A 57671-nucleotide genomic window follows, 5' to 3' on the forward strand; every position below is an offset into this window, starting at 1 on the left:
CGGTGTTGAGCGCCTCGACGTTGGCCTGATAAGAACGGGAAGCGGAGATCATGTTGACCATCTCCTCCACCGGATTCACGTTGGGCATGGTCACGTAGCCCTGGGCATTGGCTGCCGGATTCTTCGGGTCGTACACCGTCTTGAGCGGCGAGGGATCGTCGACGACGCCCGCCACCTTCACGCCACCCACGTCGGCCCCCGCCACCGGGTTGACCTGAAACACAACCTGCTTGGCGCGGTACGGCTGGCCGTCCGGGCCGGTCACCGACTCGGCGTTGGCCAGATTGCTGGCCGTAACGTTCATGCGCTGCGACTGGGCCGTCATGGCCGAGCCGGCAACGTCGAAGATGCTCATGAGTGGCATGGCGCTTACCCTTGACTCGTGATGGCTGCCAGCATCGTCTTGATCTGGCTCGACAGGACCGTGAGGCCCGTTTGGTAATGCACGGCGTTATCGGCGAAGTTCACACGCTCGGCGTCGAGTTCGACGGTGTTGCCGTCGACGCTTTGCTGATACGGCACGCGATAGAGCAGCTCCGGCCCCCCTAGTGGCGGGGCGGTGCTCACCCCGCGGCCGGCAATATGGCGCGACGACGTGCGCGAGAGCGATACGCTCGACTCGGTGGCGAGCTGCTGCTGGGCGCCGCGCTCGACCGCCTGACTCAATGCATTGTTGAAGTCGACATCGCGCGACTTGTATCCCGGCGTATCCGCGTTGGCAATATTCGACGAGATCACCTCCTGACGGTAGGCGCGCATGGCCAGCGCCTGCTGGGAAAATCGCAATGCCGCGTCCAGTTTGTCCATGATCTCGTCTCGCCCGATGCTTGCCTTGATGCTGGGTACTGCTCAAGAAACCTGTCCGTGGTGCGCCGGTGGCGACGGGTCTGCGCAGACGAATCTGGCTAACCCCGTGCGATGCGCAGACGGGATGTCCTGCCGGGCCCGGAAAAAGTACGGACCTTTTGGCATGCTTCGCATCGTATGCGTACCCCTCGGGATTCAATCGGAGGAATAGGAAGGAGATTGACCGCCATTTCGAGCCATGCCTCGCGCGGGGACCTCTCTAGAATGCTTCCTGACGGCACCGGGCGGGGTTCGCCCCCCAGGCACAGGAGCGCTGCCTGGTGCCGTCGGCTTCACGAATGGACGTGTACCAGGGGCAGGTTGAGCGTCGCGCACCCCATGAGAGCATCGGGTGGCGGCTGCAAGGAGAGTCAGGATGTCAGGCAAATTCGGCAGCGGTCTTGCCAGTGCCCGCCGCATGCGCGATGCGCAGCGGCAGGGTCTGCGCGCGTCCGTGCGCTTGAGCCTGTGCGGGCTGGCTATCTCACTGGGTCTGGCCAGCCTTGCGATGCCGGGTTTCGCGCTGGCCGCCTCCCCCGCCGCCGGCATTGCGACCGACACCGCCGCACAGAACCTCGGCAACACGCTCGGCCCTGGCGCCATCGTTATCCCCGGCAACAACGCTGCGGGTGGCGTGGCCCCGAACATGCCCAACGTCGTTCACCCGGTCACGACCGCCAGCGTCAATCCGAACGTCGCAAACACCGGGGTTGCCACGGCTAACGCGCAAACGCCGCAGACCGCTGCCCCTCAGAATTCCCAGTTCCAGAACACCGACGCCATTCGTCAGACCGCCGAACGTTTCCTGCGCGAGCAGACGACCGGGTTGCCCGGGCGAGTGGCGATCACCGTCGGCGATGCGGTCTCGGACCGCATGCCCGCGTGCCCGGTGCTCGAGCCGTTCCTGCCGCCCGGCGCGCGCCTGTGGGGCTCGACGACGGTCGGCGTGCGCTGCTCGGGCGAGCGGCCGTGGACGCTGTATCTGCAAGCCCGCGTGAGCATCAACGCCACGTATTTCGTTGCCGCGCGCCAGATCAATCCGGGCGAGACCCTCGGCCCCAACGATCTGTCGCCGCGCCAGGGCGATCTCACGCTGCTGCCGCGCACGGTCGCCACGGATGCCGGTCAGATCGTTGGCACCGTGGCGGTGAACCGCATCACGTCGGGACTGCCGATCCGCTCCGATTTGCTGCGCAGCGCAATTGCCGTTCAGCAAGGTCAAACCGTCCGCGTGGTTTCGCGTGGCTCAGGATTTGAAGTCAGCACCGAGGGCCAGGTGCTCTCGCGGGCCAGCGCAGGCGACCCGGTTCAGGTGCGCACCCGCGCCGGACAGGTCGTCAGCGGCACGGTCAAGACAGGAAAAGGCGGCAACGTCGAGGTCGAAGTTGCGCTTTGAGTAAGCACTTACTACGATTACGTATTCGCTGAAATCACCCGGGCACTTGAACTGGTAACAGGATGTTACTTGCCTAAAGTTATGGCGGATAATGCCGTTACACAGGCAGGTTTCTGGGGAAAGCACATGAAAATCGAACCACCCGCCAATCCGTTGACTGGCGTCGGCGCGAACAAGGCGACGACTGATCGGGCGACCACCGGCACTGTGAATGCCGATGGCTCGGCCGCGCCTGTGGCGAGCGCTGGCAGCGATGCGAGCGTGAGCACGAGCGCACTGTCGTCGGAAATGCGCGCCTTGCAGGCAGCGTTGGCTCAGACGGGCTCGGCAGATATCGATGTTTCCAAGGTCGCCGCGATCAAAGACGCGATTGCCAAGGGCCAGCTCACTATTGATCCCTCCAAGATTGCAGACGGTCTCATTGCGACCGCGCGCGATCTGCTTTCCACGCAATCGAAGTCATGACCACCGATGCCCTGCTGAACGCCCTGTCTGCCGAGACGACCGCCATTGGCGCGTTTTCGGCGTTGCTTGGCGAAGAACAGCAGGCATTGGTCAGCGGCACGCTCGACGTGCTGCCGGAGCTGACCGAGCGCAAGACGCGCGCGGTGGCAGACCTCGCGACACTCGGTCGCGAGCGCGATGCGCAACTGGAAGCCCTAGGCTATACGCCTGACGAGGCCGGCGCCACCGCCGCTGCCGCAACCGACGCCCGCATCGACACCGCCTGGAAAGCGCTGCTTGCCGCCGCGCTCGACGCCAAGCGCGCCAACGACACGAACGGTGTACTGATCAACACGCGTCTGACTTACACGCAGCAAGCCCTGAACGTACTGTACGGCCCGGAGAAGAACGCGCCGCTGTATGGTCCGGATGGCCGCACCACGCCGCGTTCGAGCGGTGGCAGCGTTACCGCCTGACGGCGGTTAAGGGCGTCTCGGCTGAATCAGGTACGGTCTCGCCGTTTGCCCGCATGCCCGCACGACCTAGTTCACAACGCTCCGAACACCCTCCAATGGCCTCGCAGGCTTCGCGTCGAGATAGCGAGGGTCCAACGTATTCCCCATCCTCTGTGACGTATTCAGTTCGATACGTGCAGTGCTTGGTGCCCGCCACCATGGGACCTAGCGTGGGTGTCATCCGAAAATCTCCTCCCTCGTCTCGCCGCGTCCCGGCCGGAGACACGCGGTTATCGCAGCTCTAGCGCGATTTCTTATTGAACGACGGGAAGTCGCCGCCCCGGCGCGCCGATTTCCGGCTCAAACTCGCTGCTCTCCTGATCCCAATTTAGTCGGAGGTCTTCATGAACGTCGATCATGAGTTCGTCGTCATTCCAAACACCATCAAGCAACAGGCTCGCATGCGAGCTTACGAGATCATGTTTGATATACCCGCGTTTCGCACCAACGAGCACCTTCATCCAGCAGAAGTCAACGTCGCTCGAATGAAGTTTCATTACCACCCTAGAAAGCGACTGGTCGAGTTCTTTTCCTTCCAGGAGTATCTCTGCAAATACGCCAGTCTCGCCATGACACTTGAGCAGGCCTGCGGGTCTATCATCGACGACTTTTTTGAGTCGATTGAGCCAATTCAATGTGAATTGATCGTGCAGAACGAGTTGCCAGATTGTGCAAATGTCACGATCCGTGCCTCACGAGGATGGATCGACGCAATCCACTCGCCGGCCGCCTCTTCGCCAATACCCGGGAAGAGAATTGCGCTCCTCACCTGAATTGATGCGAATGAATATTCCGGACACCATCGGTATTGTGGGCGCGCTCACCGTGGTCATGGCCTACTTCCTGAACCTTCACGGAACGCTCTCGACAGCTGGGTACAAGTATTCGGCCTTGAACTTGGGCGGGTCGCTGATGATCGTCTATTCGCTGGCCTACAACCCGAATCCCGCCTCGCTGTTGATTGAAATATTCTGGGCCTCAATCAGCGCGTATGGCCTGTACAAGTCGTACAGAAACCGAGGATCAAGATGATGCGAAGGCACGTTCTTTTGGGCACGACAGGCAGTATTGGCGCGAAAGACACGGTCAAATTGATCGAGTTGCTTAGCAAGAAGCATGAAGTACAGGTTATTGCATCCGCGCCTTCACTCGCGTTCTTCGATCTGGCCACGGCTCGTCGACGCGCGACGATTCACACGGATGAAGACGATTGGTACGTGTGGCGGCAACGCGGCGATCAGATCCTGCACATTTCGCTGAGGAATTGGGCCGATATCTTCGTCATTGCACCAACGACGGCCAACACACTCGGAAAACTGGCGTCCGGCATTTGCGACAACTTGCTCACGACAACCTGTCGGGCATGGCAAATCAGGAGTAAGCCCCTCCTGGTAGCCCCATCCATGAACAAGTTTATGTGGGAGCACCCATTAACAGACATGCATCTCGAGCGACTTCGGGCTTGGAAGATTGGCGTAATACCACCTAGAGAGAAGTGGTTGGCCGGCGGAGACTTTGGCCCCGCCGCAATGGCCACGCCAGAACATGTTGTTGCCCATGTCGAGCACGCGCTCTCTGTTCGCAAAGAGGATTAGTTCGCCGACGTCCACGCCTTCTCGCGCAGCGTCGCGCGCAGGCGGGAAATCGCCTGGCTGTGCAACTGGCAGACGCGTGACTCGCTCACTTCGAGCACCGCACCGATCTCGCGAAGGTTCAGTCCCTGCTCGTAGTACAGACTCATCAGCAACTTCTCGCGCTCGGGCAAGCGGTCGATGGCGTCGACCACCCCACCACGCAATCCCTCGTCGAGCAGCATCGTCAGCGGATCGGCGCCCGGGTCCGAACAGATCCGGTCGATGAACGGCTCTTCGTCCGCCGCTTCGAAATCTTCGTAATAGATCAGCTGACAGCCGTGCACGTCCTGCAGCATCTGCTGATACTCGGACAGCCCGATGGACATCTCGCCGGCAATCTCGCTCTCCGACGGCCCCCGGCCCAGTCGCTGCTCCAGCCGCTGCACCGCCTGTTCGATCTGACGCGCCGTCTTGCGAATCCCACGCGACGCCCAGTCCAGCTCGCGCAACTCGTCGAGCATCGCCCCGCGAATGCGCTGGCTCGCATAGGTTTCGAATTGCGCGCCCTGCGTCTCCTGATATCGGTTCGACGCATCGAGCAACCCCAGCATGCCGGCCTGAATCAGGTCTTCCAATTCCACGCTCGCCGGCAGCTTCGCCATCAATTGCAGCGCCAGACGGCGCACCAATGGCGCGTATTGGGTCAGCGTGTCGTTCGTGTCGACCTTCCCGCGCGCGGTATACATGTTTCCCTCCGCTTCCTCTCGACGCGTGCCTTGACGCTCAGACCGTGTGGGCGCTGAGCGCGCCCACATCATGCGTCAGTTCGCTGCCACGATCGGCGCCGAGCGCCGCCGGCCCTGTCTCGCGCATCGCCAACGGCCAATGCATCACCTGTGCCGCCAACTGACGATACGCCACCGCCGACGGCGCCATCGGGAACGCATCGACCACCGTGCGCGTCAGTTGCCGCGCACGCATGACCTGCCGATCCGTCGGCACATGGCCGGCCAGTTCCAGCGACACCGCCAGATAGCGGCTCGCCGTCGTTGCCAGATTACGGCACACCACACGTGCCTCCATATCTTCCGCCCGGTTCACCAACACCCGGAATTGCGCCAGCGCATAGTCGTAATGCGCCTGCTTGATCCACGAATAGGCCCCCGTGATCGATGCCGGTTCGCAACCGAGCACCACCATGACATCGTGCGCATGGGCAGCCAGCGGGCTGAGCACCGCGCCAGCGTGCGTGCAATCGATAACCACGATGTCGGGGTCGCCCGTCGTCAGCAACGGCAACGCGCGCGACGGATCGATACGTTCGGGATGACGGTGCGCCACCGGCACCAGGACCACGTTGTCGCGCGTATGAACGCGAATCGCCTCGGGCGAGACACGCCCGGCGAGCACATCATGGATATCGCCGCGCAGCGGCAAGCCGAGGGCCGGCGCCGCATGGCCGCTCTCGTCGGCCAGCACGACATCCTGACCGTGATGGGCCAGCGCACTGGCCAGATTCAGCGCCGCACTCGTCTGACCCGCTTCAGGCGCACTCCCCACCACCGCAACGATACGCGTGGTGTGGCGCGCCACCAGTCGGCGCAGCCCCTCAGCCTGATCGACTACGAGTTTAACCAAAGCAGGCCTCGCCTGAAGGTTGAGCAGGCGCGAACAGCCCGCTGTAGTTGGGATCGACTCCGCGCACCACCGCCGGCAAATCTTCCTCGGCCGGCACGAACGGCGAACCCGTCACCGGCGCAGAAAGCGCCGTATCGATCAGGAACTGCCGGTCTGCCACGTGCAGATTCTCCGGCACTCGCTGCCCCGTGGAAACGTAATGCACCGGCAAACGGTGACGAATCACCGTATCGAGCACCGAACCGAGATTGGTCGTCTCGTCGAGTTTCGTCAGGATACACCCGGCGAGATCACCGCCGCCGTCCGCACTGGCGCTGCGATAGGCATGCACCACTTCGTTGAGCGTGTCGCCATGACTCGTCGCATTGAGCAACAGCAGACGTTGCACCGGTGTCTCCGCGCCGCACAACATCGCGACCTGTTCTGGCACCGTGCGATCGCGCTGACTCATGCCCACCGTGTCAATCAGCACCATATGTTTGTTGCGCAACTCGGTCAGCGCAAGACGCAGATCCGTGGCGTCCTTCACCGCATGCACCGTCACGCCGAGAATCTTGCCGTAGATGCGCAATTGTTCATGGCCGCCGATACGATAGCTGTCGGTCGTGAGCAGTGCGAGCTTCTCGGCGCCGTGACGCATCACGCAACGCGCCGCGAGCTTGGCCGTCGTCGTGGTCTTGCCCACGCCGGTCGGCCCCATTAGCGCATACACGCCGCCCCGGTCCATCAGTTCGTCTTCGTTCGGCATGATGGGCAGGTTGCGCGTGAGCGCGCTCTTCACCCAGTCGAGCCCATTCTCGCGGTCGCTCCCTTCCGGCAGATGCTCCAGCAATGCGCGACCCAGTTGCGCCGAGAACCCGGCCGCGAGCAGCGTGCGCAGAATCTCGCCCTGTGCCGGCGAGCGGCGTTGCTTGTCGTTCCAGACCAGCCCCGCGACCTGCTCTTCGAGCAACCCGCGCATGCTCTGGAGTTCGCCCATCATGGTCTGGGCAAACGCGCTCGCCGCAGCCGCGTCATGGGGACTTACCGCCGACGTTGCAGCGACCGGCGCAGGCGCTGCCGGGCGTGGACGCGGCCGGTGCGTCGGCATGTCGCCGCCCGCGAGCGCGTCGAGATCCTCTTCCGCCAGCGCGACGATTTCCACGCCGTTGGCGACCGAGCGGTTGGACAACACGACCGCATCGGGTCCGATTTCCTCGCGAATCTGGCGCAGTGCGTCGCGGCACGTGCCCGCAAAGAATTTCCGAATCTTCACGCTTGACCTCCGATGAGTGCCGTCATTTTCACGTTCCGTGTGTCAGGCACTTCCGCATACGACAAAACCTTGAGCTGCGGCAGGCTGCGGCGCAGGAAGCGCGAGAGCAGCGAACGCAGCGGATGTTGGACCAGCAATACCGGCGGCAATCCCTGGCGCTCCTGACGCGCCACGGCTGCCTGTGTTTCGCGCAGCAACGTGTCCGCGAGGCCCGGCTCGAGACCGGTGCCTCCGCCTGCGGACAATGCCTGCGTGAGAATGCGTTCGAGATTGGCGTCGAGCCCGACCACTTCGAGGTCGCCGCTGCCCGGGAACACGCTCTGCGTGATCGCGCGGCCAAGCGCCAGGCGCACCAGCGCCGTGAGGTCGTAAGGGTCCTGCACGCGCGCGCCGTGCTCGGCAATCGTGTCGATGATCGTGCGCATGTCGCGAATCGGCACCCGCTCCTCGAGCAGGTTCTGCAACACCTTCTGCAACGTGGTGAGCGCAACGGTCTTCGGCACCAGATCTTCGATGAGCTTCGGCGCATCCTTGCCGATGCGCTCGATGAGCTGCTGCACTTCCTGACGTCCGAGCAACTCGTGCGAATGAGCGTTGATCAGGTGATTCAAATGCGTGGCGACTACGGTGCCGGCGTCGACCACCGTATAACCGTAGGCCTGCGCCTGATCGCGCTGGCCGACGTCGATCCACGTGGCCGGCAGACCGAAGGCGGGGTCGCGCGTCGGCGTGCCTTGCAGCGGCGCACTGACCTGCCCCGGATCGATGGCGAGCAGTTGGCCGGGGTACGCTTCGCCCTCGCCGATGATCACGCCCTTGAGCGTGATGCGGTACTGGTTCGGGCGCAGCTCCAGGTTGTCTCGGATGTGCACCACCGGCGCGAGGAAGCCGATTTCCTGTGCGAATTTCTTGCGAATGCCCTTGATCCGCTTGAGCAACTCGCCGTCCTGATTGCGGTCGACGAGCGGAATCAGGCGATAGCCGACTTCCAACCCCAGCGGGTCGACGAGCGCCACGTCGTCCCACGAGGCTTCGGCCACTTCGGCCGGCGCGGTCGATGCCACCGGCGTGGGACGCGTCGCCTGTTGCTTGGCCGCCTCGGCCTTGCGGAACTGCCAACGGGCGAGTGCGCCCAGACCGATCGCCAACAGCAGGAAGGCGAAGTGCGGCATGCCCGGGATCAGGCCCATCAGTCCGAGAATTGCCGCCGTGATGCCGAGCACACGCGGATTGCTGAACAGTTGCGAGACGACCTGCTGGCCAACGTCTTCGTCGGTGGCCACCCGGGAGACCACCACACCGGCGGCCGTCGAGATCACCAGGGCCGGGATCTGCGCGACGAGACCGTCACCGATGGTCAGCAGCGTGTAGTTCTTGGCGGCCAGGCCGATGTCCAGCCCGTGCTGGACCACGCCGACGATCAGCCCACCGACGATGTTGATGACCATGATGAGCAGACCGGCAACTGCGTCCCCGCGCACGAACTTCGATGCACCGTCCATCGAGCCGTAGAAGTCGGCTTCCTGCGCGATCACCGAGCGGCGCTTGCGCGCTTCCTCTTCGCCGATCAGGCCGGCGTTCAGGTCGGCGTCGATGGCCATCTGCTTGCCGGGCATGGCGTCGAGGGTAAAGCGCGCGCCCACTTCGGCGATACGCCCCGCCCCCTTCGTAATCACCATGAAGTTGATGACCACGAGGATGATGAACACCACGATACCGACGGCGTAGTTGCCCCCCACGAGGAAGTGGCCGAACGCCTCGATCACCTTGCCGGCGGCGTCCGGGCCGGTGTGGCCTTCGAGCAGCACCACGCGCGTCGACGCCACGTTCAGTGACAGTCGCAGCAGCGTGGAGAACAGCAGCACGCTCGGGAACGCCGCAAAGTCGAGCGGCTTTTGCGTGTACATGCTCACGAGCAGCACCATCACCGCCAGGGCGATGTTGAAGGTGAACAGCAGATCCAGGATGAACGGCGGCAACGGGAGGATCATCATGCCCAGAATCATGATGATCAGCACCGGCGCGGCAAGCGACTTCAGACTGCCGCCGAGGAGCATTTGCGACGAGCGCAGCAACTGGTTCGCGCGAGGGTTGAGGTTCATTCGTTACACTCGTTTCGACCCGGCGCGCCGCGGCGCGTCGAGTTCGGCCGGCACCGGCAGGTCCGACGGAACGTTCGGTTCCACGCCCCCTTCGGTACGCCAGCGGCGAAGCTGGAAGACCCACGCCAGCACTTCGGCCACGGCCGTGTACAGCGTGGCCGGGATTTCGTGGCCGATCTCGACGTGCGCATGCAGCGCGCGAGCGAGCGGCGGAGCTTCGAGAATCGGGATGTTGTGCTGCGCACCCATTTCGCGGATGCGCTGCGCCACCAGGTCGGTGCCCTTGGCCAGCACACGCGGCGCGCGCATGTTGTCCTTGTATTCGAGGGCGACGGCAAAGTGCGTCGGGTTGGTCACGATCACGTCGGCCTTGGGCACGTCCTGCATCATGCGGCGGCGTGCGGCCTGACGCTGCAACTGACGAATGTGCGCCTTGAGGTGCGGGTCGCCTTCCGACTCCTTGTTCTCCTGACGCACTTCCTCTTTGGTCATGCGCAACTTCTTGTAGTGCTGCCAGAGCTGGAACGGAATATCGATGGCCGCCACCAGCAGCAGTGACGACACGATGAACGCGCAGCACACCACGATCATCTCGCCCACATGTGGCAGGGCGGCGCGCGGCGACTGGGTCATCAGGCCCATCACGGCGTCTTTGTCGCGGGCGATCGCCCAGTAAGCCACCGCGCCGACGAGCACGGTCTTCGCCACCGCCTTGATCAGCTCGACCAGACCTTGCGTCGAGAACATGCGGCCCAGCCCCTTGAGCGGGTTCAGACGGCCGAAGTTGGGAGCGAGCGATTTGGTCGTGAAGAGCCAGCCGCCGAGCGCCATCGGGGCCGCAATGGCCGCGATCACCAGCACGCCGAGCAACGGGGCGATGGTGATGAGAGCGTCGGCGCCCGAGTGAGCGGCATAGGACAGCATGCGATGGGTGTCGAGGGCGGTGCCCGGCTCGAACGCCATGCCGTGACGCATGAGTTGCGCGAAGCCTTGCGAGATCCGGTCGGCCGTCATCCACAGGCCGGCGACCCCGGCCGCCAGCAAGGCGAACGTGGAAAGCTCGCGCGAACGCGCAACCTGCCCCTCCTCGCGCGCCTTTTCAAGACGCCGGGGAGACGCAGGTTCCGACTTTTCGAGATCGCTTTCCTCAGCCATGCCCTATCCACAGCGGGCGGACGAACCCACCCTATCGCGACCGATTATGGCCGTAACCGTCAAGTCACAAAGGGGGGAATAGAGGCGGGATTGGGCGGTATTTCGTGACGGCGGCCAAATCGGGTTGGCGCCGGGACCGGCACAGGGGCCGGAAAGCCACGCCCGCCAGGCCGGTCACCGGCTGGCGGGGCGCTCACTCAGAAGCCGAGGCTGGCGAGCAGGTCGTCGACTTGCCCCTGATCGGCCACGATGTCGGTGCGGCCTTCCTTCTTGATCTGCGGCCCGTTGAGCAGCGAGTCTTCGGCCTCTTTGCGTTTCTCGGGCGGCATGTTCTCGAGCAGCGTCTGGAGCAGGTGCTTCTCGATTTCCTGCACGACATCCATGACCTTCTTGATGACCTGACCGGTCAGATCCTGGAAGTCCTGCGCCATCATGATTTCCATCAGATGGTTGTTGGTCGCGCGGGTGTCTTCGGGTACGCGACGCAGATAGGTGCGTGTCTCGAGCACGAGCTTGCGCGCATCCTCAAGTTCGAGCGGCTCGTCGAACCACTTGGCCCAGCGTTCGTCGAGGGCGTTGGCATCCGCTTCGAGACGATCCTGAAGCGGCTTGGCCAATTCGATGGCGGTGAGCGCCCGCACCGCCGCCTGCTCGGTCATGGTCGCGACGTAGTTCAGACGGTCGCGCGCATCGGGAATCGCTTCGGCAGCTTGCTCGAGTTGCTTGTCCAGACCCAGCTCACGCAGGTTGTCGCGCAACATGCGTGTCAACTGGCCGATGCGCATCAGCATGCGCTCGGCGGGGTCCGCCTCGCCGGTCACGTAAGCGCCATCGGGCTCACCCGGCCATTCAGTGCTCGCCTCGTGGGTCACGCTCAGGCCCCCGTCTTTTCCATTTTCTCGAAGATCTTGCCCAGCTTTTCATCCAGGGTCGCGGCCGTGAACGGCTTGACCACGTAACCGCTCGCCCCTGCCTGGGCAGCGGCGATGATGTTTTCCTTCTTCGCTTCGGCCGTCACCATCAGCACCGGCAGCTTCGAGAGGTTCGGATCGGCACGAATCTGCTGGAGCATGGTCAGGCCGTCCATGTTCGGCATGTTCCAGTCCGACACCACGAATTCGAAGCTACCGCCGCGCAGCTTGGCCAGCGCCGCCAGACCGTCTTCCGCTTCGTCGACATTGGAGAAGCCCAACTCCTTGAGCAGGTTTCGCACAATGCGGCGCATCGTCGGAAAATCGTCGACGACCAGGAATTTCATGTTCTTGTCTACCATCATTACTCCAATTCGGCCGGCACCCCTCGGGGGCCGGCGATATTCATGGGCAAATTCCGCCGTCACTCAGTGCCCAGAGTGTGTCCGCAAATCGTGACGAACGATACGGCGAAAAAACGCCAAAAAGCGCTTTACTATACCCGTTGGGTGCGTTCGCCAAATTTCGCGACCTGATGCAGCACTTTGCGGGCCATCTCGTGCAGCGGCACCACTTCTTCCGCGCCACCCATCGCAATGGCCTCGCGCGGCATGCCGAATACGATACAGCTCGCTTCGTCCTGCGCGAAGGTGTACGCGCCGGCCCGGCGCATCTCCACGAGACCGGCGGCACCGTCGCGCCCCATGCCCGTGAGAATCACCCCGATTGCGTTACGTCCCGCATGGACCGCTGCGGAGCGAAACAATACATCGACCGACGGCCGATGTCGATTCACCGGCGGCGCCGGGTCGAGCAAGGCGACATAGTTCGCACCGCTTCGCGAGAGCTGCAAGTGCGTGTCGCCGCCCGGCGCGATGTACGCGTGCCCCGGCAACACCCGCTCCCCATGCTCGGCTTCCTTCACCGTGATGCGGCACAGCCCGTTCAGGCGCTGCGCGAACGACTTGGTGAAGCCCGCCGGCATATGCTGGGTGATCAGAATCGCCGGCGCATCCGGCGGCATCGGCACCAGTACCTCGCGAATCGCTTCGGTTCCGCCAGTCGACGCGCCAATGATGATCAGCTTTTCCGTCGACACGAGCGGGTTGCGCAGCATCGGCGCCGCTTCGACCGGCACCGGCACCGCGCTCTTGGGCGGAGCGCTCCGTACCCGGGCGCGGGCGGCGGCCCGAATCTTGTCGGCGATCATCTCGCCGTATTCGAGCATGCCGTCGCGAATGCCCAGCCGCGGCTTGGTCACGAAGTCCACCGCGCCGAGTTCGAGCGCACGCAGCGTGACTTCCGAGCCGCGCTCGGTCAGCGACGACACCATCAACACCGGCATCGGACGCAGGCGCATGAGCTTCTCGAGGAAGTCCAGCCCGTCCATGCGCGGCATTTCGACGTCGAGCGTGAGCACGTCCGGATTGAACTGCTTGATCAGGTCGCGCGCCACGAGCGGATCGGGGGCGGTCGCCACAACGGTCATGTCCGGTTGCGCATTGATGATCTCCGTCATCAAGCTGCGCACGAGTGCGGAATCGTCCACGCACAGGACTTTGATTGGTTCGCTCAAGCCTCCTCCATTTGTCGGTTGTCAGGCCCCGGCCGAGGCTTGGCATTTCTGGCCGGTGGCGCAAAAAGTTCTACGGAGCCCCGTACTTCGCGTGCGCGCAAACGTTGCGCGTACGCCTGTTCGCGCTGAACGATGGCCGGATCGCCCCGGTCGCCCAGCTTCTTGACCATCACCCGGCCGGTACGCGGCAAAAAACACACCTTGCGCGGATGCGGTCCGAGCAGATCCTGCGCGGTCACGCGAATCTGCTCCATCTCGAGATAGCGCAACACGAAATTCGCATTGCGATCGCCGATATTCAATGTGGTCATGCCGGCCAGCACTGCGCCGCCGCCGAAGACTTTCGCCTCGAGCCGTTCGCGCCTGGCGCCAAGCTTGATCAACTCGTTGATGAGCATTTCCATGGCATACGCGCCGTAGCGCATGGACGCCGAGAGTATCCGATCGCGCTCGCTCTCGCCATCGTCCGGCAGCATGAAATGATTCATGCCGCCAATGCCGGTGACGCTGTCGCGCACACACGCCGCCACACACGAGCCCAGTACCGTCACGAGCATGATGTCCTCGGTCGTGACGTAATACTCCGACGGCAGCAACTTCACCGCCTGCGTGTTGAACGCATTGTCGAAGTAATGGTTGGTCGCGAGGGCTTCGGCCAATGGCTGGGACATATCAGGCTCCCCGTGCACTCGTGCCGGCCAGTTCGTAGACCGTCTGCCCACGCAGTCGGAACGCCCGGCTCACATAGGTGAAGTTCTCGGAATGCCCGGCGAAGAGCAACCCGTCCGGCTTGAGCAAGGGCACGAAGCGCTCGAGAATGCGCGCCTGCGTGGCCTTGTCGAAATAGATCATCACGTTGCGGCAGAAGATGACGTCGAACGGGCCGCCGATCTGCCACGACGGCGCCAGCAGATTGAGCGGCGCGAACGTCACCAGTTGCTGCAACTCCGGGCGCACCTTGATCTTGCCCGCGTTTGCGCCCGTGCCTCGCAGGAAGTGGCGGCGCAACTGCTCTTGCGTGAGCTTGCCGGTCTGCTCGCCGTTGTAGACGGCAGCCGAGGCGCGCGCGAGTACCTGCGTGTCGACATCGGTGGCCAGCACGCTCGCGTTGGGGCGCGAGCCGAGCGTGTCGACGAGCGTCATCGCGATCGAATACGGCTCTTCTCCGGTCGACGCGGCGCAGCACCACACCGAGATCGGCTTGGCGCGCTGACGCACGAAGTCGGCAAGCAGCGGGAAGTGATGCGACTCGCGGAAGAACGACGTGAGGTTCGTCGTCAGCGCGTTGGTGAACGCCTCCCACTCGCTGTCGCCCGTGTCGGCCTCGAGCATGTCGAGGTATTCGGTGAAGCTGGTCATGCCGAGCGCGCGCAAACGCCGCGCGATACGGCTGTACACCATCTCGCGCTTGTGTTCGGCCAACGCGATCCCGGCACGCTGATAGATCAGGTTCCGGATGCGGCCGAAATCGGCCAGCGAGAAGGCGAAGTCGCGCTCGCCCGACAGGGCGGCACCGCTGGCGCGCGCGAAATCCGCGCTGCGCGAGCTGCCGTCACCGTCCGCGCCGCCGTTGCCGGCGGCACCACGGCGCGAGAGCTGCGAGGTATTGCGCGAATCAGTCATGGTTTCTCACTTTGCTACGGCGTCGGTTGCGCTACGTTGTGCTCACTGCGGCGTTCAGACTCATGCCGCGCGCGCCAACGGCTTCGGCGTCGCTTCCCGGCGCGTAGCACTCATCGCGTGCACGCTCGCCCCGCCTGCGCCGTTCGTCTGGAACACCGACACGGCTTCACGCAGGTCATGCGCCTGCGACTCCAGTGCGCCGGCCGCCGCCGCAGCCTCTTCCACGAGCGCCGCGTTCTGTTGCGTCACCTCGTCCATTTGCGCTACGGCGCGGTTGACTTGCTCGATGCCGCCCGACTGTTCGGCCGATGCCGCCGAGATCTCGCCCATGATGTCGGTCACGCGTTTGACCGCCTGCACGATCTCGCCCATGGTCTGGCGCTGCTGCGCCACGAGCGTCGTGCCGTCCTGAACACGACGCGCCGAGTCTTCGATCAGCGCCTTGATTTCCTTGGCGGCCGCCGCGCTGCGTTGCGCCAGCGTGCGCACTTCACCGGCCACGACGGCAAAGCCGCGGCCTTGCTCGCCCGCACGCGCGGCTTCCACCGCTGCGTTCAACGCGAGGATGTTGGTCTGGAACGCAATGCCGTCGATCACGCCGATGATGTCGACGATCTTGCTCGAGCTGGCCGAAATGCCGTCCATCGTTTCGCCAACCTGTCCGGAGACTTCACCACCACGCGTGGCGATCTCCGAGGCGTTCACGGCAAGCTGGCTGGCCTGACGCGCGTTATCTGCGTTCTGCTTGACCGTCGCCGTGAGCTGCTCCATGGAAGAAGCCGTCTCTTCAAGCGATGCCGCCTGCTGTTCGGTACGCGCCGACAGGTCGGTGTTGCCTGCGGCGATTTCATGCGCGGCGGTCGTGATCGACTCGGTGCCCTGACGAATCTGTCCGATGGTCTCGGCGAGCGTTTGCTGCATGCGCTGCATGGCGTAGACCAGACTGCTGGTGTCGCCCGGCGCCACGTTGACGTGACCGTGCAGATCGCCGCTGGCGATGCGTTGTGCGATCTCGGCCGCGTACTCCGGCTCGCCGCCGAGACTGCGTTGCACGTTGCGAATGATCGCAACCATCGCGGTCGTGACAATCGCACCGATGACGAGCAGTGCAATGCCGAAGCGCACCAACGTGCTGTAGAACGCTTCGTCGATGTCCTGCACGTACACGCCGCTCATCATGCCCCAATCCCAGGGCGCGAAATACTTCACGAACGAGAGCTTGGCCAGACGTTGATCGCTGCCGGCCACCCGGCCGTAATAGTCGACGAAGCCGGCCCCTTTGTCCTTGGCCACGCGAGCCATCTCGACATAGAGCAGCTTGCCGTTCGAGTCCTTGTAGGTGGAGACGTCCTTGTTCACCAGATCGGCGAGCGTCGGATGCATGAGGACGGTCGGCTTCGTGTCGAAGATGACCACATAGCCACTGTCGCCGTAGCGCATGCTTTTCAGGCGAGCCATCGCCTGCTGCTTTGCCTCATCGACGGTGATCTTGCCCGCCGTTGCCTGCGCCGCGTAATCGCGCACGATCCCGTCTGCGGTGGTGACGACGTTCTCGACCGCCGAGCGCCGCTCCGACATCATCGTGCCGCGTTCATGCCAGGCAGCCCAGCCGCCGAGAATCAAAAGCCCTAGCCACATCAGCGCGAGCGCGGACCAGAGTTTTGCTTTGAGACTCAACTGCATCATGATGTGACCCTCCACCTGCTGCACGTCGCGGCGTCATGCACGCGACGGCTTTTTGTCTTACCGATTGTTGCCACTTGCCGACACGCGTCTTCCGGGGTGCGGTTCGTCAATCCCCGGGGGACGCGTGCATCGTTCCAGTAGGTTTACCGTGCTGTCCTGACGCTCGCGTTACGTGCGATCAGAAGGTTTCCCAATCGCCGCTTGCGTCGTCCGTGCCGGTGCGGGCGCTGGCCGCCGGGGCGGCAGCCGCCGGTGCCGGCTTGCGCAGCGGTGCCGATGCGGTCTTTACCGCCGGTGCCGCAGCGGCAGCGGGTGCCGCCACCTTCTTCTTCACTGCCGGACGAGCCGCCGGCGGCAGCGCCGCCAGTGCCGGGCCGGCGTGACTGGCCACCGCCTGGCTGGCATCCAGACGGAATACCGAGACGACCGACTTCAGGCGGTTGGCCTGCTCTTCCAGCGAGCCGGCAGCGGCCGCCGCTTCTTCCACGAGCGCCGCGTTCTGTTGCGTCACTTCGTCCATCTGCGTGATCGCACGGTTGACCTGTTCGATGCCGCTCGACTGTTCGGCCGATGCCGCCGAGATCTCGCCCATGATGTCGGTCACGCGTTTGACCGCCTGCACGATCTCGCCCATGGTCTGACCTTGTTGGGCCACGAGCGCCGTGCCATCCTGCACGCGACGCGCCGACTCTTCGATCAGCGCCTTGATTTCCTTCGCCGCCGCAGCGGAGCGTTGCGCCAGCGTGCGCACTTCACCGGCCACGACGGCAAAGCCACGGCCTTGCTCACCCGCACGCGCCGCTTCCACCGCTGCGTTCAACGCGAGGATGTTGGTCTGGAACGCGATGCCATCGATCACGCTGATGATGTCGACGATCTTGTTCGAGCTGGCCGAGATGCCGTCCATCGTTTCGCCAACCTGTCCGGAGACTTCACCGCCGCGCGTGGCGATTTCCGAGGCGTTCACGGCAAGCTGGCTGGCCTGGCGCGCGTTGTCGGCATTCTGGCGCACGGTCGCCGTGAGTTCCTCCATCGACGACGCCGTCTCTTCCAGCGACGCAGCCTGCTGCTCGGTACGCGCCGACAGGTCGGTGTTGCCTGCGGCGATCTGCTGCGCCGCCGACGTGATCGACTCGGTGCCCGAGCGCACTTCCGCCACCGTGCGCACCAGGCTTTCCTGCATGTGCTTCACGCCCTTGAACAGGCGTCCGGTCTCGGTGTCGTTCCACACGTCGATGCGCTGCGTGAGGTCGCCGCCGGCAATCTTCTCGAAATGTTTGATGGCGTCGTCGATCGGGCCGACGATGGCGCGCGTGAGCGTGATCTGCGTCACGATGCCGACCAGCAGGCCCACGACCAGACCGATGCCGACCATCCACATCACCATCGTGTAACGGCTCTGGGCAGCGAGGTAGCGCTCTTCGGCGTTCTTGACCTGCAAATCGGCCAGCGCCGTCATCGCTTTCGTGTAATCGCCGAACAGGCGCGGCACGTCCATCACCGTCTTGGCGTGGAAGTCGGGAATGTCGCCGGATTCGATGGCCTTGAGGGCGGGCAGAATACCGTCGTTGACCACTTTGCCGCGCGCGGCGATCACCGCATCGGCGACGCTCTTTTCGCCGTCGCTCATCGGCAACGCCGCGTAGGCCGCCCAGGCGTCGTCGGCCTTTTTGAGGTTATTGCGAACGCTCTCGATGGCCGTCTTGATTTCGGTCGGATCGGCAATGAATTCGATGCGCGAAAGGGTCACGCGCGCACTCAGTGTCGAGATCGTTGTCTGCGCGAGCGAGCGCGCCGACGCCATGTCGTTCGAGTAAATCTCCTGCAACGATGCGTTGCTTTGTCGCAGCGAAATGAGACCCACAGCGGCGCCGACAACCAGCAGCACCATGAAGAGTCCTAGCGCCAGCGTCAGCCGAGCCCGGATGGTGACATTCTTAAACATAACGACCTCTACCCCGTGAAGACCGGCCCATGGCCGGCGTACCCATCTGAATCATCGAAACGTCAAAACTCTTCCCAGTCACCCGGATCGCTCGACTTCGCCGTCGACGTTGTCTGCGTCGATCCGCCTGCCGATCCTGCCGCCGGCGCCTTGCCCCGTCGTGCTGCCAGTTGCAGCACCTGGGCGTCTTCCTGTGTGCTCGCGATGGCGGGTGCCGCCGGTGCGGGCGATTGCGGACGGCGCGTGAGAGCACGCATTGCGCCCCCGCCAGCACTGGCGCGTGCCGGTGCCGCGCCGGCTGCCGACGCGGTAGCTGACACTGCCGGTGCCGCCCCGCCCGAGCGCCGCACGGTAGACGCCGTGCGTTGCATTGCGGCACTGGGCGCCCCGGCAACCCCTGCAACCTTGACGCTATCGCCGACGCGGAACACGGAAACGGCATCGCGCAGGCGATGCGCCTGGTCTTCGAGCGAGCCGGCGGCGGCCGCCGCTTCTTCCACGAGCGCCGCGTTCTGCTGCGTGACCTCGTCCATCTGCGTCACGGCACGGTTGACCTGTTCGATGCCGCTCGACTGTTCTGCCGACGCCGCCGAGATCTCGCCCATGATGTCGGTCACGCGTTTGACCGCCTGCACGATCTCGTCCATGGTCTGACCGGCCTGCGCCACGAGCGCCGAGCCGTTTTCCACACGCCCGACCGAGTCCTCGATCAGCACCTTGATTTCCTTCGCCGCTGCGGCACTGCGTTGCGCCAGCGTGCGCACTTCGCCCGCCACGACGGCAAAGCCACGGCCTTGCTCGCCCGCGCGGGCCGCTTCCACGGCGGCGTTCAGCGCGAGAATGTTGGTCTGGAACGCAATGCCTTCGATCACGCTGATGATGTCGACGATCTTGTGCGAGCTTGTCGAGATGCCGTCCATCGTGTCGACCACGTTGCCGACCACCTGACCGCCGCGCGCCGCAATTTCCGACGCGTTCACCGCCATCGCGCTCGCCTGCCGGGCGTTGTCCGCGTTCTGCTTGACCGTAGCCGTCAGTTGTTCCATCGACGAAGCGGTCTGCTCCAGCGACGCGGCCTGTTGCTCCGTGCGGGCCGACAGATCGGTGTTGCCTGCGGCGATTTCACGCGAGGCCACGTTGATCGATTCGATCCCTTCGCGCACGTCGGAGACGATCGACAGCAGGCTGTTCTTCATCACCGTGAGGCCGAACAGCAACTGTCCGATCTCGTCGCGCCCCGTGCTTTGCGCCGTGCCGGTCAGATCGCCCGCCGCGATCTGCTTGGACATCGACAGCGCAACGCGCAGCGGATGGTTGATCGCCCGGCGCAGAATGCTGCCAAGGACGAACAGCACAACAATGCCGCCGAGCACCGCCACGATCGTGGCGCCGCGCACGAGCGTGTGTTCCTTTTGTGCCTGCTGGTACAAATCGGTCGCCTGCGTGAGTTCGAGCCGCGTGAGCACATTCAGCTCGTCGCGCATCGGACCGTAGGCAGGCTTCACCTTCTCGAGATACGTCTGTTGTGCGCCTTCCGCCGAGCCGACCTTGAGCATCTCGACCGTCTGTTGCAAACCGTCGGTCGTGAAGCGCTGGCGAATCACGTTGAAGCGTTCCGCCTGCGCCTGCGTCGCCGGATCGACCGACTTCATGTACGCCGCCCACTGGCGATTGATCTCATCGAGGCTGCCCGCGATTTCATCGCCCGCGCGCTTCATTGCGTCGAGGTTCGGGCTGCCCACCGCTTCGGCCACGAGCAGCACATCGCGGTCGAGCTTCTGCCCGATCACGCCCAGCGTGCTGACCGGCACCATGCCGTTCTGATACACCCGCAACAGCTTCTGATTGCTGCTCGACACGCCCCACAAGCCCAGCCCGCCGACCACGGCCAGCAGGATCGCGCCGAGCACGATGATGCCGCTCAGCCGCGCGCGCAGCGTGTCGAGCCGGACCTTGCGCGCCAGCGCCGCGATGCCGCCACGCTCGACCTGACCGCCGCGAATGCGCAGATTGCCCGCCTGTCCGTTGCGAAAGCGTGCGTAGATGTCTTCCGCTTGCGTCACAGCCCCCGAAGCCGGACGCACGCGCACCGACGTGTAGCCCACCACCGCGCCGTTTTCCAGCGTCGGCGTCACCGTTGCCAGCACCCAGTAGTAGTCGCCGTTCTTGCGACGATTCTTGACCAGCCCGGTCCACGTATCGCCGCGCTGGATCGTCTCCCACAGATCGCCGAACGCCTCCGACGGCATGTCCGGATGGCGCACGATGTTGTGCGGCGCGCCCAGCAGTTCCTCACGCGAATAGCCACTCACCTCGACGAAGGCGGGATTGGCATACGTGATCCGCCCCTTGAGATCCGTCCGTGAGATCAGGTACTGATGCTCGCCGATGACGAATTCGTTCTGGGTGACGGGCTGGTTATCGCGCACGTGCTCGGTCTCCGTGGACTGTGGTGGATGGGTTATGGTCTGTGGGGTGAGGCTGCGGGTGTCTCGGCCCGCCGTTCACATCAGCGCTATCGGTCCTGTGTTTGGCGTCCCGTCTGCGCTCACTCAGCTCGCCAGACGCTCGATGAGCGCCATGTCGTCGCTGGTCATGAGCTTCTCGATATCCATCAGGATCAGCATGCGGCCCTCGACCGTGCCCAGACCCGTGATGTACTCGGTCGCCAGTTGTGCGCCGAACTCCGGTGCCGGCTTGATTTCGCCACGTGCGAGCGTGAGCACGTCGGACACGCCGTCGACCACCATGCCGACCACGCGACCTGCCACGTTCAGAATGATCACGACCGTCTGCGTGTCGTACTCGACGCGGCCCAGACGGAACTTGATGCGCATGTCCACGATCGGCACGATGATGCCGCGCAGGTTGATCACGCCCTTGATGAAGTCCGGCGCGTTGGCGATGCGGGTGACGGCGTCGTAACCGCGAATCTCCTGCACCTTCAGGATGTCGATACCGTATTCCTCTTCACCGAGCGTGAAGACCAGAAATTCCTGACCGTCGCCATCGGTCTGCATGGCGCCGCCCTGGCGCGACACGGCATGCTCTTGCGAAAGGTTGTCCATCTAACGCGTCTCCGACTTCAGTTGAAGATGGTGGCCGACGCCGAGCGCTGACCGCGCTGAAGCGCCGCCACATCGACGATCAAGGCCACACTGCCGTCACCCATGATGGTGGCGGCGGAAATACCGTGAATACGGCGGTAATTGGTTTCGAGGTTCTTCACCACGACTTGCTGCTGGCCCACCAACTCGTCCACCAGCAACGCAAAGCGGCGGCCTTCGGCCTGAAGGATCACGATGATGCCCTGCGTGGGGTCGAGACGCGCGTCCGGCACGTCGAACGCGCGGTACAGCTCCACGAGCGGCAGGTATTCGCCGCGCACCAGCACGACCTGACCTTCGCCGGTCACCGCGCGAATGTCGTCGCGACGCGGTTGCAGCGACTCCATCACGAAGTTCAGCGGCAGGATGAAGATCTCGGGGCCGACCTTGACGGACATGCCGTCGAGAATCGCGAGCGTGAGCGGCAGCACGATACGGATCGTGGTGCCCTTGCCGCGCGTGGACAGAATCTCCACGTGACCACCCATCTGCTGGATGTTTCGCTTGACGACGTCCATGCCCACGCCACGGCCCGACACGTCGGTCACCGCTTCTGCCGTGGAGAAACCCGGCGCGAAGATCAGTTGCCAGACTTCTTCGTCGGCCATCGAGTCGGACACATTCATGCCCTGCTGCTGCGCCTTGGCGAGAATCTTTTCGCGACGCAGGCCCGCGCCGTCGTCGCTTACCTCGATCACGATGTTGCCGCCCTGATGCGCGGCAGACAGCACCAGTTGGCCGACCGGGTCCTTGCCCGAGGCCAGACGCGCCTCCGAGGTTTCGATGCCGTGGTCCAGACTGTTGCGCACGAGGTGTGTGAGCGGATCGATGATGCGCTCGATCAGGCTCTTGTCGAGTTCGGTCGCCTGACCGAACGTAACGAGTTCGATTTGCTTGCCCAGCTTGCCGGCGAGATCGCGCACCAGACGCGGGAAGCGCGAGAACACGTAGTCCATCGGCATCATGCGGATGGACATCACGGCCTCTTGCAGGTCGCGCGCGTTGCGCTCGAGCTGGCCCATGCCGTTGAACAGGCGGTCGTGCAACATCGGATCGAGGCTGCTTGCCGTTTGCGCCAGCATGGCCTGCGTGATCACCAGTTCACCGACGAGATTGATGAGCTGATCGACCTTTTCCACGCCCACGCGAATCGAGCTGTTTTCGTGGCCTGCCGCGCCGCCGGCGGGCGCCGCCGCGGCACGCTTTTCCGGCGGATGATGGGCGCCATTGCCGCCCGCGCCGGCTTGCACCACCGGGGCAGCGGGCACAACGATCTGCTCGGCTACGCTCGGCGCCGCCACCGGTGCCGGTGCGGCCGGTACTTCGATCGGGGCCGATGCGGCCGGGGCCGGCGTAAAGATTTCGGCGGTCGGTGCCGGTGCCGGCGCGGCCGCGGGAGCTTCGACCGGGGCGGCGGCAGGTGCCGCTGCTGCTGCGGCCGACGCATCCTGCACATCGATTTGCGACGGCTCGATCACGAAGCAGCACACCGCGAGGATGTCGTCGGGGCCGCAGGTGGTGTCGAGCCACAGGTGCAGCGCATCGGGTGTCGATTGACGGCCGGCGACCTGACCGAGGTTGCCCAGTTCTTCGGCGAGCAGCGACTGGTCTTTTTCGCCGACGCCGGTGAGCGTGACTTTCAGGCGCGTCTGGCCCGGCGGCACAGGGCTCGCGGGCGCACCACTCGCATCAGTGGCGCCGGCATCGGCGCTCGCCACGGGGGCAGCCGGTGCTGCGGGCGCGGGGGCTGCCGCTGCGGGCGAAACCGGTGCGGCAGAGGCCGGCGCACCGCCTTCTTCCGCGGCCAGTTGCTGAAGGATCGCGCAGATACGCGTCATCGCCTCGACATCAGGTTCACTGGAGGCGCGGTAGGCATTCAACTGTTGATGCAACACGTCTTTGGTTTCCAGGAAGGTGTCGACCATCTCGGTGCGCAACTGCAATTCGCCGCGACGCGCGCGGTCCAGCAGGTTTTCCAGCAGGTGAGTGGTCTCGGTGAGCGCGGTGAAGCCGAACGTTGCGGCGCCGCCCTTGATCGAATGGGCCGCACGGAAGATCGCGTTGAGCTGCTCGTTGTCCGGCGCATTGATGTCGAGCGCGAGCAGGAGGTGCTCCATCTCAGCGAGCAACTCTTCCGCTTCATCGAAAAAGGTCTGGTAGAACTGGGTGATATCCACCGATTTCCTCGTCCTAACTTGGTTGTGCCATCGACGCCATCGTCATGCGCCTTCGCCGACGAGCGAGCCCACCACGTCGACCAATGCTTCGGGGTCGACCGGCTTGATCAGCCAGCCGCTGGCGCCCGCTTCGCGGGCTGCCGTCTTGTACGCGCCATCGACTTCCGTCGTGAGCACCAGAATGGGCGTCTGGGCAAACGCGTCGAGGTCGCGCAGTGCGCGAATGAGCGACAAACCATCCATGCCAGGCATGTGCTGGTCGGTCAGCACCAGATCGAAGCTCGCGTTCGACGCCAACGCCAGAGCTTCCTGCCCGTCGCGGGCGGTCGTCACGGCGTAGCCGGCTTCGTCGAGCGTTGCCGCCAGAATCTGACGCATCGACGCGGAATCGTCGACGGCGAGAATCGTGTTGCGAAGGGCTTGCATGCGTCTCCTCTTGTCGGTTAGCGCGCGGGGGCGCCCGGCGCCGCCGGCGGTGCCGGGGGCGTGGGCACTCCCGGCATGGCAGGCAAGGTGCCGTTGATGGCGGCATTCACCGCGTCGCTTCCTGCGCCGCGTGCGTTCGCGGCGTCGATTGTCGGTTGGTCGCCTTCGTGCTTGACCGACTGCTCTGCGCGGCGGTTGAGCACGATGATGCTGATGCGGCGATTGATCGGGTTGTACGCGTCGTCACGATCGAGCGGCACGGTCGACGCGAGGCCCACAACGCGCAACACCTTGTCGCCGTCGAGGCCTCCCGCAATCAGTTCGCGACGCGAAGCGTTCGCGCGATCGGCGGACAGTTCCCAGTTGCTATAGCTCTTGTCGCCCTGCGCATAGGCCGTGGCATCGGTGTGACCGGACAGGCTGATACGGTTGGGCACATCGTTGAGCGACTTGCCGATCTCGCGCAGGATGTCGCGCATATACGGCTGCACCTGCGCGCTCGCGTTGGCGAACATCGGCCGGTTCTGGTCGTCGACGATCTGGATGCGCAAGCCTTCGGTCGTCACGTCGATGAGCAACTGTTTGCGGAACTGCCTGAGCGTCGGGTTATTTTCGATGGCCTTCTCGATGCGCGCCTTGAGTTCGCGCAAACGCTGCGCATCGGCGCGCTCGGCCAGTTCGGTCGTGGTCGCCTGGCGCGACTTGACCTGGTCGCCGCGCGACTTCTGGCCATCGGTGCGTGTCGTGTCGGCGCCACCGCCGGGAATCACACCGCTGTTGTCTGCCGCGTTGCGTCCGCCCGTGAGCGCGACCTTCAGCGGCGTGCGGAAGTACTCGGCGATGCCCGTCAATTCCTTGCTGCTCACTGAGCTAAGCAGCCACATCAGCAGGAAGAACGCCATCATGGCCGTCATGAAGTCGGCGTAGGCAATCTTCCACGCGCCGCCGTGATGGCCGTGCGCACCGCGTGCGCGGCGCTTGACGATGATGGGCCGCTCTTCTTTCTCGCTCATTGCGCTCGCCCGTCAACGTGCCTTGACCTGTCGCACGTGCTCTTCAAGCTCGGCGAACGACGGACGTACTGTGGAATAAAGCACCTTGCGGCCGAACTCGACCGAGAGTGCCGGCGCATAGCCGTTCAGGCTGGCCAGCAGCGTGACCTTGATGCACTCGTAGAGCTTGACCGACTCGTTGATGCGGTGCTCGATGAGTTGGGCCAGCGGCGAAATGAAACCGTAAGCCAGCAAGATACCGAGGAACGTGCCCACCAGTGCCTGGGCAATCAGCGCACCCAGCACGGCAGGCGGCTGGTCGGCCGACGCCATGGTGTGCACCACCCCCATCACGGCGGCCACGATACCGAAGGCCGGCATGGCGTCGCCCGTCTTTTGCAGACAGTGCGCCGGGACTTCGCCTTCGTGACGGTAGGTTTCGATTTCGTGATCCATCAGGTTCTCGATCTCGAACGCGTTCATGTTGCCGCTGACCATCAGGCGCAGGTAGTCGGTGAGGAACTCCATGATGCGCGGCTCGCCGAGAATGCGCGGGTATTGCGAGAACACCGGGCTCGATGCCGGATCTTCCACGTCCCCTTCGATGGCGAGCATGCCGTCCTTGCGCGCCTTCGCGAGCAGCACGTACAGGAGCGCCATCAGCTCCATGTACAGCTCTTTGGTGTATTTCGAGCCCTTGAACAGCATCGGCAGCGCTTTCATCGTCGCCTTGATCGCCTTGCTGTTGTTGCCCACCACGAACGAGCCCACGCCCGCGCCACCGATGATCAGCAGCTCGGTCGGCTGAAACAGCGCGCCCAAGTGGCCTCCGCCGATGACGAAGCCGCCAAAGACCGATGCCAGAACGATGATGTAACCAATGACGACAAGCACTGCCGGATACCTCTCGCAAAAATACGTCTACGGAAAATTGTCCTTCCTGTTCAGAGGGCTTAACGGCAGACACGCAGGGAAACTGTAGGGGGCGCGACCTCGTGAAATAGGCTCGTTTAGGCGGCTAATGGGGAAATATCCGTGCCAGGCACAGGCGACGCCACGGCCGGCGCCAGATCGGCGGCGTGCGCGTGTTTCGCTTTCCGGGTCTTGCCGGCGCGCGACGGCGGTTGGCACAGCCCGCAAACGTACTGACCATGCGGCTCGTGCGCGTGCGTGACGAAATGGCCGCCGCATCGCGTGCACGGCGTCATTTGCAACATCTTGCTGTCGAAGAAGCGAACGAGCGTCCACGCACGCGTAAACCCGAGCACCGCTTCCCAGCCGTGCAACTCCACATGCTCCAGATACAACCGATACGCCTTGATGATGGCCTCGATGCCCTGGCATCCGCCGTACTGCACCAGATGACGGTAGATGTTGTGGAAAAGCGACGAGTGAATGTTCGGCAGCCACGTCACGAACCAATCGGTCGAGAACGGCAGCATGCCCTTGGGCGGGGACGCCCCTTTGAGCTCTTTGTAGAGTTTGATGAGCCGGTCGCGGCTCAGGCTCGTTTCCGCTTCCAACAATTGGAGGCGGGCGCCGAGTTCGATCAGTTCGATGGCCAGTTGAATCTCACGGGCCTCGAGGACGACGCTTTTGGTACGCATATACAGGCTTCCTGGCAAGTCACGCAAAGCGCCGCCCCTCGGGACGGCGCCGCGCGCGTCGCGTGTGTCGTGCGCTCAGCCGATCTGCTCGACGGGTTGCCCCGCCAGCAGAATCGATGCGTGCGACTGCTGCATACCCACGTCTTTGGCCCCATGCGTAAGGGTCGACAGAATCACGTGGTCGTCGAATCGAAATCGGCACAGCAACTGGTTCGACCCCGCAAACTTGACGAGTTGAGCCAGTGTGAGACTGCCGAGCACGTCGGCAAGCTGGTCGCTGATGCCCAGGCGAAACATCGCCGCCGCGCGATCCTCTCGGATCAGGCGTTGTGCCAGGACAAGGTAGGAGAGATTCAACTCACGAATCTCATTCAGTGTTTCGCTGTTTCGCATGCGGCCCCCCGGCGCAATGGATGAATCTGGCGGTACTACTGTCTATTCCCCCGCATTGTGGACAAGGGCGAAAGATAAAGAAATCGGAGAAAAACTACGTGGGATGGCGAGAAAAGCGGAAGTTTTTTGTAGGAGTTTTTCCTACATGAGGGGCGCGAGCGGCCCCAACGATGCGCTCGGGGAGAACGATCGGTGTCGAACGGGTGACAGCTTCATGAAAGTGTCACGAAGCTGCGCTTTACTACTTGACTGTATTTCGGCGGGGTTTTGCCGAACTTTAGCGATCCTTGCAAAAAATTTCAGGGGGACTTTGCAAAGGGGCGCTGGATCGTACTTTGCCAATCGAGCGGGCACAGGAACAGAGCAATTACAAACTGTTACAGATGTAGTGCCGCGCGCCGAATTTCAGGTTTGGAAGGAAAGTTCGGACATCGGTTCCCGCGAGATGACCGATGACGGCATCGTTTCGCCTTACCTCGTCTTACGTCCCTTTCCCGTGTTGCGGATTTGAGACGCCTGGTGACGCCGGGTGTTCCCGTTTGCGCACATTGACGCGGCGTTGAACAGAATCACACCGTCCCGGCCGCGGGAGGTGCCGCCGGCTTCGCCCGGCGAATCAGCACCGTGTGGAAACACCACGACAGCGCACCGCACACCGCCATGACGGCCGCCATTGGCACCGCCGAGTTGGCGTGCATCAACCCCACCGCCGCGCCAGCGCTCGCCGCGGCGAGAAATTGCAACGCACCGAGTAGCGCCGAGGCGGCGCCCGCACGCTGATGCTGGCGGTTCAGGGCTTCGGCCACGGCGTTCGGCTGGGAGAAGCCTAGACTCGTGACATAGGCGAAAAGCGGCACCATCAGCCCGATCAGGCCGCCCAGTTGCAGCGCCGCCACCGCCAGCATCAACAACCCGAGAATGGCGACCAGATTGTTGGTACGGCGCAATACGTCGGCCGGACGACGTTTGCGCAGCAAATGCGCATTGATCTGTGAGCCACCGATGATGCCGCAGGCATTCAGCCCGAAGAGCCAGCCGTAGTGCGCCGGATCGACGCCGTACAGATTGATGAATACGAAGGGCGAACCCGTGATGTAGGCGAACATGCCGGCTTGCGAGACGCCCCCCGCGAGCGCGTTCCCCATGAACTCGCGGTCGCGCAACAGCGCGCCGTAGTTATGCCAGGCGGTGGAGAGCCAGTTGCGGACCTGTCTGGCGGCCGCACGCGTCTCTGGCAACCAGTAGACGGACATCGCAAAGCAGGCCGCGCCGAAGACCGTCAGGCCCCAGAAGATCCAGCGCCAGCCCACGAACAACAACACTTGACCGCCGATGAGCGGGGCAAGGATCGGCGCGGCGCCCATGATGAGCGTCATGCGGGAGAGCACGCGGGCCACCGTGTTCGTGTCGAACAGGTCGCGCGCCATGGCACGCGCAATGACGAAGCACGCGCAGCCGCCCACGGCCTGAATGAAACGACAGACGATCAGCGTCTCGATGTTGGTCGCGAGCGCGCAACCTGCCGATGCGAGCGTGTAGAGGGCGAGACCGGCATACAACGGGCGCTTGCGTCCATAACGATCGGCCAGCGGGCCATGCAGCAACTGACCCAGCCCCAGTCCGATGAAGAACGCTGCCAGTGAGAACTGCGCTGCCGCGTCCGTGGTGTTCAGCTCGCGCGCAATGGCAGGTAGCGCGGGCAAATACATGTCGATCGACAGCGAGCCGATGGCCGACAGAATGCCGAGAACGAAAACGGTACGGAAGGTGTGGGCAGGCATGGTGAGGATCTAGGGTAATCCCGAATGATACGGCATTGCCCCCGGACCCGCTCAAAAAATAAGCAGCGGCTCGCCGCTTGCGCGAGCCCTGCCCCTATCGTTTATCGCTGCCCACGCGTTCGCTGCCCGGACGCTCAGGCCGTCTTCGCCTCGGACAACCCGAGCGTTTCGACCATCTTTTCGCGCATGATGAACTTTTGCACCTTGCCCGTGACCGTCATCGGCATCTCGTCGACGAAGCGGATGTAGCGCGGGATCTTGTAATGGGCGATCTGATCTTTGCAGAAGTCGCGGATGTCGTCTTCCGTCGCGCTCTGGCCTGGCTTCAGGACGATCCAGGCACAGACTTCCTCGCCGTACTTGGCGTCCGGCACGCCGAACACCTGCACGGCCTGTACCTTCGGGTGACGGAACAGAAATTCCTCGATCTCGCGCGGGTAGATATTCTCGCCGCCGCGAATGAGCATGTCCTTCACCCGGCCAACGATATTGCAGTAGCCGTCTTCGTCGATCGTGGCGAGGTCACCCGTGTGCATCCAGCCATCGCGGATCGCCTCACGGGTGCGGGGTTCGTCGTCCCAATAGCCCAGCATCACTGAATAGCCCTTCGTGCAAAGTTCGCCCTTCTCGCCCACCGGCACGATCTCGCCCGCCGCGTCGACGAGCTTCACTTCGAGGTGCGGCTGCACGCGCCCCACGGTCGTCACACGCTTCTCCAGCGGATCGGTCGTGGTGGTCTGGAACGACACCGGGCTCGTCTCCGTCATGCCGTAGGCGATCGTCACCTCGCTCATGTGCATTTCGCTGATCACGCGCTTCATCGTCTCGATAGGGCACGGCGAGCCCGCCATGATCCCCGTGCGCAAGGTGTCGAAGTGGTAGTTGCCGAAATCCGGATGGTCGAGTTGCGCGATGAACATCGTTGGCACGCCATGTAGCGCCGTGCAGCTTTCTTCCGAGACGGCGGCCATCGTGGCCTTCGGATCGAAGGCCTCGCCCGGGAACACCATCGTCGCGCCCGTCGAGACGCAGGCCAGCACCGCCAGCACCATGCCGAAGCAGTGATAGAACGGCACGGGAATGCACAGGCTGTCGTGCTCGGAGAAGCGCATCGCCATGGCGATGAAGCGGCCGTTGTTGACGATGTTGTGATGGGTCAGCGTGGCGCCCTTCGGGCTGCCCGTCGTGCCGCTCGTGAACTGGACGTTGATGGCATCGAAGCAATCGAGCGCACCGGAAATCTCGCGCAGTTTGACGAGATCGGCGTCGGCACCGAGCGTCACCACGTCGCTGTAGTTCATCATGCCCGGCGTGATGCCGGTGCCCATGCGGATGATCGTGCGCAGCGAAGGCAGCTTCTCCGCCTTCAGTTGACCAGGCGTACACGTGGCCAGCTCGGGCGCGAGCACATTGAGCATCTCGAGGTAGCGCGACGTCTTGAACGACTCCGCCGCGACCAGCGCCTTGCAGCCGACCTTGTTGATGGCGTATTCGAGTTCGGCGAGCCGGTACGCCGGATTGATGTTCACGAGAATCAGGCCAACTCGCGCGGTCGCGAACTGCGTGACCAGCCATTCGACACGGTTCGGCGACCAGATGCCCACGCGGTCGCCCTGCTTCAGCCCCAGCGAAATCAGTCCGGCGGCAAAGGTGTCTACATGCGCGATGAATTCGCGCCACGTCCAGTCCACGCCCTGCTCGCGAAACACCACCGCCTGTCGCTCGGGAAACTTCGCCGCCGTCTCGGCAAGCAGACCGAACACCGTCAACGTCGAAAGCGGTACGGTGGTATCACCCTTCACATACGACAGTCCATTACGAGGTACAACGCCCGCACCTTCCCGGCTTTCCATGCTTTTGTCTCCTGAAGCAATGCTGAAGTGGCGAAATGCTGTCGCGCGGCACTAACGAGTGAATGGCTCGCCTGTCGTTGTCGCGAACGATGGCGAGCGTCTCTTCATAACAATAGCGCGTCACGCTGGGTTGACGTTTACGTTAACGTAATTTGTATGGCGCAACGAGTGGGGATGGCCCTGAGTCGGCATGCTTCGGGCGTCTGCAATGAAGGGGGCTCGATTCAACAGACAAAACAAAAGCCCCACGCACTTGCATGCATGGGGCTTTCTGTCGTTACACGGCGACGGACGTCCTGAGGACGACGATCACTGCGCGACGACTGGCAGGGTCGGTTAGGCCGGCGAAAATGCCGTCGCAACCGACTTGCCGATTTACTTCGCCTTGCGGAACTTCTGGATCGCAGCGAGTTGAGCGATCGCTTCGGCCAGTTCGGCCTGGGCAGTCGCGTACTCGATGTTCGAATCCTTGTTCGTCAACGCTTCTTCGGCGCGGCGCTTGGCATCGGCAGCCTTCGCCTCGTCAAGATCCTTGCCGCGAATGGCGGTGTCGGCGAGCACGGTGACCGTGCCCGGTTGCACTTCGAGAATGCCGCCGGCCACGAAGACGAAGTCCTCGTTACCTGCTTCGTCCTCGATTCGCACCGCGCCCGGCTTGATACGCGTGATCAGCGGCGTGTGGCCGGGCAGAATGCCCAGCTCGCCGGCTTCGCCGGGCAGCGCCACAAAGCGTGCCTTACCCGAGAAGATCTGCTCTTCCGCGCTGACGACGTCTACGTGAATGGTTGCCATAATCGCTCCCGTTGAGTGTGATGAAGCGGCAGGCGCGCCAGTCCGGACGTTGCCGTCCTCGCTCCGCTACCCCGCCCCGCAACAGTCACCTGCCGGCGTGCGGTGGCGTCTCTTGCGAGACCCCGCCGTCGCCCGGCACTCAACCGTTTACTGCATCTTCTTGGCTTTTTCGAACGCTTCGTCGATCGTGCCAACCATGTAGAACGCCTGTTCCGGCAGGTGGTCACATTCGCCGTCGACGATCATCTTGAAGCCGCGGATCGTTTCCTTGAGCGGAACGTACTTGCCCGGCGAACCCGTGAACACTTCGGCCACGTGGAACGGCTGCGACAGGAAACGCTGGATCTTACGCGCACGGGCCACGGCGAGCTTGTCGTCCGGCGACAGTTCGTCCATACCCAGAATCGCGATAATGTCGCGCAGTTCCTTGTAACGCTGCAGCGTCGATTGCACGCGACGGGTCACCGTGTAGTGCTCTTCGCCAATCACGTTCGGGTCGATCTGACGCGAGGTCGAGTCGAGTGCATCCACGGCCGGGTAGATACCCAGCGACGCGATGTCACGCGAGAGCACGACGGTGGCGTCCAAGTGACCGAAGGTGGTTGCCGGCGACGGGTCGGTCAAGTCATCGGCAGGCACGTACACGGCTTGCACCGACGTGATCGAGCCAGTCTTGGTCGACGTAATACGCTCTTGCAGCTTGCCCATTTCTTCAGCCAGCGTCGGCTGATAGCCCACGGCCGACGGCATACGGCCGAGCAGTGCCGACACTTCGGTACCGGCCAGCGTGAAACGGTAGATGTTGTCCACGAAGAACAGCACGTCGCGACCTTCGTCACGGAAGTGCTCGGCCATCGTCAGACCGGTCAGCGCGACGCGCAGACGGTTGCCCGGCGGCTCGTTCATCTGGCCGTACACCAGCGCGACCTTGTCCAGAACGTTCGAGTCCTTCATTTCGTGGTAGAAGTCGTTCCCTTCACGGGTACGCTCGCCCACGCCGGCAAACACCGAATAACCGCCGTGTGCCTTGGCGATGTTATTGATGAGTTCCATCATGTTCACGGTCTTGCCCACACCGGCGCCACCGAACAGACCCACCTTGCCGCCCTTGGCGAACGGGCAGATCAAATCGATAACCTTGATACCGGTTTCGAGCAGTTCCGTCGACGGCGACAGCTCGTCGAATGCCGGAGCCTTCTGGTGAATCGAACGGGTGTGATCCTTGGCGATCGGACCGGCTTCGTCGATCGGACGGCCAAGCACGTCCATGATGCGACCCAGCGTTGCCGGACCCACCGGCACCGTGATCGGCAGACCGGTGTTTTGCACCGTCATACCGCGGCGCAGGCCTTCGGAGGAACCCAGACAGATGGTACGGACCACGCCGTCGCCCAGCTGCTGCTGGACTTCGAGCGTCAGTTCCGAACCTTCCATGGTGAGCGCGTCGTAGATCTTCGGCATGCTGTCGCGCGGGAATTCCACGTCGATAACGGCGCCGATGCACTGTACGATTTTGCCTTCAATCAAAGCAGTACTCATCGCTTTTCCTTTAGATACTCAAATTCATTTCGCCTTACGGCGCATCGGCCCGTGCCACCGCTTACACTGCGGCGGCGCCACCCACGATTTCGGACAGTTCCTTCGTAATCGCTGCTTGACGGCCCTTGTTGTAGACCATCTGCAATTCACCGATCACGGTCTTTGCATTGTCCGAAGCGGCCTTCATGGCCACCATGCGGGCGGACTGTTCCGACGCCATGTTCTCAGCGACTGCCTGATACACGACAGCTTCGACGTAACGCACCAGCAGGGCATCGACGACCGTCTTTGCATCCGGTTCGTAGATGTAGTCCCACGAATGCTGTGCCGGCACTGCGCTCGCGTCTTCCGACTCGCCCTCGAACTTCTCGGGCAGCGGCAGCAGTTGTTCGACCACAGCTTCCTGCTTCATCGTGTTGACGAAGCGGTTATAAGCCAGGTACACGGCGTCGAGCTTGCCTTCGGCATACGCGTCGAGCTGAACCTTCACCACACCGATCAGCTTGTCCAGGTGCGGCGTGTCGCCCAGTTGCACGGCATGCGAAACCACCTTGGCGCCGATACGGTTCAGGAAACCGAAACCCTTACCGCCGATGGCGGTGGCTTCGACCTTCAGACCTTGCGCTTCGATGGCCTTCAACTTGTTCACCACGGCACGCAGCACGTTGGTGTTCAAGCCGCCGCACAAGCCCTTGTCCGTCGTCACCACGATGACGCCGGCGGCTTTCGCGTCGGCATGCTTCACCATGAACGGGTGGTGGTATTCCGGATTCGCCTGGCCCATATGCGCGGCGATCTGGCGTACCTTGTCAGCGTACGGCCGGGCATGACGCATGCGTTCCTGCGCCTTGCGCATCTTCGACGCGGCCACCATTTCCATGGCCTTGGTGATCTTGCGCGTGTTTTGCACGCTCTTGATCTTGCCGCGAATTTCCTTCATTCCAGCCATTGCTTACTCCTTGTCTCGGCGCGACATTCGTTGTTGCCTGAACATCGCGCCTTCCCGGGTCCGTTGAATAGTTACCGATTCAACCGGATTAGTAAGCGCCGGTCTTCTTGAAGTCCTTGATCGCAGCGTGCAGGGCGGCTTCGTCGTCCTTCGAGAGATCTTTGGTCTCTTCGATACGGCCGATGAGCGCGCCGTGGCTGGTCTTCAGAACTTCGCGCAGACCCTTTTCGAACGGCAGCACCTGAGCGATTTCGAGGTCGTCCAGATAGCCGTTGTTGGCGGCGAACAGCGAAACAGCCAGCTCCCACACTTGCAGCGGCGCGAATTGCGGCTGCTTGAGCAGTTCCGTCACGCGGCGGCCGCGCTCGAGCTGCTTGCGGGTCGCTTCGTCCAGATCCGAGGCGAACTGCGCGAAGGCAGCCAGCTCACGATACTGTGCGAGGTCGGTACGAATACCGCCCGACAACTTCTTGATGACCTTCGTCTGTGCTGCACCACCCACACGCGACACCGAGATACCGGCGTTAATTGCCGGGCGGATGCCTGCGTTGAAGAGGTCGGTTTCCAGGAAGATCTGGCCGTCGGTAATCGAGATCACGTTCGTCGGAACGAACGCGGTCACGTCGCCGGCTTGCGTTTCAATGATCGGCAGTGCCGTCAGCGAACCGCTTTGACCCTTGACGGCGCCGTTGGTGAACTTCTCGACGTACTCTTCCGAGACGCGAGCGGCACGCTCGAGCAGACGCGAGTGGAGATAGAACACGTCACCCGGGTAAGCTTCACGGCCCGGCGGGCGGCGCAGCAGCAGCGAGATCTGACGATAGGCCCAGGCTTGCTTGGTCAAGTCGTCATAAATGATCAGCGCGTCTTCGCCACGATCGCGGAAGTATTCGCCCATCGTGCAACCGGAGTACGGTGCGATGAACTGCATGGCGGCCGAATCCGAAGCGGTGGCGGTCACGATGATGGTGTATTCCATCGCGCCGTGCTCTTCGAGCTTGCGCACCACGTTCATGATCGACGACGCCTTCTGGCCGATCGCGACGTAGACGCAGGTCACGCCCTTGCCCTTCTGCGAAATGATCGTGTCGACAGCCACAGCGGTCTTACCCGTCTGACGGTCACCAATGATCAGCTCGCGCTGGCCACGGCCGATCGGCACCATGGCGTCGATAGCCTTGGTACCGGTTTGCAGCGGCTGCGACACCGACTTACGCCAAATCACGCCCGGGGCGATCTTTTCGATAGCGTCGGTTTGCTTGGCGTTGATCGGACCCTTGCCGTCGATCGGCTGGCCCAGTGCGTCAACGACGCGGCCCTTCAGTTCCGGGCCGACCGGCACTTCCAGAATGCGGCCCGTGCACTTGACGGTGTCGCCTTCCGAGATGTGCTCGTACTCGCCCAGAATCACGGCGCCGACGGAGTCGCGCTCGAGGTTCAGTGCCAGACCGAACGTATTGCCCGGGAATTCCAGCATTTCGCCCTGCATCACGTCCGACAGGCCATGGATACGGCAGATACCGTCGGTCACCGAAATCACGGTGCCTTCATTACGGACTTCGGCGCCGCTCTCGAGACCTTGAATCCGGCTCTTGATCAGTTCGCTGATTTCAGAGGGATTGAGTTGCATATGTGCTCCTGATATTCAATTCTTGCCGTCGCAGGCTATCGCGCCGGGCTCAGGCCGTCAGCGACGTCCGCATAGCTGCCAGGCGGGCGCGCACCGAAGTGTCCAGCACCTCGTCGCCAACCACCACACGCACGCCACCGATGAGCGACGGATCTACCGTCACGCTCGGGTTGAGCTTGCGGCCGAACTTGTGCTCGAGGCCCTTGACCAACGAGGTCAGTTGCTCACCTTCGAGCGGGAAGGCGCTTTCGATCGTGGCATCCGCCGAACCGGCGGCAGTGTTCTTCAACACTTCGAACTGTTCGGCGATTTCCGGCATTGCGGCCAGACGGCCGTTCTCGACCACAGCGGCGACGAAGTTGCGCACTTCGGCGTCGGTCGATTTCACGGCTGCGCTCAGCACGTCGACGACTTGCGCCGGCGTGACTTTCGGATCGTCGGCCAGATTGGCCACTTCGGGCAGCGCCGCCACTTGCGCCAGTTCGCGCACCAGCTCCGACCAGCGATTCAGGTCGCCGGACTTGGCCACGCGGAACAACGCCTCGGCATACGGACGAGCGATGGTTGCGAGTTCGGCCATGATCAGAGCTCTGCCTTGAGTTGGTTCAGCAGGTCGGCGTGTGCCTTGGCGTCAACTTCACGCTTCAGGATCTGCTCGGCGCCCTTGACAGCCAGACCGGCAACTTCTTCGCGCAGCGTTTCACGGACCTTGACGGCCTGATTCTCGGCTTCGGCTTTGGCGTTGGCGATGATACGGGCGGCTTCGGCTTGCGCCTGGGCCTTGATCTCGTCGGCCACGGCCAGTGCGCGCTTCTCGGCGTCGGCAATACGCTTCGCGCCTTCGTCGCGGGCTTCCGCGAGGGCTTGCGTGGAGCGCTTGTTGGCGGCGTCGAGTTCAGCCTTGCCCTTATCGGCAGCAGCCAGACCGTCAGCGATTTTCTTCGCGCGTTCGTCGATAGCCTTGATCAGCGGCGGCCACACGAACTTCATCGTGAACCATGCCAGGATCAGAAACACGACGGTTTGCGCGAACAGAGTTGCGTTTATGTTCACGGTGTTTCCTTTCGGTGATGCGAGTCGATTGGCAAAACAGCGCGCCCCATTGTGCCTGCTGGCTTGGGCGCGCCGTTCATGTCCAGTTGGCCGCGCGGATCAATGCGCGACCGGCCGAAAGAAACTTAAGCGAGCTTCGACAGCAGCGGGTTCGCGAACGCGAACAGCATGGCAACGCCCACGCCGATCAGGAATGCAGCGTCGATCAGGCCGGCCAGCAGGAACATCTTCGTTTGCAGCGGGTTCATCAGCTCGGGCTGACGGGCGCACGCTTCGATGTACTTACCGCCCATCAGCGCGATACCCAGACAGGCGCCGATAGCACCCAGACCGATGATGATGCCGATACCGATGGCGGTCAGACCCTGGATGTTGGCGATGAAAGCTTGCATGATTACTCCTTTTGGTTAGAGACTTGAAACTTTAAATTTGAAAAACTGAAAAACCGGGAAACCCTTAACTACCCGCAGCGACCGATCAGTGATGGTCGTGCGCCTGACCGATATACACCAGCGTGAGCATCATCATGATGAACGCCTGGAGCAACACGATCAGGATGTGGAAAATCGCCCATGCGGTGCCGGCAATGACGTGACCGACAAAACCCAGCACCGACGCATCTGCGCCAAAGCTCCAGATACCGCCCAGCAGAGCGATCAGCAGGAACACCAGTTCGCCGGCGTACATATTGCCGAACAGTCGCATACCGAGCGACACGGTCTTGGCACAGAATTCGATGAGGTTGAGCAGCAGGTTCGGAATCCACAGCAGGAAGTGGTTGCCGAACGGTGCGGTGAACAGCTCGTGCATGAAGCCGCCCGCGCCCTTGATCTTGAAGCTGTAGTACAGCATCAGGATGAGCACGCCGACAGCGATACCGAGCGTGCCGTTAAGATCGGCCGTCGGCACAATACGATGGTGCGTGATGATCGAACCCAGACCGACCCAACCGATCACCTTCGACGGCAGATCGACGGGCAGCAAGTCCAGCGAGTTCATGAGCGCGACCCAGACAAACACGGTCAACGCGAGGGGAGCGATGAAGGCACGATTGCCGTGCACGATGCTCTTCGACTGGTCTTCCACCATCTCGACGAGCATTTCGACCGCAGCCTGGAAACGACCCGGTACACCCGACGTCGCTTTGCGGGCGGCCATCCACAGCACGAAGCAGCCAAGAACGCCCATCGCGATCGACCAGAACATGGTGTCCCAGTTGATGATCGAAAAATCAACAATGCTAGTCTGCGTCGAGCTCGCGAGATTTTGCAGGTGGTGCGAAATGTACTCCGACGGGTTCGGAGCGTGGCCGGCTTCTACTGACATAGCGATCAAACACCCAATTATGAAAATCCGCACACGGTAGCGTGTCGACGCGTGAGCGGTATTCTCACCGCTACTTCAGTACCATCGCCAGCCAATAAGCTTTCAGCGTCAGTACGAAGGTGACGAGGAACGCGACCCAGTGAATTCCTGGATAACCGAACGCTACCGCCGCCAACAACGCAATCGTCGTAACTACCTTGACCGCTTCTCCCATCACCAACGAGCTGACGGAGAGGCGATCACCTGACATTCTTAACCGCAGCGCAAACAATGCGCCCGGTATCCATCCGATCATTCCGCCCAGCCATGCGGACACCGCCGCGTCTCGTGGCGATGCCGAGAGTAACCACCAGGCCAATGTCGCTATCAGCGACAGCAGTACCTGGGCTCCCACCACCCTGAATGGAGTCACACGGGATGCGCGCCCCACATCGGGACCGAACAGGCGCTCGGCCTGCGCACGCGTGAGCGGAACGATTGTTTCTTGCTCCTGCTCGTCGTCCCAAGCCTCTGTTGCTGCACGTGCCGGCGCTTGCGGTTTCGGTTCCAAGTTCGACCGTTTATCGTCGGTCATCTCGTACCCTCCCCGCCCGACTCGTGCAAAACGAATGGGCTCTTCAAGCAGATAAATCCGCGAGATTTTACGGGACATTACGAACCCCAGTCAATCGAAACACACAACAAATTCGCCGAAATTGTGCAGTGCATGCTTCGATTTGGCGCCAACTCTCATGGAGCGCGATTTTGCTCATGGTGCAGCGCGGCATTCCTGACGAACGCTGCACGATCTCTGCACCTTGACGGGGTTAGGTGCGTGATCATACCCACTTCAGGGCCATAAACCCAAGGAAAAGTGCCACCAGATAAAACGGGACGGAAAGCCAATGAAAGTGCCACCAGATCTTTCCCGATTTCGCCATGCGCAATGCAATCAGGTTGGCCAACGAACCGATCGCCAGTCCGAAGCCGCCGACAGCCACCCCGTGGGCGAGTGCCGGCCAGTTGTGGCTGTACTCGGCGAGCAGAATCGCCGCAGGGACATTGCTGATGAACTGCGACAGCACCGCGGCCCCTACGTAAGCCATCGCCGTGCCCGAGACATCCACGTGCCCCAGGGCGGCGCGCACTTCCGGCATGCCCGCCACGCCCCGGAGTACGACAAACATCAACACAAAGATCGCCAGCAACAGCCAGTCGATGCCAAGCACGGCATTGCGACGTGCGACCAGCAGCACCGCCGCCACGCCGGCGCAGGCCCATGCGGCATACCCATGGTCTGCGAGCACGACGAAGGCGACGAACAGCGCCAGAGCGATCCACAGCAGCGTCCAGCGCACGTCATGCCTCGGGCCTCGCCGCTGAAAATGCAACGCCCGCGAATCGAACGCCGCCGCGCACACCATCAACAGCACGGCCATGAGCGCAAGCGTGAGCGGCGTCATCATGAGAACGTAAGCGCCGAAGCCCATGCCGCTCTGTTGCCACAGGAAGAGGTTTTGCGGATTGCCAAGCGGCGTGAGACTCGACCCGGCATTGACGGCCAACGCCAGGAAGATGATCAGGCGTTCGATCCTCACGGGAGCAATCCGGGCGAGCGACTGTGCGAGCGGCACCACGGCAAAGAGGGCAACGTCGTTGGTGAGCAGCGTGGAGAGCGCTGCGGCAAACGTCACCATCAGCAACGCGAGACGCCGCTCCGTGCGAAACGCCCGCAACAACCGTTGCGCCAGCCAATCGAGAAAGCCGCTCTGATCGATGGCGCGCGTGAGCATCAACAATCCCGCAAGCGTGAGGATCGTGTGTCGATCGATGCGTCCGACGAGTTCGCCGACACTTGCGGGGCGAACCGCCTGCAGAACGACGAAGCCGGCGAGCAGGATCAGCAGCACGCTGTCGCCACGCACGCGCTCGTAGATCGCACGCAGCGCGTACCAGACGCGTGTCTTCGCAGGCACACCGTCCGGCGTCTGTGACGCCGCGGGCTTCGCCTGTCCTACCGGTTCACCGGTGGGTTCGTTCACGGAAAGATGATCAGGAGACCGAAATCACTCTGCGCGAATACGCGCGAGAATGCCGTCGAGCGCATCGAGACTGCCGAAATCGATCGTGAGTTGTCCGGCGCCTTTTCGGCCGACCTTGATCTTGACGTTCGATGCGAGCAAGTCCGACAACTCTTCTTCGAGACGCGTCACATCGCGCCCCCCCTCTTCCGCCGAGCGACGGCGAATGCCGTCCCCCTGAGGCTTGAGCGATGCGTTGACGATTCGCTCCGTGTCGCGCACCGACAGGCGCTTGTTGATCACCTGATTGGCCAGCGTGATCTGCGTGGCGGCATCGACGGCGAGCAGCGCACGCGCATGCCCCATGTCGAGATCGCCCGCCAGCAACATGGTCTGCACCGGCTGCGCGAGGTTGAGCAGTCGCAGCAGATTCGACACCGCACTGCGCGAACGGCCGAGCGATTCGGCCGCCTGCTCGTGGGTGTAATTGAACTCGCCCAGCAAACGCTGAATGCCCTGCGCTTCTTCCAGCGGATTCAGATCCTCGCGCTGGATGTTCTCGATGAGCGCCATGGCGGCGGCGGCTTCATCGGGCACATCGCGCACGAGCACGGGCACTTCGGACAGTCCGGCAATGCGTGCCGCACGGAAGCGGCGCTCGCCCGCGATAATTTCGTACTTCTCACCATCGACACGACGCACCAGAATCGGCTGCATCAGGCCCTGCGCGCGAATGCTCGCGGCGAGTTCCTGCAATGCGCCTTCATCCATGCGCGTGCGCGGTTGATACTTACCGGCCTGAAGACGCTCGAGCGACATCACCGACGGCGCGCCGTCGACACCCGCTTCGGTCGCGCCGTTGTGGTTATCGGCGTGCGCGCCGAGCAGCGCTTCGAGGCCGCGGCCCAGGCCCTTTTTTTTCAGTGCGTTGGTCTTGGTCGCCATGACAATGCGTTCCTGCGCGATTGCGCCTTACATAGTTTGAATGCGCGCGATCATTTCCGCGCCGAATTGCAGATACGCTTTCGCACCGCGCGACGCGGGATCGAAAACGACGCCCGGCATGCCGTAGCTCGGCGCTTCGGCGAGTCGCACATTGCGGGGGATGATCGCGTTGAAAACCTTGTCGCCGAAGTGCTCCTTGAGCTGCTCCGAGACTTGTTGCTGCAACGTGATGCGCGGATCGAACATCACGCGCAACAGCCCGATCACCTTCAGGTCGCGATTCAGATTCGCGTGCACCTGTTTGATCGTATTGACAAGATCCGACAGACCCTCCAGTGCGAAATACTCGCACTGCATCGGAATGATCACGCCGTGCGCCGCGCACAACCCGTTGAGAGTCAGCAGCGAAAGCGTCGGCGGGCAGTCGATGAGGACAAAGTCGTAGGCATCGTCGACTTTGGCAAGCGCTTGCTTGAGTCGCGTGTCGCGGTTCTCGAGCGAGACGAGCTCCACGTCCGCCCCGGCCAGTTCACGGTTGGCGGGCAGTACGTCGTAACTCCCCGACTCCGAACGCTGGCAGCTCGTTGCCACATCGGTACCGTCGACCAGGACTTCGTACACGCTCGTCTCGAGTGCGGCCTTGTCGATACCGCTGCCCATCGTCGCGTTGCCCTGAGGATCGAGGTCGACCAACAAGACCCGCTGCCCGTGCGACGCCAGTCCGGCAGCGAGGTTCACCGTGGTGGTCGTCTTGCCGACGCCGCCCTTCTGATTGGCCACGCAGAAAATTTTCGCCATGCCGATGTAGTCCTCCGAATGCTGCCGTGTTGATGCAATTGATGCAGATGATGCCGGGACGCAACCGGAAATTCGCACTCGCCGTACCGCTGGCGACTGCCGGCTTGCTGCCTGCTGACCGATACATCCCGCAAATTCGATTTTCTGAGCAAAGCTCAGTTATTGCGCTTGCCGACCGGCGTCAGAAGCACCGGTGCGCTGTGCTCAGGGGGCGCTCGCCTTTTGGGGCGTCAACACCAGCTTGTCGGTGTCGTAGCCTTGCTTACGCAACTGGGCACGCATTTGATTCAATGCATTTTCGTCGAGCGTCGGCGTGCGCGAGAGGATCCAGAGGTACTCACGGCTTGGCTCTCCGACAGCGGCAAACTGATAGTCACCGTCGAGCACGATAACCCAGTAGTTCGCCCAAAGCCAGGGAATCCAGCGCAACCAGTCGGGCGCAAAGGTGACTTTGAAGCGGGCCGTTCCCGTGCCCTGCCCGTCGGTGCGCGCCAGGCCGGCATCGCTGACCCAACTACCGTCTTCTTTACGGCACTTGTTCGTGACGTCGATCCTGCCATCCGCTCGCGCCACGTATTCTGCGGTCACGTCCGACACACATTTTCGCTCGAAGAAATTCGGGTAGCGTGCTATTTCGTACCAGGTGCCGACGTAGCGATCCTTGTCGATCTTCTGCACCGGGCGAACTCGGGTCGTCAGTGACTCCTGCCCGGATTGTGCCCAGGCAACGGCTGCCACGACCGACAGGCCGACCATGGCGGCCCCCATCCAGCGCGTTACCGTATTCATGCCGTCACCTTCACGCGGAGCAGGTGACGCTCGGCGTCGAGAAACGGGACGGTCAACGGCAGACGCTCGACGAGTTCATAGCCGGCCGGCAACGTCAGTTCGCTCTCGGCCGCCACGCCCTTCATGGCCCAGAAACTGCCGTCGGGAGCGAGCAGATTGCGCGCCAGAGTGACGAAATCGGACAATTCAGCGAAAGCACGCGAGACGATCGCGTCGAACGGTGCCGGCACTTCCTTACCGACGACAAGCGACTCGACGCGCCCGGTCACGACCGTCAGATTGGTGAGTTTGAAGGTCGCACGCGCCTGCGTGAGGAACGCGGTCTTCTTGTGAACGATGTCATTGACCGTCACCTGCCAGTCCGGGCGCACCATGGCGAGCACTACGCCGGGCAGCCCGCCGCCTGAGCCCACGTCAAGTACACGTGAAATTGGCTCATGATCGAGACGCGGCAGTATCGAGAGGGAATCGAGCAGATGCTTGACGACCATCTGCCGCGGATCGCGGATCGAGGTCATCTGGAGCGAGGCGTTCCATTTGGCCAGCAGCGCCTGAAACTCCAGCAGACGGGCCTGCTGCTCAGCATCGATGGACAAGCCCAGTTGCCGGATGCCGTCGGCCAATAGCGTCGCCAGGTCGTTGCCGCCGCCGGCGGCAGTCCTTCGCGGATCAGTCATGAGGTCTCCGCGTCAGGCTGCGTGCTGGCCGTTATCGGCGGCAGCGGCGTCGGCAGTCGTGTCCTCCGACGCGCGGCGGCGTCCGAGTCCTTTCTTGAGGTGGATCATCAGCAGCGAAATCGCCGCAGGCGTCACGCCAGAGATGCGCGATGCCTGCCCCAATGTCTCGGGTCGCTGTGCATTGAGCTTCTGACGCACTTCGATCGACAAACCCCGGACATCGTTGTAATCGATGCTGGCGGGCAGCACGGTGTTCTCGTTGGCTTCCTTGCGACCGATTTCATCCGCCTGACGGTCGATATAGCCCTGATACTTGACCGCGATTTCAATCTGTTCGCGAATCTGATGGGCTTGCAGTGCATCGTCGGACAATGGCCCTTCGGGCGCGAGACGACCGCCCTGCACTGCCATCAGCGCGTCGTACCCGACTTCCGGACGGCGCAGCAGATCGGCCAGCGAGTACTCGTGGTCGATGGCCTTGCCGAGCAGCGGCACCGCATCTTCGGCCGGGAAGGTCTTCGGATTCACCCACGTCGATTTGAGCCGTTCTGTTTCACGTGAAACAGCATCGCGCTTGCGGCAGAACGCTTCCCAACGAATATCGTCGACCACACCGAGTTCACGGCCGACTTCCGTCAGGCGCATGTCGGCGTTGTCTTCCCGCAGCGACAAGCGATACTCAGCGCGGCTGGTGAACATGCGATACGGTTCGGACACGCCCCGTGTAATCAGATCGTCGACCAGTACGCCGAGGTATGCCTGATCGCGGCGCGGGCACCACGCTTCGCGCCCCTGCACTTGCAGCGCCGCGTTGATACCGGCCAGCAACCCTTGCGCGGCAGCTTCTTCATAGCCGGTCGTACCGTTGATCTGGCCGGCGAAGAAAAGCCCGGAAATCACGCGGGTTTCGAGCGAACTGCGCAATCCGCGTGGATCGAAGTAATCGTATTCGATGGCGTAGCCCGGACGCAGGATGTAAGCATTCTCCATGCCTTTCATCGAGCGAACGAGTTCGAGTTGGACGTCGAAGGGCAGACTGGTGGAGATGCCGTTCGGGTAAAACTCGTTGGTCGTGAGGCCTTCGGGCTCAAGATAGATCTGGTGCGACGTCTTGTCGGCGAAGCGATGGATCTTATCTTCGATAGACGGGCAATAGCGTGGCCCCACTCCTTCGATGACGCCGGTGTACATCGGTGACCGGTCGAGCCCGCCACGAATGATGTCGTGCGTGCGCTCGTTGGTGTGCGTGACCCAGCACGGCACTTGGCGCGGATGCTGTTCGGGGCGACCGAGGAACGAGAAGACGGGTACCGGATCGAGGTCGCCGGGCTGTGCTTCAAGGACGGAGAAGTCGATGGAGCGACCGTCGATACGCGGCGGCGTACCCGTTTTCAACCGGCCTTGCGGCAACTTCAACTCTTTCAGACGGGCCGACAGACTGATAGCGGCCGGATCACCGGCGCGACCACCCACGTAGTTATTCAGGCCAACGTGGATCTTGCCGTCGAGGAAGGTGCCCGCGGTCAGCACAACCGCACGGGCGCGGAAACGCAGCCCGACCTGGGTCACGGCACCGACAACGCGGTTGCCTTCGACGATGAGGTCTTCCACGGCTTGCTGGAACAGCCAGAGGTTGGGCTGATTCTCCAGGCGATGGCGGATGGCCTGCTTATAAAGAAGGCGATCGGCCTGCGCGCGCGTGGCTCGAACTGCCGGGCCTTTGGACGAATTCAGGATACGAAACTGAATACCGCCCTCATCGGTCGCGGCCGCCATGGCGCCGCCCAGTGCATCGACCTCTTTGACGAGGTGGCCTTTGCCGATCCCGCCGATGGAGGGATTGCAGCTCATCTGGCCGAGCGTCTCGATGTTGTGGGTGAGCAGAAGTGTTTTACAGCCCATGCGGGCCGAGGCGAGCGCAGCCTCGGTGCCGGCATGGCCGCCACCCACCACGATCACGTCGAACTCGGTTGGATAAAGCATCGCAATTTTGCCGCGCGCGGCAAACTCTCTGGATTCGGTAATGGCGAATTATAGCGGTATTGCGGTGCATCATTTGTAACTGCCCGGTGTTTCACGTGAAACGTGAGTGGAAAACGACGATTTTGGAGACTGTTCCACGTGAAGCGTCGGGGCAATGTGGTTCTACCCAGCGATGATCTGCCGCCGCCCGTGAACCACAATCCTCGGATAAAACCCTCCCTTGGTCCGGCTGCCCGGCTACGGAAACTGCCGATCCGCTGAACGCGCTCCCTCGGAAAGTCTCTCCGTCAGGACACCGGTGATCTACGCAAGCGATTTGCCCGAGTCCACCACTACGAGATCGGTGCGCGTGTTTCACGTGGAACGCGGGTAATGGCCACCGCCGGCCCGTCGCTCCGCCGAATGGAACGCCGCTCACTAACTCTCTTCGCCGTATGTCGCCTCACCCTTCCCACCCTCTGCATGAAGCTCGCTCAGAAGGAGTATCGGCAATCTCTGCAAAGCGATTGCGCGAGTACAACCCTCACCCGTGTTTCACGTGAAACATGGGTAATGTTGCCGCTGGTCTATCAGATTGGCGGCATTGGATTCGGGTTCACTACGCAACGACCTATCCCAACACCCCTTCATCTTCCACGTCCAGCAACCGGGATCACCGCCATCCGGAGGCACTCTGCTTAAGAATCGCTCCGACGCGATATTGGCAAACTCCGCCAAATGATCCACGGCATGATGAATGCGCATGTTTCACGTGAAACGTGGATGACGATGATGCAGGAGGTGCTTCGGCTCAACGGCATCAAAGTCAGCTCACCCGACGCTCCCAGGAGAGTCGCCCGCCTTCCCCATCTCCAGTCAGCGAGCATCACCGATACCTCGACCGCCCTTCACTTTGAGGCCGCTTTGTCAGAGCATCGGCAATCTCTGCCGAGCGATTGCCCGAGCACGACTGCCGTAGGACCAACGCACGTGTTTCACGTGAAACGTCGGGGATGCCGCAAGCACCTCGGCCCAGTCCCACCGGATTCGGCTTGCATCACAGCACCTCCCGAGACATCGCCCTCCCCCTTCCATGCCTGGGGGACAAGTGAGGATCGCCGGTGCCCCAACTGCGTTTCACGTGAAACGTGATGGGATTTCCGACGCAAACAGATCGGAAACAACGTCAGACAGACAACACACCATCAGCGCTCTAGTAACGGGCGCCTCCACAACCAAAAGAGACGCCTGGAGGGATATCCCCCGATCATCGATACCGGCGCCGAACGCATCGCTTCGCTTCGGGCTAGCCATCCCCTTCCGCAAGCAACCGATCGCGCTCCAATGCACGACGTTTTACCTCGGCGATGAATCACCGATGCAGCACGTTGGAAGAACAAGGAAAGATTCACGGTGCCTGATGGACCGACGTCAAAGGGGGATGATTCAGCCGATCCTTGCGACTCGAAAGCCTGAAAGCAAATGGCCAAATTCGCGGGATGGGGCTTCGCCATGCCCTCCCCAAATCTCCACCGTTTCACGTGAAACCGGAAAACAAAAACCGGCGAATCCAGCCCAAAGCTCACCTCGACAAAACGCGTCGAAGTCGGCTTATCCACACGCCCGGGCAGTCACTGCCAAATGGCTTTCGGGAATTTGCTTTTCTGTGGATAACCTCAAACGAAATTTCCGTCAGATTTTGCGAAAAATCGCGCAACCCCTTATTGCGGCAGTGCGCCATAGATTTCGGATATCCACAACTATCCACAAGCAACTGTGAATAAGTGAGTTCGCCGACGCCGTGGATCACTCGTCAGCGTCGCCTCAAAAAAATGGGGCCGGATATCCGCGAATGCGCATCCCTTCCTCATCGCCCGTAAAGAAAAAGCCCGCCAAACTGGCGGGCCTTTCCATAACAGCAAACCTGACAAGCAACGAAACTCAGGCAGCCTTCTTCGCCAACCCCAGATACGTCTCGATGACCTTGGGATTGCTGGCCAGCTCCTGTGCGGGGCCCTCCAACGCCAGCTCACCGGTCTCGATCACGTAACCGTAATCGGCCACCTGCAACGCTGCACGCGCGTTCTGCTCGATCAGCAGCGTCGCCACCCCCGTCTTGCGCAAGTCGTTGATGATGTGGAAGATCTCCTTCACGATCAGCGGCGCGAGGCCGAGACTCGGTTCGTCGAGCATCAGCAACTGCGGCTTTGCCATCAACGCACGGCCCACCGCCAGCATCTGACGTTCCCCCCCGGAGAGCGTGCCCGCCTGTTGCACACGACGCTCCTTGAGGCGCGGGAACAGCGCATAGACCACGTCCATCTGATCCAGGAAGTTCTTCTCGCCAGCACGCTTGCGACGGTAAGCCCCCAGCAGCAGGTTGTCTTCAACGGTCATCGTCGAGAACAGCTCGCGCTTCTCCGGCACCAGACACATGCCGCGCGACACGCGCGCTTCGATGGTCAGCGCCGACATCTCGTGACCGAGATACGCCACGCTCCCACGGCTCGAGCCGTTGTGCGGCAAGGCGCCCATGATCGCGTTGAGCATGGACGACTTGCCCGCGCCGTTCGGGCCGATCACGGTCACGATCTGGCCCGCCTCGACCCGCAGATGCGCGCCATGCACCGCCTCGACTTTGCCGTATGCGACGGCGAGGTCCTTGACCTCAAGAATCGCGTCTGCCATCACTCCACTCCTCCAAGGTACGCCTCGAGCACCGCCGGGTTCTTCTGCACGTCTTCGGGCAGCCCCTCGGCGATCTTGGTGCCGAACTCCATCACCACCAGGTGATCGGTCAGATTCATCACGAAGTCCATGTCGTGCTCGACCAGCAGCACGCTCATCCCTTCGTCCTTGAGCTTTCTGAGCAGATCGCCCAGCGCCTGCTTTTCCTTGTAGCGCAGACCTGCTGCCGGCTCGTCGAGCAGCAACAGCGTCGGGTCGCACGCGAGTGCACGCGCAATTTCCAGAATCCGTTGCTGACCCAGCGCCAGACTGCCCGCTTCGTCGTACATGTGAGCCCCCAGCCCCACACGCTCGATCTGCATTTTGGCCTCATGCAGCAGCATCGCTTCTTCGTGGCGATCCAGACGCAATACGCTCGACCACACGCCCCCCTGGGGACGGCGGCGCAGCCCGTTCTTGTCACGCAGGTACGCACCAATGGCCACGTTCTCCAGCACGCTCATGTGCGGCATCAGACGCACGTGCTGGAAGGTGCGGCCAATGCCGCGCTTGACGATCTCACGCGAGGCCAGCCGATCGATGCGCTCGCCAAGGAACGAAATCTCGCCCCGGGTCGCTTGCAGCACGCCCGTCACCAGATTGAACGTCGTCGACTTGCCCGCACCGTTCGGACCGATCAGGCCCACGATCTCGCCGGCCTTGACCTCGAACGACACGTCGTTCACCGCGACCAGCCCCCCGAACTCCTTGCGAGCCTTCTCCAGCTTGAGCACCACCTCACCCACCGCCGGCTTGGCGCGATGGCCCAGCGGATCGGCTTGCTCGGGCGCCTTCGCCACACGCCGCGCCGGGAATATCTTGCCGAAGAACGGCCACACCCCGTCGCGCGCATATTGCAGCAACAGCACGAGCAACACACCGAACACGATGGTCTCGAAGTTGCCGTTGGCCCCCAGCAGCACCGGCAGAATGTTCTGCAGGTAGTCCTTGAGCACCGTCAGGATCGCCGCCCCCAGCACCGCGCCCCACACATGCGACACGCCACCGACGACCGCCATGAAGAGGTATTCGATGCCGTGGTTCAGGTTGAACGGCGTCGGGTTCACGGCACGCTGCAAGTGCGCGTACAGCCAGCCCGAGATCGACGCGAGCACGGCGGCATACACGAACACCACGACCTTCATCCACGCGGTGTTCACCCCCATGGCCTCGGCCATCACGCCACCGCCCTTGAGCGCGCGAATGGCGCGGCCAGGGCGCGAGTCGAGCAGGTTCTTGATCGACACCACCGCCAGCACCACCACGATCCAGATCAGATAGAACATCTGACGCCCGCTGGCCAGCTCGATGCCGAACAGGTTGATCGTGGGAATGTCGTTCAGGCCGTCGTACTTGCCGAGGAACTCGAGGTTGCCGAACAGGTAGTACAGCGCCAGCCCCCAGGCAATCGTGCCCAACGGCAGGAAGTGCCCGGACAGCCGCATGGTGATCGCCCCGATGACGAGCGCAGCGGCCGCGGTGATCGCCACGCCGACGATCAGGCCCAGCCACGGCGATGCGCCGTAGGCCGTGGTCAGATACGCCGTGGCATACGCGCCCAGCCCGACGAACGCGGCCTGTCCGAACGAGGTCATGCCGGCCACACCCGTGAGCAGTACAAGACCGATGGCCACAATGCTGTACAGGCCGATGTAGTTGAGCAGCGTCACCCAGTACTCAGGCAAACGCACCGGTGCAGGCAGTACCGGCAACACGGCCAGCACCACCAGGAAAATCAGGAAGTATTTGTTTTTCATTCTGTGGTCCGCCCCGGCTTATTCCTCGTCTTCTTCGACATGCTTGCTGGTAAGCGAGAGCCACAGCAGCACAGGAAGGATCAGCGTGAAGACGATGACCTCTTTGTATGCACTCGCCCAGAACGACGAATACGACTCCAGCAGACCCACCAGAATGGCCCCCAGTGCGGCGACCGGGTAGCTCACCAGACCGCCGATGATCGCGCCCACGAAGCCCTTGAGGCCGATCAGGAAGCCCGACTCGTAGTAGATGGTGGTGATCGGGGCGATCAGGATGCCGCACAACACGCCCAGCACTGCGGCCAGCGTGAAGGCCAGACGACCGGCCTGCACCGTGCCGATACCCACCAGACGCGCACCCAGCCGGTTCACGGCCGTGGCACGCAGGGCCTTGCCCGAGAGCGAGCGGTCGAAGTAGAAGTACAGCGCCAGAATCATCACGACCGAGACTCCCACCACCCACAGACTCTGGCCGGACACCATCACCGAGCCGATGTTGAAGCTCGCGTCCGAGAACGGCTGCGTGCGCGAGCCCTCGGCGCCGAACATCACCAGGCCCAGCCCGGTGAGCGCGAAGTGCACCCCGACCGAGACGATGAGCAGCAGCAGCGTGCTGGCTTCGGCCAGCGGCTGATAGGCCAGACGATAGAGCATCGGCCCCATCGGCACGACCAGCAGCAGCGTGATGGCGATCTGCACGAGCATGGGCAACGTCATCGGGGCGAGTGCCCGGACGACGAAGAACACGGCGATCGGAAAGACCAGATACTTGCCCGCAAGCACCGGCACCAGACGGCCCGCCAGCTTGCGGCGCTCGCTGTGGCGCAACACGCCAGCCGTCTCCACGACGAACGTGCATACGCCCATCGCCACGAGCAACCAGCTCGTGAGCGGAAACTTCTGGGTTTGCAGTGCCGCTAACGTGAGCGCGCCATACGACACGAACTCGCCCTGCGGAATGAAGATGACGCGGGTAACGGAGAACACCAGCACGAGCGCCAATGCCAGCAAGGCATAAATCGCACCCGTGGTGATGCCGTCCTGCGCCAGGATGGCTGCAATCGAAAGATCCATGCTCCTCTCACTTCGTTTGAGTACTTCTTGAACCGGCTGGCGAGACAGCCGGTGTGATGCACGGCGCGGCGTGCCGCCGCCCCGTTCCCCTTCACATCGATACACCTCGCACGTTCCCCGTGACGCAGCGCAGCGAATTATGAATTGTATAAATCGTTATGCATTGGTAAAACCCGGGCGACTACTGAGTCGGCGAAATCTTGTCTCCTGCCACTTCGCCGTCTGCACTGTCCCGCGTGCCGCGCCCGATCCGACGCACACCTTGTCACCCGTTCCTGCTCAAGCCTTGCTGTTCAACCCGCGCGACGCCCTGTCCTGCGGCATCGGGCGGTGGTGCCTGCCCAATTCCCTTTCCCTGCCATTGCCTACCCTCACGCGACCGGCTTGCGACGGCGACGCGGTTTGGATGGCAACGACGGCGCCTCGGCCACCACTTCGGGCGGCAGCGCCTCACGGACCACATCGAGCAACCGGTAGATGTCGGCCAGCGTTTCGCGCCCGACCTTGTCTTCCAGATAGCGATAACGTTCCTCGACCAGCGGGCCGAGTTTCTTGCACAATGCGCGGCTCGACGGCGTCAGCGACACCATCACGCGACGCTGGTCGGCGACCACACGGCGGCGCAGGATAAGGCCGGAGACCTCCATGCGCTCGAGCATGCCCGACAGGCTCGGGCTGAGAATGCAGCACTCGCGTGCGACCTGCCCGATCTCCATTTCCCCGGATTCGCTATCGTTGATGGCCCGTATGACACGCCATTGTTGTTCCGTGATGTCGTAACAATTGAGCAAGGGCCGGAACAGCCCCATCACCGCCTCACGCGACTGCAGCAACACCAGAGATAGATTGCGGTGTTCGAATTCACCCGTCATGGATTTACGCTCGAAAGGATCGCCCGGTCAGCCCCCCGGCTGTGGCGATCAGGTTGGGACAGTGCGGCCTCTCTTGTGCCGCTCGCATCGCATGTCCTGCCGTCTCTTTGCGAAGCGCGAAACTACCACGCGCTCAAAAAAAACGGGCGCGAACGCCCGTTCTTCCGCCCCGGACGACCCGACCGGGGGCAGATACCGCAGATACGACAACGGGGCATGCCTGTTGACTACAGGTGCTACAGCTCCTAAGGCAGCCCCGGCCCGTATCAGTTCGCCAATTTCCACTTGCCGTCGACGATTTGCACCATCACACGCGAGCGTTGATCCAGACCGTTATGGTCGTTCTTGCTCATATTGAAGATCCCGGCGGTGCCCGGCATGTCCTTGACGTTCTCCAGGGCTTCGCGCAGCGCGGCACGGAATTCGGGCGTGCCCGGCTTGGCCTTCTTCAATGCCGCCGGAATCGTCGCTTGCAGCAGCAGGCCACCGTCCCAGGCGTGACCGCCGAAGGTCGAGATCGAACCGGCGCCATAGGCCTTCTCGTAAGCCGCCTTATAGGCAGCAGCCGACTTCTTCACAGGATTGTCGGCAGGCAGTTGCTCGACCACGAGCAGCGGGCCGGCCGGCAGGTACGTGCCTTCGCAGTCCTTGCCGCAAACGCGCAGGAAGTCATTGTTGGCCACGCCGTGGGTCTGATACAGCTTGCCCTTGTAGCCGCGCTCCTTGAGCGTGCGCTGCGGCAGCGCTGCCGGCGTGCCCGAACCGGCGATCAGCACGGCATCCGGGTTCGAGCCCATGATCTTGAGCGCCTGGCCCGTCACCGACGTGTCGGCACGGTTGAAACGCTCGTTGGCCACGACCTTGAGCTTGTTCAGATCGGCGGCCTTCTGGAATTCCTTGTACCAGCCTTCGCCGTAAGCATCCGAGAAGCCGATGAACGCCACGGTCTTCACGCCCGTGTCGGCCATGTGCTTGGCGATGGCGGTGGCCATCAGAATGTCGTTCTGCGGGGTCTTGAATGCCCACGTGCGCTTGGCGTCGACCGGCTCGACGATGGCGGCGCCCGCGGCCATCGAAATCACCGGGGTCTGCGTCTCGGCAGCCACGTCGACCATGGCCAGCGAGTTCGGCGTGACGGTCGAACCGAGCACGGCGTCGACGTGATCTTCGCTGATCAGCTTGCGCATGTTCTTGACGGCGGTCGTGGTGTCCGTCGCGTCGTCGAGCACGATGTACTGCACGGACTGACCGCCGATGGTCTTCGGCATCAGCGCAATGGTGTTCTTCTCGGGAATGCCCAGCGAAGCCGCCGGACCGGTCGCCGACAGCGACACGCCAATCTTGACTTGAGCGTTCGCAACGCCCGCGGCCAGCATCATCGCCGATGCCATGCACAGCAACTTCAGTTTCATTTGGGTCTCCTCACAAAAATTTCGAATTCGTTTTTTTCCATTAACCGACCGCTCAGTCGGTAAATCGTCGCCCATCTTACGGGCACCTGAGCCTTCTCGTAAAGTGCGGTTTCCCCACATGTGGTTTCGACCGCATCTGGCCCCGCCCGATCTGGCCTCAGACGCGCAGGAACGCGTCGTAACCCGTCTTCACGATCAGCACGGCCAGCACGCACAGAAACATGCGCCGCACGAAGCCCACCCCGTGCTTGAGCGCGAGGCGGCTGCCCACCTGACTGCCAAGCACGTTCATGATCGCCATGCCGATGCCGACCTGCCACCAGACGTGCCCGCCCATACCGAACAGCAGCAGCGCAGCCAGATTGGTCGCCACGTTGACGATCTTCGACGACGCCGACGCGTTGACGAAATCCTGCCCGAACAACCGGACAAACAGAAAGACAAGGAAGCTGCCCGTACCGGGGCCGAAGAAACCGTCGTAGAAGCCGATGGCGCCGCCCACGGCAATGGCCATGAGGGTCACCCCTGCCCCACCCTTCACAGGGGCGTGGACCGTACCGAAATCCTTCTTGCGCAACGTGTAGACGGCCACCCCTGCGAGGACGAACGGCAACAGCTTGCGCAGCACGTCGGCGGGAATATGGGTGACGGCGTAAGCGCCACAGAACGAAAACACAAAGGCGGCGAGCGTGGCCGGCACCAGAATGGCCCAGCGAAGCTGGATCCCCCGTGCATAGCGCAACGCGGCCGACGCCGTTCCCCAGATACCGGCCATCTTGTTGGTACCGAACAGCACCGGCGGCGCGGCGTTCGGGAAGACGGCAAACAGCGTCGGCACGGAGATCAATCCTCCGCCACCGACCACGGCATCGACCAGACCGGCGAGGAACGCCCCGCCTGCGAGCACCAGCAAATCGGTCAGCGCCCAGCCCGTCAACATACCTTCCCCATTCCTGCCGCGTGGGCCATGCCGCCCACGCCATCGTTAAAGGCCTTTTGAACCTGCCGCGGCTGCCGGGGACATTCACCCGCCGGAAAGCGCGCTTGCGCGCATTGGGAAATAAGAAGCGTGCTAAACATACGACTGCGACTACCGGGTCATCGAAAGGCCCGTATGAAACGAGCCGACGGAATGAAATTGGCACCTCGACTGCATTGACCGAATGAGGCAAAACCGTCGAAAGCCCACAGTAAAACGGCGAGCATAGCGTCTTTAGGCCGCATTGCGCGTATTTAAACGACGCGATTCTCGCAATACGGCGTGAAACGCGCGGAAAACACGGTGCAAAGGGATGTCGTGCAGACTGCCGCGCCCAGGCGGCAAGCGGCTTTGCGCGATCGCAAAGCGCAATATAAAAAGCGCTGTTGGAGCATTCTCCAACAGCGCTTCCTTTTTGGCGGTGCGCGTTATCGCGCTTATTGTCTCCTCGTTCCTCGCCCCTATATCCTGCTGTGACGCGAACTGAGGGAGAGAATAAAGGAGCACCCGATGCACCACAAGTCAGCATTTACCCCTACGAATTAGCTTTTTTCTGACATACATGCGCCAGGGTGATGAGCGGGCGCCCCAAACCGGTGCACCCGCCCGCCCATTACGACGCCTGCGACAGCGTCCGGAAAAACCGGCTGCGCGCCGCCAGCTCGCCCACCAGACCGCGCCGGAACGCCAGCACGCAGATGATGAAGATCGCGCCGATGACGATGGTCACGGACTCGCCGAGCGTCTGGAACCAGGGCACGCCCGTGACCGTCGCGAGCCAGTTGCCGATGTCGCCGAGCTTGTTCTCCAGCACGATGATCAACACCGCGCCAACTACCGGGCCGAGCATCGTTCCCAGACCACCCACGAGTGTCATCAGGATCACCATGCCCGACATGGTCCAGTGCACGTCGGTAAGCGTCTCGAAGCCCAGCACCACGGTCTTGGTCGAGCCCGCCAATGCCGCCAGCGTGGCCGACAGCACAAACGCCAGCAGCTTGAAACGATCAACGTCGTAACCGAGCGAGATCGCTCGCGGCTCGTTCTCTTTGATTGCCTTGAGCACCTGACCGAACGGCGAGTGCACGATGCGCATGATGAGCAGGAAGCCCAGCGCGCAAATGGCGAGCACCACGTAATACAGCGTGAGGTCCGAGTCGAGCGGCAGCACGCCGAAGAGACTGCCGCGCGGCACGCCTTGCAGACCGTCCTCTCCGCCCGTGAACGGGGCTTGCAGACAGAGGAAGTACAGCATCTGCGCCAGTGCCAGCGTAATCATCGCGAAGTAGATGCCCTGACGCCGAATCGCGAGCAGGCCGATGACGAGCCCCAGCACCGCCCCGGCGATCACGCCCGCGAGAATGCCGATCTCCGGCGTGAAGCCGAGATTCCGGATGGCGTAGCCAGTCACGTAGCCTGCGCTGCCGAAAAACGCCGCGTGACCGAACGACAGCAACCCCGTGAAGCCGAGCAGCAGATTGAACGCGCAGGCGAACAGTGCGAAGCACAGCACCTTCATGACAAAGACCGGATAGGCGCCGGCAAACGGCGCTGCGATCAGAGCGAGCAGCAGAAGGGAATAAAGCACCCGTTGTTGCGTCTGTTGTTGCATGGTTCTGCCCCTTACTTTTGTTTGCCGAACAGCCCAGCCGGGCGCAGCAGCAACACGATCACCATGATGACGAACACCACGGTCGCAGACGCTTCCGGGTAGAACACCTTGGTAAAGCCTTCGATCACGCCGAGCATCAGACCGGTCACGATCGAGCCCATGATGGAGCCCATGCCGCCGATCACGACCACCGCGAACACGGTGATGATCATCGATTGCCCCATGAGCGGCGAGATCTGGATGACGGGTGCGGCGAGCACGCCGGCAAACGCGGCCAGTGCCACGCCGAAGCCGTACGTCAGCGTGATCATGAGCGGGACGTTCACACCGAACGCTTCCACCAGTTTCGGGTTCTCCGTACCGGCGCGCAGATACGCGCCGATCTTCGTCTTCTCGATCACAAACCATGTCGCAAAGCACACGATGAGCGACGCCACCACGACCCATGCACGGTAGTTCGGCATGAACATGAAGCCGAGATTGGTCGCGCCGGACAGGGCTTCGGGGGCGTCGAAGGGCTGCCCCGACACACCGTAAATCGAGCGGAAGACACCCTCGAGCACGAGCGTGATGCCGAACGTGAGCAACAAGCCGTACAGGTGATCGAGTTTGTAGATCCAGCGCAGCATGGTGCGCTCGATGACAATGCCGATGACGCCCACCACAACGGGCGCGAGAATCAGCATGACCCAATAATTGAGGCCGAGATAATTGCCGCCCATCCAGGCAAGCATGGCGCCCAGCATGAACAACGCGCCGTGCGCGAAGTTGATCACGTTGAGCAAACCGAAAATCACTGCCAGGCCGAGGCTCAGCATGGCGTAGAACGAGCCGTTCACCAGTCCCAGCAGCAGTTGGCTCAACAGCGCCGGCAGGGGGATGCCTAGAAATTCCATCGAAATCGATTCTCTGGGAGAAAGGTCGCGACGGGACACACGTCCCGCCGCTGTCGTTGCATCGCTTTCAGATCGCGCCGATTACTTCGGGAGCTTGCAGGTCGATTCCGCCTCGGTCGTGAACGCCTTCTCGCCCGGGATCGTTGCGACAACCTTGTAGTAGTCCCACGGTGCCTTCGATTCCGCCTTCGACTTCACTTGCATCAGGTACATGTCGTGGACCATCGTGCCGTCCTTTCGGATGTAGCCCTTGCTGAACATGTCGTCGATCTTGATCTTGTGCAGTTGCTCCATGACCTTGTCGGCATCGGTGGTGCCGGCGGCCTGGACTGCCTTCAGATAGGTCGTCGTGGCCGAATAGTCGCCGGCCTGCAGGCTCGACGGCATCTTCTTCATCTTGTCGAAGTAACGCTTGGCGAAGGCACGGGTCTTCTCGTCCTTGTCCCAGTACCAGCTATCGGTCAGGTACATGCCCTCGGTGTTATCCAGACCGAGCGAGTGAATGTCGTTGATGAACACGAGCAGACCGGCGATCTGCATCTTGCCCTTGATACCGAATTCCTTCGCGGCCTTGATCGCATTGATGGTGTCGCCACCGGCATTGGCCAGACCCAGCACTTGCGCGCCCGAGGACTGAGCCTGCAGCAGATACGACGAGAAGTCCGACGCCGAGAGCGGGTGACGTACCTGCCCCTTCACGGTGCCGCCATTGGCCTTGACCACATCGGCCGTGGCCTTCTCCAGCGCGTGACCGAAGGCATAGTCGGCCGTCAGGAAGAACCACGACTTGCCGCCCGCCTTGACGACGGCCGAGCCCGTGCCGCGCGCCAGCGCGACGGTGTCATACGCGTAGTGCACGCCATACGGCTGGCACTGATCG

General features: G+C 62.6%; 54 protein-coding genes (2 of these 54 running past the window's edge). 6 read left to right on the forward strand and 48 right to left on the reverse strand.

Going from position 1 to position 57671, the window contains the following annotated elements:
* Together flgC and flgB are read right to left on the reverse strand one after the other, a co-directional pair.
* Nucleotides 1–364: the 5' portion of a flagellar basal body rod protein FlgC gene (gene flgC, locus PI93_RS24155; RefSeq protein WP_023598365.1), read on the reverse strand. Its footprint begins 41 nt before the window's first position; only the first 364 of its 405 coding nucleotides appear in the window; its start codon is at nucleotides 362–364; the stop codon falls past the left edge of the window.
* Between the two features lie 5 nt (nucleotides 365–369).
* Complete coding sequence (flgB, locus tag PI93_RS24160; RefSeq protein WP_039366436.1) at nucleotides 370–810, reverse strand: flagellar basal body rod protein FlgB; 441 nt, start codon at nucleotides 808–810, stop codon at nucleotides 370–372.
* A gap of 412 nt (nucleotides 811–1222) precedes the next feature.
* Between flgB and flgA the strand changes: the two genes are divergently transcribed.
* From flgA to PI93_RS24190, 6 genes are all read left to right on the forward strand, one after another.
* Nucleotides 1223–2242: a flagellar basal body P-ring formation chaperone FlgA gene (flgA, locus tag PI93_RS24165; protein ID WP_052240416.1), complete on the forward strand. Its 1020-nt coding sequence runs from the start codon at nucleotides 1223–1225 to the stop codon at nucleotides 2240–2242.
* 126 nt (nucleotides 2243–2368) lie between these two features.
* The gene (flgM, locus tag PI93_RS24170) at nucleotides 2369–2707 is read left to right on the forward strand and encodes a flagellar biosynthesis anti-sigma factor FlgM (protein WP_039366433.1); all 339 of its coding nucleotides are present in this window, start codon (nucleotides 2369–2371) and stop codon (nucleotides 2705–2707) included.
* Nucleotides 2704–3162 carry a flagella synthesis protein FlgN gene (locus PI93_RS24175; RefSeq protein WP_039366431.1) on the forward strand — a complete coding sequence of 153 codons (459 nt, stop codon included), beginning with the start codon at nucleotides 2704–2706 and terminating at the stop codon, nucleotides 3160–3162. Before flgM ends, PI93_RS24175 begins: the two co-directional genes overlap by 4 nt.
* A gap of 383 nt (nucleotides 3163–3545) precedes the next feature.
* Complete coding sequence (locus tag PI93_RS24180) at nucleotides 3546–3974, forward strand: hypothetical protein (protein ID WP_039366428.1); 429 nt, start codon at nucleotides 3546–3548, stop codon at nucleotides 3972–3974.
* Between the two features lie 10 nt (nucleotides 3975–3984).
* Nucleotides 3985–4233 (forward strand): CBU_0592 family membrane protein, encoded by a 249-nt coding sequence (locus tag PI93_RS24185; protein ID WP_052240415.1) that lies wholly within the window; start codon nucleotides 3985–3987, stop codon nucleotides 4231–4233.
* Nucleotides 4230–4796, forward strand: a complete 567-nt coding sequence (locus PI93_RS24190; RefSeq protein ID WP_039366420.1) for a flavoprotein — start codon at nucleotides 4230–4232, stop codon at nucleotides 4794–4796. Before PI93_RS24185 ends, PI93_RS24190 begins: the two co-directional genes overlap by 4 nt.
* Here PI93_RS24190 and PI93_RS24195 read toward each other — a convergent pair.
* The 46 genes from PI93_RS24195 to PI93_RS24420 form a co-directional block, all read right to left on the reverse strand.
* Nucleotides 4793–5521 (reverse strand): RNA polymerase sigma factor FliA, encoded by a 729-nt coding sequence (locus PI93_RS24195; RefSeq protein ID WP_039366417.1) that lies wholly within the window; start codon nucleotides 5519–5521, stop codon nucleotides 4793–4795. The two genes, PI93_RS24190 and PI93_RS24195, sit on opposite strands and share 4 nt — an antisense overlap.
* Nucleotides 5522–5558: 37 nt before the next feature.
* A complete protein-coding gene (locus PI93_RS24200; RefSeq protein ID WP_052240414.1) occupies nucleotides 5559–6413 on the reverse strand; it encodes a MinD/ParA family ATP-binding protein in 855 nt (284 codons plus the stop codon).
* Nucleotides 6406–7668, reverse strand: a complete 1263-nt coding sequence (flhF, locus tag PI93_RS24205) for a flagellar biosynthesis protein FlhF (protein ID WP_039366415.1) — start codon at nucleotides 7666–7668, stop codon at nucleotides 6406–6408. The genes PI93_RS24200 and flhF overlap by 8 nt, the downstream gene beginning before the upstream one ends.
* Nucleotides 7665–9725, reverse strand: coding sequence for a flagellar biosynthesis protein FlhA (gene flhA, locus PI93_RS24210; protein WP_407945374.1), 2061 nt, complete (start codon nucleotides 9723–9725; stop codon nucleotides 7665–7667). Before flhA ends, flhF begins: the two co-directional genes overlap by 4 nt.
* Before the next feature lie 48 nt (nucleotides 9726–9773).
* A complete protein-coding gene (flhB, locus tag PI93_RS24215) occupies nucleotides 9774–10925 on the reverse strand; it encodes a flagellar biosynthesis protein FlhB (protein ID WP_039366411.1) in 1152 nt (383 codons plus the stop codon).
* A gap of 197 nt (nucleotides 10926–11122) precedes the next feature.
* Complete coding sequence (gene cheZ, locus PI93_RS24220) at nucleotides 11123–11803, reverse strand: protein phosphatase CheZ (protein ID WP_080759034.1); 681 nt, start codon at nucleotides 11801–11803, stop codon at nucleotides 11123–11125.
* Nucleotides 11800–12198 (reverse strand): chemotaxis response regulator CheY, encoded by a 399-nt coding sequence (cheY, locus tag PI93_RS24225; RefSeq protein WP_039366408.1) that lies wholly within the window; start codon nucleotides 12196–12198, stop codon nucleotides 11800–11802. Before cheY ends, cheZ begins: the two co-directional genes overlap by 4 nt.
* Before the next feature lie 134 nt (nucleotides 12199–12332).
* The gene (locus tag PI93_RS24230; RefSeq protein WP_052240433.1) at nucleotides 12333–13355 is read right to left on the reverse strand and encodes a protein-glutamate methylesterase/protein-glutamine glutaminase; all 1023 of its coding nucleotides are present in this window, start codon (nucleotides 13353–13355) and stop codon (nucleotides 12333–12335) included.
* Nucleotides 13356–13408: 53 nt separating this feature from the next.
* Nucleotides 13409–14083 carry a chemoreceptor glutamine deamidase CheD gene (cheD, locus tag PI93_RS24235; protein ID WP_039366402.1) on the reverse strand — a complete coding sequence of 225 codons (675 nt, stop codon included), beginning with the start codon at nucleotides 14081–14083 and terminating at the stop codon, nucleotides 13409–13411.
* A 1-nt stretch (nucleotide 14084) separates the two neighbouring features.
* The gene (locus tag PI93_RS24240) at nucleotides 14085–15035 is read right to left on the reverse strand and encodes a CheR family methyltransferase (protein WP_144400378.1); all 951 of its coding nucleotides are present in this window, start codon (nucleotides 15033–15035) and stop codon (nucleotides 14085–14087) included.
* 60 nt (nucleotides 15036–15095) lie between these two features.
* Nucleotides 15096–16721 (reverse strand): methyl-accepting chemotaxis protein, encoded by a 1626-nt coding sequence (locus tag PI93_RS24245; protein WP_080759033.1) that lies wholly within the window; start codon nucleotides 16719–16721, stop codon nucleotides 15096–15098.
* Between the two features lie 178 nt (nucleotides 16722–16899).
* Complete coding sequence (locus PI93_RS24250) at nucleotides 16900–18666, reverse strand: methyl-accepting chemotaxis protein (RefSeq protein WP_039366399.1); 1767 nt, start codon at nucleotides 18664–18666, stop codon at nucleotides 16900–16902.
* A 62-nt stretch (nucleotides 18667–18728) separates the two neighbouring features.
* Complete coding sequence (locus PI93_RS25030) at nucleotides 18729–21095, reverse strand: methyl-accepting chemotaxis protein (RefSeq protein ID WP_052240411.1); 2367 nt, start codon at nucleotides 21093–21095, stop codon at nucleotides 18729–18731.
* A 123-nt stretch (nucleotides 21096–21218) separates the two neighbouring features.
* Nucleotides 21219–21734, reverse strand: coding sequence for a chemotaxis protein CheW (locus tag PI93_RS24260; RefSeq protein ID WP_010807747.1), 516 nt, complete (start codon nucleotides 21732–21734; stop codon nucleotides 21219–21221).
* A gap of 17 nt (nucleotides 21735–21751) precedes the next feature.
* Entirely contained in the window at nucleotides 21752–23950 is a 2199-nt protein-coding gene (gene cheA, locus PI93_RS24265) for a chemotaxis protein CheA (protein WP_039366396.1), read from the reverse strand.
* Nucleotides 23951–23992: 42 nt separating this feature from the next.
* Nucleotides 23993–24376 carry a response regulator gene (locus tag PI93_RS24270; RefSeq protein ID WP_039366393.1) on the reverse strand — a complete coding sequence of 128 codons (384 nt, stop codon included), beginning with the start codon at nucleotides 24374–24376 and terminating at the stop codon, nucleotides 23993–23995.
* Nucleotides 24377–24393: 17 nt separating this feature from the next.
* Nucleotides 24394–25389: a flagellar motor protein MotB gene (gene motB / locus PI93_RS24275; protein WP_039366390.1), complete on the reverse strand. Its 996-nt coding sequence runs from the start codon at nucleotides 25387–25389 to the stop codon at nucleotides 24394–24396.
* 12 nt (nucleotides 25390–25401) lie between these two features.
* Nucleotides 25402–26262: a flagellar motor stator protein MotA gene (gene motA, locus PI93_RS24280; protein ID WP_023598342.1), complete on the reverse strand. Its 861-nt coding sequence runs from the start codon at nucleotides 26260–26262 to the stop codon at nucleotides 25402–25404.
* A gap of 116 nt (nucleotides 26263–26378) precedes the next feature.
* Nucleotides 26379–26975 carry a flagellar transcriptional regulator FlhC gene (flhC, locus tag PI93_RS24285; protein WP_039366384.1) on the reverse strand — a complete coding sequence of 199 codons (597 nt, stop codon included), beginning with the start codon at nucleotides 26973–26975 and terminating at the stop codon, nucleotides 26379–26381.
* 75 nt (nucleotides 26976–27050) lie between these two features.
* Nucleotides 27051–27368, reverse strand: coding sequence for a flagellar transcriptional regulator FlhD (gene flhD, locus PI93_RS24290; RefSeq protein WP_010807753.1), 318 nt, complete (start codon nucleotides 27366–27368; stop codon nucleotides 27051–27053).
* Between the two features lie 569 nt (nucleotides 27369–27937).
* Nucleotides 27938–29149: a Bcr/CflA family multidrug efflux MFS transporter gene (locus tag PI93_RS24295; protein ID WP_039366381.1), complete on the reverse strand. Its 1212-nt coding sequence runs from the start codon at nucleotides 29147–29149 to the stop codon at nucleotides 27938–27940.
* Between the two features lie 134 nt (nucleotides 29150–29283).
* Complete coding sequence (locus PI93_RS24300; protein WP_039366377.1) at nucleotides 29284–31002, reverse strand: AMP-binding protein; 1719 nt, start codon at nucleotides 31000–31002, stop codon at nucleotides 29284–29286.
* A 375-nt stretch (nucleotides 31003–31377) separates the two neighbouring features.
* Complete coding sequence (locus tag PI93_RS24305) at nucleotides 31378–31794, reverse strand: F0F1 ATP synthase subunit epsilon (protein WP_039366374.1); 417 nt, start codon at nucleotides 31792–31794, stop codon at nucleotides 31378–31380.
* A gap of 147 nt (nucleotides 31795–31941) precedes the next feature.
* Entirely contained in the window at nucleotides 31942–33333 is a 1392-nt protein-coding gene (atpD, locus tag PI93_RS24310) for a F0F1 ATP synthase subunit beta (RefSeq protein WP_039366371.1), read from the reverse strand.
* Nucleotides 33334–33394: 61 nt separating this feature from the next.
* Nucleotides 33395–34282 (reverse strand): F0F1 ATP synthase subunit gamma, encoded by an 888-nt coding sequence (atpG, locus tag PI93_RS24315; protein ID WP_039366368.1) that lies wholly within the window; start codon nucleotides 34280–34282, stop codon nucleotides 33395–33397.
* 88 nt (nucleotides 34283–34370) lie between these two features.
* The gene (gene atpA, locus PI93_RS24320; RefSeq protein ID WP_039366365.1) at nucleotides 34371–35912 is read right to left on the reverse strand and encodes a F0F1 ATP synthase subunit alpha; all 1542 of its coding nucleotides are present in this window, start codon (nucleotides 35910–35912) and stop codon (nucleotides 34371–34373) included.
* 49 nt (nucleotides 35913–35961) lie between these two features.
* Entirely contained in the window at nucleotides 35962–36492 is a 531-nt protein-coding gene (locus PI93_RS24325; RefSeq protein WP_039366362.1) for a F0F1 ATP synthase subunit delta, read from the reverse strand.
* 2 nt (nucleotides 36493–36494) lie between these two features.
* Nucleotides 36495–36965 (reverse strand): F0F1 ATP synthase subunit B, encoded by a 471-nt coding sequence (locus tag PI93_RS24330; RefSeq protein ID WP_039366358.1) that lies wholly within the window; start codon nucleotides 36963–36965, stop codon nucleotides 36495–36497.
* Between the two features lie 125 nt (nucleotides 36966–37090).
* A complete protein-coding gene (gene atpE / locus PI93_RS24335) occupies nucleotides 37091–37357 on the reverse strand; it encodes a F0F1 ATP synthase subunit C (RefSeq protein ID WP_010807762.1) in 267 nt (88 codons plus the stop codon).
* A gap of 85 nt (nucleotides 37358–37442) precedes the next feature.
* On the reverse strand, nucleotides 37443–38291 hold the full coding sequence (gene atpB / locus PI93_RS24340; RefSeq protein ID WP_039366342.1) for a F0F1 ATP synthase subunit A: 849 nt from the start codon (nucleotides 38289–38291) through the stop codon (nucleotides 37443–37445).
* 70 nt (nucleotides 38292–38361) lie between these two features.
* Entirely contained in the window at nucleotides 38362–38865 is a 504-nt protein-coding gene (locus tag PI93_RS24345) for an ATP synthase subunit I (RefSeq protein ID WP_039366339.1), read from the reverse strand.
* A gap of 244 nt (nucleotides 38866–39109) precedes the next feature.
* Complete coding sequence (locus tag PI93_RS24350; protein WP_167525583.1) at nucleotides 39110–40216, reverse strand: SLC13 family permease; 1107 nt, start codon at nucleotides 40214–40216, stop codon at nucleotides 39110–39112.
* Between the two features lie 120 nt (nucleotides 40217–40336).
* On the reverse strand, nucleotides 40337–41236 hold the full coding sequence (locus PI93_RS24355) for a ParB/RepB/Spo0J family partition protein (protein WP_039366336.1): 900 nt from the start codon (nucleotides 41234–41236) through the stop codon (nucleotides 40337–40339).
* 27 nt (nucleotides 41237–41263) lie between these two features.
* On the reverse strand, nucleotides 41264–42034 hold the full coding sequence (locus PI93_RS24360) for a ParA family protein (protein ID WP_039366333.1): 771 nt from the start codon (nucleotides 42032–42034) through the stop codon (nucleotides 41264–41266).
* A gap of 204 nt (nucleotides 42035–42238) precedes the next feature.
* Nucleotides 42239–42823 carry a lipocalin family protein gene (locus PI93_RS24365; RefSeq protein WP_039366330.1) on the reverse strand — a complete coding sequence of 195 codons (585 nt, stop codon included), beginning with the start codon at nucleotides 42821–42823 and terminating at the stop codon, nucleotides 42239–42241.
* Nucleotides 42820–43500, reverse strand: coding sequence for a 16S rRNA (guanine(527)-N(7))-methyltransferase RsmG (gene rsmG / locus PI93_RS24370; protein WP_039366327.1), 681 nt, complete (start codon nucleotides 43498–43500; stop codon nucleotides 42820–42822). Before rsmG ends, PI93_RS24365 begins: the two co-directional genes overlap by 4 nt.
* Before the next feature lie 12 nt (nucleotides 43501–43512).
* A complete protein-coding gene (mnmG, locus tag PI93_RS24375; RefSeq protein ID WP_039366325.1) occupies nucleotides 43513–45483 on the reverse strand; it encodes a tRNA uridine-5-carboxymethylaminomethyl(34) synthesis enzyme MnmG in 1971 nt (656 codons plus the stop codon).
* Between the two features lie 1920 nt (nucleotides 45484–47403).
* Nucleotides 47404–48150, reverse strand: coding sequence for an ABC transporter ATP-binding protein (locus PI93_RS24380; RefSeq protein WP_039366322.1), 747 nt, complete (start codon nucleotides 48148–48150; stop codon nucleotides 47404–47406).
* The gene (locus tag PI93_RS24385) at nucleotides 48150–49946 is read right to left on the reverse strand and encodes a branched-chain amino acid ABC transporter ATP-binding protein/permease (RefSeq protein WP_039366318.1); all 1797 of its coding nucleotides are present in this window, start codon (nucleotides 49944–49946) and stop codon (nucleotides 48150–48152) included. Before PI93_RS24385 ends, PI93_RS24380 begins: the two co-directional genes overlap by 1 nt.
* Before the next feature lie 18 nt (nucleotides 49947–49964).
* Complete coding sequence (locus PI93_RS24390) at nucleotides 49965–51020, reverse strand: branched-chain amino acid ABC transporter permease (RefSeq protein WP_039366315.1); 1056 nt, start codon at nucleotides 51018–51020, stop codon at nucleotides 49965–49967.
* Nucleotides 51021–51391: 371 nt separating this feature from the next.
* Entirely contained in the window at nucleotides 51392–51892 is a 501-nt protein-coding gene (gene hpaR, locus PI93_RS24395) for a homoprotocatechuate degradation operon regulator HpaR (RefSeq protein WP_039366312.1), read from the reverse strand.
* A gap of 266 nt (nucleotides 51893–52158) precedes the next feature.
* On the reverse strand, nucleotides 52159–53304 hold the full coding sequence (locus tag PI93_RS24400) for an ABC transporter substrate-binding protein (protein ID WP_039366309.1): 1146 nt from the start codon (nucleotides 53302–53304) through the stop codon (nucleotides 52159–52161).
* 157 nt (nucleotides 53305–53461) lie between these two features.
* On the reverse strand, nucleotides 53462–54244 hold the full coding sequence (locus PI93_RS24405; RefSeq protein ID WP_039366306.1) for a sulfite exporter TauE/SafE family protein: 783 nt from the start codon (nucleotides 54242–54244) through the stop codon (nucleotides 53462–53464).
* A 652-nt stretch (nucleotides 54245–54896) separates the two neighbouring features.
* On the reverse strand, nucleotides 54897–55895 hold the full coding sequence (locus tag PI93_RS24410; RefSeq protein ID WP_039366303.1) for a branched-chain amino acid ABC transporter permease: 999 nt from the start codon (nucleotides 55893–55895) through the stop codon (nucleotides 54897–54899).
* An 11-nt stretch (nucleotides 55896–55906) separates the two neighbouring features.
* The gene (locus tag PI93_RS24415; protein ID WP_039366299.1) at nucleotides 55907–56791 is read right to left on the reverse strand and encodes a branched-chain amino acid ABC transporter permease; all 885 of its coding nucleotides are present in this window, start codon (nucleotides 56789–56791) and stop codon (nucleotides 55907–55909) included.
* An 81-nt stretch (nucleotides 56792–56872) separates the two neighbouring features.
* Nucleotides 56873–57671 carry the 3' portion of an ABC transporter substrate-binding protein gene (locus tag PI93_RS24420; protein ID WP_039366574.1) on the reverse strand. The gene runs 398 nt beyond the window's last position, so 799 of the gene's 1197 nt are visible here — the last part of the coding sequence; its start codon lies off the right edge, out of view; the stop codon is at nucleotides 56873–56875.

The organism is Pandoraea fibrosis (assembly GCF_000807775.2).
Lineage (GTDB): Bacteria > Pseudomonadota > Gammaproteobacteria > Burkholderiales > Burkholderiaceae > Pandoraea > Pandoraea fibrosis.

Coding starts and splice junctions, on each gene's coding strand:
- PI93_RS24355 (WP_039366336.1), bottom strand. CDS start 41,236: ATGGCGACCAAGACCAACGCACTGAAAAAAAAGGGCCTGGGCCGCGGC.
- atpD (WP_039366371.1), bottom strand. CDS start 33,333: ATGAGTACTGCTTTGATTGAAGGCAAAATCGTACAGTGCATCGGCGCC.
- PI93_RS24245 (WP_080759033.1), bottom strand. CDS start 16,721: ATGATGCAGTTGAGTCTCAAAGCAAAACTCTGGTCCGCGCTCGCGCTG.
- flhC (WP_039366384.1), bottom strand. CDS start 26,975: ATGCGTACCAAAAGCGTCGTCCTCGAGGCCCGTGAGATTCAACTGGCC.
- flhD (WP_010807753.1), bottom strand. CDS start 27,368: ATGCGAAACAGCGAAACACTGAATGAGATTCGTGAGTTGAATCTCTCC.
- atpE (WP_010807762.1), bottom strand. CDS start 37,357: ATGCAAGCTTTCATCGCCAACATCCAGGGTCTGACCGCCATCGGTATC.
- hpaR (WP_039366312.1), bottom strand. CDS start 51,892: ATGACGGGTGAATTCGAACACCGCAATCTATCTCTGGTGTTGCTGCAG.
- PI93_RS24325 (WP_039366362.1), bottom strand. CDS start 36,492: ATGGCCGAACTCGCAACCATCGCTCGTCCGTATGCCGAGGCGTTGTTC.
- PI93_RS24360 (WP_039366333.1), bottom strand. CDS start 42,034: ATGGCGAAAATTTTCTGCGTGGCCAATCAGAAGGGCGGCGTCGGCAAG.
- PI93_RS24185 (WP_052240415.1), top strand. CDS start 3,985: ATGAATATTCCGGACACCATCGGTATTGTGGGCGCGCTCACCGTGGTC.
- flgA (WP_052240416.1), top strand. CDS start 1,223: ATGTCAGGCAAATTCGGCAGCGGTCTTGCCAGTGCCCGCCGCATGCGC.
- PI93_RS24175 (WP_039366431.1), top strand. CDS start 2,704: ATGACCACCGATGCCCTGCTGAACGCCCTGTCTGCCGAGACGACCGCC.
- PI93_RS24195 (WP_039366417.1), bottom strand. CDS start 5,521: ATGTATACCGCGCGCGGGAAGGTCGACACGAACGACACGCTGACCCAA.
- mnmG (WP_039366325.1), bottom strand. CDS start 45,483: ATGCTTTATCCAACCGAGTTCGACGTGATCGTGGTGGGTGGCGGCCAT.
- flhB (WP_039366411.1), bottom strand. CDS start 10,925: ATGGCTGAGGAAAGCGATCTCGAAAAGTCGGAACCTGCGTCTCCCCGG.
- atpA (WP_039366365.1), bottom strand. CDS start 35,912: ATGCAACTCAATCCCTCTGAAATCAGCGAACTGATCAAGAGCCGGATT.
- PI93_RS24180 (WP_039366428.1), top strand. CDS start 3,546: ATGAACGTCGATCATGAGTTCGTCGTCATTCCAAACACCATCAAGCAA.
- PI93_RS24305 (WP_039366374.1), bottom strand. CDS start 31,794: ATGGCAACCATTCACGTAGACGTCGTCAGCGCGGAAGAGCAGATCTTC.
- cheD (WP_039366402.1), bottom strand. CDS start 14,083: ATGTCCCAGCCATTGGCCGAAGCCCTCGCGACCAACCATTACTTCGAC.
- atpB (WP_039366342.1), bottom strand. CDS start 38,291: ATGTCAGTAGAAGCCGGCCACGCTCCGAACCCGTCGGAGTACATTTCG.
- PI93_RS24390 (WP_039366315.1), bottom strand. CDS start 51,020: ATGGATCTTTCGATTGCAGCCATCCTGGCGCAGGACGGCATCACCACG.
- PI93_RS24345 (WP_039366339.1), bottom strand. CDS start 38,865: ATGACCGACGATAAACGGTCGAACTTGGAACCGAAACCGCAAGCGCCG.
- PI93_RS24380 (WP_039366322.1), bottom strand. CDS start 48,150: ATGGCAGACGCGATTCTTGAGGTCAAGGACCTCGCCGTCGCATACGGC.
- PI93_RS24260 (WP_010807747.1), bottom strand. CDS start 21,734: ATGGACAACCTTTCGCAAGAGCATGCCGTGTCGCGCCAGGGCGGCGCC.
- rsmG (WP_039366327.1), bottom strand. CDS start 43,500: ATGACTGATCCGCGAAGGACTGCCGCCGGCGGCGGCAACGACCTGGCG.
- motB (WP_039366390.1), bottom strand. CDS start 25,389: ATGAGCGAGAAAGAAGAGCGGCCCATCATCGTCAAGCGCCGCGCACGC.
- atpG (WP_039366368.1), bottom strand. CDS start 34,282: ATGGCTGGAATGAAGGAAATTCGCGGCAAGATCAAGAGCGTGCAAAAC.
- flhA (WP_407945374.1), bottom strand. CDS start 9,725: ATGCTCCTCGGCGGCAGTCTGAAGTCGCTTGCCGCGCCGGTGCTGATC.
- PI93_RS24415 (WP_039366299.1), bottom strand. CDS start 56,791: ATGGAATTTCTAGGCATCCCCCTGCCGGCGCTGTTGAGCCAACTGCTG.
- PI93_RS24270 (WP_039366393.1), bottom strand. CDS start 24,376: ATGCAAGCCCTTCGCAACACGATTCTCGCCGTCGACGATTCCGCGTCG.
- PI93_RS24365 (WP_039366330.1), bottom strand. CDS start 42,823: ATGAATACGGTAACGCGCTGGATGGGGGCCGCCATGGTCGGCCTGTCG.
- flgM (WP_039366433.1), top strand. CDS start 2,369: ATGAAAATCGAACCACCCGCCAATCCGTTGACTGGCGTCGGCGCGAAC.
- PI93_RS24190 (WP_039366420.1), top strand. CDS start 4,230: ATGATGCGAAGGCACGTTCTTTTGGGCACGACAGGCAGTATTGGCGCG.
- PI93_RS24410 (WP_039366303.1), bottom strand. CDS start 55,895: ATGCAACAACAGACGCAACAACGGGTGCTTTATTCCCTTCTGCTGCTC.
- PI93_RS24385 (WP_039366318.1), bottom strand. CDS start 49,946: ATGAAAAACAAATACTTCCTGATTTTCCTGGTGGTGCTGGCCGTGTTG.
- PI93_RS24240 (WP_144400378.1), bottom strand. CDS start 15,035: ATGACTGATTCGCGCAATACCTCGCAGCTCTCGCGCCGTGGTGCCGCC.
- PI93_RS24400 (WP_039366309.1), bottom strand. CDS start 53,304: ATGAAACTGAAGTTGCTGTGCATGGCATCGGCGATGATGCTGGCCGCG.
- PI93_RS24250 (WP_039366399.1), bottom strand. CDS start 18,666: ATGTTTAAGAATGTCACCATCCGGGCTCGGCTGACGCTGGCGCTAGGA.
- PI93_RS24295 (WP_039366381.1), bottom strand. CDS start 29,149: ATGCCTGCCCACACCTTCCGTACCGTTTTCGTTCTCGGCATTCTGTCG.
- PI93_RS24405 (WP_039366306.1), bottom strand. CDS start 54,244: ATGTTGACGGGCTGGGCGCTGACCGATTTGCTGGTGCTCGCAGGCGGG.
- PI93_RS24230 (WP_052240433.1), bottom strand. CDS start 13,355: ATGACGGAGATCATCAATGCGCAACCGGACATGACCGTTGTGGCGACC.
- cheY (WP_039366408.1), bottom strand. CDS start 12,198: ATGGTAGACAAGAACATGAAATTCCTGGTCGTCGACGATTTTCCGACG.
- PI93_RS24300 (WP_039366377.1), bottom strand. CDS start 31,002: ATGGAAAGCCGGGAAGGTGCGGGCGTTGTACCTCGTAATGGACTGTCG.